Origin of the sequence: Pseudonocardia sp. EV170527-09 (genome assembly GCF_008369905.1) — a bacterium.
Taxonomy (GTDB): domain Bacteria; phylum Actinomycetota; class Actinomycetes; order Mycobacteriales; family Pseudonocardiaceae; genus Pseudonocardia.
This window is the reverse complement of sequence record NZ_VRMC01000002.1, coordinates 56233-112612: the sequence shown is the minus strand read 5'-3', so window position 1 is coordinate 112612 and position 56380 is coordinate 56233. Positions and strand designations below refer to the sequence as shown.

The 56380-nt window shown below is 75.5% G+C and carries 58 protein-coding genes, 1 pseudogene and 1 riboswitch (2 of these 60 running past the window's edge); of the genes and pseudogenes, 20 read left to right on the top strand and 39 right to left on the bottom strand.

The genetic code is table 11. The features are described 5' to 3' along the window. The 4 genes in view from FVA95_RS01250 to FVA95_RS01235 are tightly spaced (at most 43 nt apart) and all read right to left on the bottom strand, a layout consistent with a single transcriptional unit that may run on beyond the window. Positions 1–305 carry the 5' portion of an ArsA family ATPase gene (locus FVA95_RS01250; RefSeq protein ID WP_149662546.1) on the bottom strand. The gene continues 943 nt to the left of window position 1, outside the view, so only the first 305 of its 1248 coding nucleotides appear in the window; it begins with the start codon at positions 303–305; its stop codon lies off the left edge, out of view. Between the two features lie 43 nt (positions 306–348). After that, on the bottom strand, positions 349–786 hold the full coding sequence (locus FVA95_RS01245) for an SRPBCC family protein (RefSeq protein ID WP_149662545.1): 438 nt from the start codon (positions 784–786) through the stop codon (positions 349–351). 20 nt (positions 787–806) lie between these two features. Further along, complete coding sequence (locus FVA95_RS01240) at positions 807–1601, bottom strand: metallophosphoesterase (RefSeq protein ID WP_149662544.1); 795 nt, start codon at positions 1599–1601, stop codon at positions 807–809. A 2-nt stretch (positions 1602–1603) separates the two neighbouring features. Beyond that, positions 1604–2020 carry a polyketide cyclase / dehydrase and lipid transport gene (locus FVA95_RS01235; protein ID WP_149662543.1) on the bottom strand — a complete coding sequence of 139 codons (417 nt, stop codon included), beginning with the start codon at positions 2018–2020 and terminating at the stop codon, positions 1604–1606. Between the two features lie 207 nt (positions 2021–2227). Between FVA95_RS01235 and FVA95_RS01230 the strand changes: the two genes are divergently transcribed. Beyond that, entirely contained in the window at positions 2228–4072 is a 1845-nt protein-coding gene (locus FVA95_RS01230) for a long-chain fatty acid--CoA ligase (protein ID WP_149662542.1), read from the top strand. Between the two features lie 29 nt (positions 4073–4101). Here FVA95_RS01230 and FVA95_RS01225 read toward each other — a convergent pair whose 3' ends face one another. Then, a complete protein-coding gene (locus FVA95_RS01225) occupies positions 4102–5244 on the bottom strand; it encodes a glycosyltransferase family 4 protein (RefSeq protein WP_149662541.1) in 1143 nt (380 codons plus the stop codon). Positions 5245–5660: 416 nt separating this feature from the next. Between FVA95_RS01225 and FVA95_RS01220 the strand changes: the two genes are divergently transcribed. Beyond that, complete coding sequence (locus FVA95_RS01220) at positions 5661–5990, top strand: hypothetical protein (RefSeq protein WP_020621586.1); 330 nt, start codon at positions 5661–5663, stop codon at positions 5988–5990. Between the two features lie 4 nt (positions 5991–5994). Here FVA95_RS01220 and FVA95_RS01215 read toward each other — a convergent pair whose 3' ends face one another. Continuing rightward, on the bottom strand, positions 5995–7488 hold the full coding sequence (locus FVA95_RS01215) for an NYN domain-containing protein (RefSeq protein ID WP_149662540.1): 1494 nt from the start codon (positions 7486–7488) through the stop codon (positions 5995–5997). Positions 7489–7636: 148 nt separating this feature from the next. Here FVA95_RS01215 and FVA95_RS01210 point away from each other — a divergent pair, with 148 nt between their 5' ends. Then, positions 7637–9382: a DEDD exonuclease domain-containing protein gene (locus FVA95_RS01210; protein ID WP_149662539.1), complete on the top strand. Its 1746-nt coding sequence runs from the start codon at positions 7637–7639 to the stop codon at positions 9380–9382. A 122-nt stretch (positions 9383–9504) separates the two neighbouring features. Here the strand turns inward: FVA95_RS01210 and FVA95_RS01205 are convergent, their stop codons facing one another. The 4 genes from FVA95_RS01205 to FVA95_RS01190 all read right to left on the bottom strand — a co-directional run bounded on the left by FVA95_RS01205 (position 9505) and on the right by FVA95_RS01190 (position 13892). After that, positions 9505–11220, bottom strand: a complete 1716-nt coding sequence (locus FVA95_RS01205; protein ID WP_149662538.1) for a ubiquinol-cytochrome c reductase cytochrome b subunit — start codon at positions 11218–11220, stop codon at positions 9505–9507. Beyond that, the gene (locus FVA95_RS01200) at positions 11217–12353 is read right to left on the bottom strand and encodes a ubiquinol-cytochrome c reductase iron-sulfur subunit (protein WP_043279663.1); all 1137 of its coding nucleotides are present in this window, start codon (positions 12351–12353) and stop codon (positions 11217–11219) included. Before FVA95_RS01200 ends, FVA95_RS01205 begins: the two co-directional genes overlap by 4 nt. Beyond that, positions 12350–13216: a c-type cytochrome gene (locus FVA95_RS01195; protein WP_075307264.1), complete on the bottom strand. Its 867-nt coding sequence runs from the start codon at positions 13214–13216 to the stop codon at positions 12350–12352. The genes FVA95_RS01200 and FVA95_RS01195 overlap by 4 nt, the downstream gene beginning before the upstream one ends. Before the next feature lie 64 nt (positions 13217–13280). Continuing rightward, a complete protein-coding gene (locus tag FVA95_RS01190; protein ID WP_020625132.1) occupies positions 13281–13892 on the bottom strand; it encodes a heme-copper oxidase subunit III in 612 nt (203 codons plus the stop codon). Between the two features lie 248 nt (positions 13893–14140). Between FVA95_RS01190 and FVA95_RS01185 the strand changes: the two genes are divergently transcribed. Together FVA95_RS01185 and trpD are read left to right on the top strand one after the other, a co-directional pair. Continuing rightward, complete coding sequence (locus tag FVA95_RS01185; protein ID WP_020625131.1) at positions 14141–14536, top strand: response regulator; 396 nt, start codon at positions 14141–14143, stop codon at positions 14534–14536. A gap of 23 nt (positions 14537–14559) precedes the next feature. Then, positions 14560–15600, top strand: a complete 1041-nt coding sequence (trpD, locus tag FVA95_RS01180; protein ID WP_149662537.1) for an anthranilate phosphoribosyltransferase — start codon at positions 14560–14562, stop codon at positions 15598–15600. A 106-nt stretch (positions 15601–15706) separates the two neighbouring features. Here trpD and FVA95_RS01175 read toward each other — a convergent pair whose 3' ends face one another. Continuing rightward, positions 15707–15985, bottom strand: coding sequence for an Lrp/AsnC family transcriptional regulator (locus FVA95_RS01175; protein WP_060711495.1), 279 nt, complete (start codon positions 15983–15985; stop codon positions 15707–15709). Between the two features lie 309 nt (positions 15986–16294). Here FVA95_RS01175 and FVA95_RS01170 point away from each other — a divergent pair, with 309 nt between their 5' ends. Beyond that, positions 16295–16606 (top strand): hypothetical protein, encoded by a 312-nt coding sequence (locus FVA95_RS01170; RefSeq protein ID WP_149662536.1) that lies wholly within the window; start codon positions 16295–16297, stop codon positions 16604–16606. Between the two features lie 39 nt (positions 16607–16645). On the opposite strand, the gene FVA95_RS01165 is transcribed toward FVA95_RS01170, so the two are convergent. The 5 genes from FVA95_RS01165 to FVA95_RS01145 form a co-directional block, all read right to left on the bottom strand. After that, complete coding sequence (locus tag FVA95_RS01165; RefSeq protein ID WP_149662535.1) at positions 16646–18031, bottom strand: FAD-dependent oxidoreductase; 1386 nt, start codon at positions 18029–18031, stop codon at positions 16646–16648. A 59-nt stretch (positions 18032–18090) separates the two neighbouring features. Then, the gene (locus tag FVA95_RS01160) at positions 18091–18984 is read right to left on the bottom strand and encodes a PaaI family thioesterase (protein ID WP_149662534.1); all 894 of its coding nucleotides are present in this window, start codon (positions 18982–18984) and stop codon (positions 18091–18093) included. Between the two features lie 129 nt (positions 18985–19113). After that, entirely contained in the window at positions 19114–20250 is a 1137-nt protein-coding gene (locus FVA95_RS01155; RefSeq protein ID WP_240051187.1) for an LLM class flavin-dependent oxidoreductase, read from the bottom strand. 67 nt (positions 20251–20317) lie between these two features. Continuing rightward, the gene (locus tag FVA95_RS01150; RefSeq protein WP_149662533.1) at positions 20318–21103 is read right to left on the bottom strand and encodes an IclR family transcriptional regulator C-terminal domain-containing protein; all 786 of its coding nucleotides are present in this window, start codon (positions 21101–21103) and stop codon (positions 20318–20320) included. Then, positions 21100–22251, bottom strand: a complete 1152-nt coding sequence (locus FVA95_RS01145) for a lyase family protein (protein WP_149662532.1) — start codon at positions 22249–22251, stop codon at positions 21100–21102. The genes FVA95_RS01150 and FVA95_RS01145 overlap by 4 nt, the downstream gene beginning before the upstream one ends. Here FVA95_RS01145 and FVA95_RS01140 point away from each other — a divergent pair. From FVA95_RS01140 to FVA95_RS01125, 4 genes are all read left to right on the top strand, one after another. Beyond that, a complete protein-coding gene (locus FVA95_RS01140; RefSeq protein WP_240051186.1) occupies positions 22250–23038 on the top strand; it encodes an HAD hydrolase-like protein in 789 nt (262 codons plus the stop codon). The genes FVA95_RS01145 and FVA95_RS01140 overlap by 2 nt on opposite strands. Positions 23039–23106: 68 nt before the next feature. After that, positions 23107–24024: an MOSC domain-containing protein gene (locus FVA95_RS01135; protein ID WP_149662531.1), complete on the top strand. Its 918-nt coding sequence runs from the start codon at positions 23107–23109 to the stop codon at positions 24022–24024. 247 nt (positions 24025–24271) lie between these two features. After that, positions 24272–25015: a CoA transferase subunit A gene (locus FVA95_RS01130; RefSeq protein ID WP_149662530.1), complete on the top strand. Its 744-nt coding sequence runs from the start codon at positions 24272–24274 to the stop codon at positions 25013–25015. 2 nt (positions 25016–25017) lie between these two features. Continuing rightward, a complete protein-coding gene (locus FVA95_RS01125) occupies positions 25018–25644 on the top strand; it encodes a 3-oxoacid CoA-transferase subunit B (protein WP_149662529.1) in 627 nt (208 codons plus the stop codon). Between the two features lie 80 nt (positions 25645–25724). Here FVA95_RS01125 and FVA95_RS01120 read toward each other — a convergent pair whose 3' ends face one another. Beyond that, the gene (locus FVA95_RS01120; protein WP_149662528.1) at positions 25725–26933 is read right to left on the bottom strand and encodes a cytochrome P450; all 1209 of its coding nucleotides are present in this window, start codon (positions 26931–26933) and stop codon (positions 25725–25727) included. Positions 26934–26967: 34 nt separating this feature from the next. Next, positions 26968–28113 carry an FAD-binding oxidoreductase gene (locus FVA95_RS01115; RefSeq protein ID WP_149662527.1) on the bottom strand — a complete coding sequence of 382 codons (1146 nt, stop codon included), beginning with the start codon at positions 28111–28113 and terminating at the stop codon, positions 26968–26970. 258 nt (positions 28114–28371) lie between these two features. Here FVA95_RS01115 and FVA95_RS01110 point away from each other — a divergent pair, with 258 nt between their 5' ends. The 3 genes from FVA95_RS01110 to FVA95_RS01100 all read left to right on the top strand — a co-directional run bounded on the left by FVA95_RS01110 (position 28372) and on the right by FVA95_RS01100 (position 31054). After that, entirely contained in the window at positions 28372–28692 is a 321-nt protein-coding gene (locus FVA95_RS01110) for a hypothetical protein (protein ID WP_149662526.1), read from the top strand. Positions 28693–28812: 120 nt separating this feature from the next. Continuing rightward, the gene (locus tag FVA95_RS01105; protein ID WP_226352169.1) at positions 28813–29520 is read left to right on the top strand and encodes a 4'-phosphopantetheinyl transferase superfamily protein; all 708 of its coding nucleotides are present in this window, start codon (positions 28813–28815) and stop codon (positions 29518–29520) included. A gap of 7 nt (positions 29521–29527) precedes the next feature. Further along, a complete protein-coding gene (locus tag FVA95_RS01100; protein ID WP_149662525.1) occupies positions 29528–31054 on the top strand; it encodes a DNA polymerase IV in 1527 nt (508 codons plus the stop codon). A 22-nt stretch (positions 31055–31076) separates the two neighbouring features. On the opposite strand, the gene FVA95_RS01095 is transcribed toward FVA95_RS01100, so the two are convergent. From FVA95_RS01095 to FVA95_RS01055, 9 genes are all read right to left on the bottom strand, one after another. Beyond that, positions 31077–31454 carry a hypothetical protein gene (locus tag FVA95_RS01095; RefSeq protein ID WP_149662524.1) on the bottom strand — a complete coding sequence of 126 codons (378 nt, stop codon included), beginning with the start codon at positions 31452–31454 and terminating at the stop codon, positions 31077–31079. A 34-nt stretch (positions 31455–31488) separates the two neighbouring features. Next, a riboswitch (cobalamin riboswitch) is annotated at positions 31489–31678 on the bottom strand. Beyond that, positions 31675–33261 carry a chloride channel protein gene (locus FVA95_RS01090; RefSeq protein ID WP_149662523.1) on the bottom strand — a complete coding sequence of 529 codons (1587 nt, stop codon included), beginning with the start codon at positions 33259–33261 and terminating at the stop codon, positions 31675–31677. (Overlaps the previous riboswitch by 4 nt.) Then, entirely contained in the window at positions 33258–33800 is a 543-nt protein-coding gene (locus tag FVA95_RS01085) for a MarR family winged helix-turn-helix transcriptional regulator (RefSeq protein ID WP_240051185.1), read from the bottom strand. The genes FVA95_RS01090 and FVA95_RS01085 overlap by 4 nt, the downstream gene beginning before the upstream one ends. Before the next feature lie 53 nt (positions 33801–33853). Then, positions 33854–35074 carry a uroporphyrinogen-III C-methyltransferase gene (gene cobA / locus FVA95_RS01080; RefSeq protein ID WP_060711479.1) on the bottom strand — a complete coding sequence of 407 codons (1221 nt, stop codon included), beginning with the start codon at positions 35072–35074 and terminating at the stop codon, positions 33854–33856. Beyond that, complete coding sequence (locus FVA95_RS01075) at positions 35071–35571, bottom strand: cobalamin biosynthesis protein (RefSeq protein ID WP_205015727.1); 501 nt, start codon at positions 35569–35571, stop codon at positions 35071–35073. The genes cobA and FVA95_RS01075 overlap by 4 nt, the downstream gene beginning before the upstream one ends. A 53-nt stretch (positions 35572–35624) precedes the next feature. Next, positions 35625–37022 (bottom strand): cobyrinate a,c-diamide synthase, encoded by a 1398-nt coding sequence (locus FVA95_RS01070; RefSeq protein ID WP_370460812.1) that lies wholly within the window; start codon positions 37020–37022, stop codon positions 35625–35627. After that, on the bottom strand, positions 37016–37630 hold the full coding sequence (cobO, locus tag FVA95_RS01065) for a cob(I)yrinic acid a,c-diamide adenosyltransferase (RefSeq protein WP_149662520.1): 615 nt from the start codon (positions 37628–37630) through the stop codon (positions 37016–37018). Before cobO ends, FVA95_RS01070 begins: the two co-directional genes overlap by 7 nt. Before the next feature lie 29 nt (positions 37631–37659). Further along, positions 37660–39894, bottom strand: a complete 2235-nt coding sequence (locus tag FVA95_RS01060) for a putative cobaltochelatase (RefSeq protein ID WP_149662519.1) — start codon at positions 39892–39894, stop codon at positions 37660–37662. After that, positions 39891–41420, bottom strand: coding sequence for a cobyric acid synthase (locus tag FVA95_RS01055; RefSeq protein WP_205015731.1), 1530 nt, complete (start codon positions 41418–41420; stop codon positions 39891–39893). The genes FVA95_RS01060 and FVA95_RS01055 overlap by 4 nt, the downstream gene beginning before the upstream one ends. A gap of 58 nt (positions 41421–41478) precedes the next feature. On the opposite strand from FVA95_RS01055, the gene FVA95_RS01050 reads away from it, so the two are divergent. Next, entirely contained in the window at positions 41479–42366 is an 888-nt protein-coding gene (locus FVA95_RS01050) for an SURF1 family protein (protein ID WP_149662517.1), read from the top strand. 142 nt (positions 42367–42508) lie between these two features. On the opposite strand, the gene FVA95_RS01045 is transcribed toward FVA95_RS01050, so the two are convergent. The 3 genes from FVA95_RS01045 to FVA95_RS01040 are packed head-to-tail and all read right to left on the bottom strand — an operon-like array spanning position 42509 to position 44395. Further along, positions 42509–43516, bottom strand: coding sequence for a cobalamin biosynthesis protein (locus tag FVA95_RS01045; RefSeq protein WP_149662516.1), 1008 nt, complete (start codon positions 43514–43516; stop codon positions 42509–42511). A gap of 10 nt (positions 43517–43526) precedes the next feature. Then, a complete protein-coding gene (locus FVA95_RS34305) occupies positions 43527–43817 on the bottom strand; it encodes a hypothetical protein (RefSeq protein WP_370460811.1) in 291 nt (96 codons plus the stop codon). Next, on the bottom strand, positions 43790–44395 hold the full coding sequence (locus FVA95_RS01040; protein WP_370460810.1) for a helix-turn-helix domain-containing protein: 606 nt from the start codon (positions 44393–44395) through the stop codon (positions 43790–43792). The genes FVA95_RS34305 and FVA95_RS01040 overlap by 28 nt, the downstream gene beginning before the upstream one ends. A 102-nt stretch (positions 44396–44497) precedes the next feature. Here FVA95_RS01040 and FVA95_RS01035 point away from each other — a divergent pair, with 102 nt between their 5' ends. After that, on the top strand, positions 44498–45484 hold the full coding sequence (locus FVA95_RS01035) for an aldo/keto reductase (RefSeq protein WP_149662515.1): 987 nt from the start codon (positions 44498–44500) through the stop codon (positions 45482–45484). Positions 45485–45531: 47 nt separating this feature from the next. Beyond that, positions 45532–46164 (top strand): flavin reductase family protein, encoded by a 633-nt coding sequence (locus FVA95_RS01030; protein ID WP_149662514.1) that lies wholly within the window; start codon positions 45532–45534, stop codon positions 46162–46164. Positions 46165–46180: 16 nt separating this feature from the next. Here FVA95_RS01030 and FVA95_RS01025 read toward each other — a convergent pair whose 3' ends face one another. Next, positions 46181–47878: an AMP-binding protein gene (locus FVA95_RS01025; RefSeq protein WP_149662513.1), complete on the bottom strand. Its 1698-nt coding sequence runs from the start codon at positions 47876–47878 to the stop codon at positions 46181–46183. A 281-nt stretch (positions 47879–48159) separates the two neighbouring features. Here FVA95_RS01025 and FVA95_RS01020 point away from each other — a divergent pair, with 281 nt between their 5' ends. Together FVA95_RS01020 and FVA95_RS01015 are read left to right on the top strand one after the other, a co-directional pair. Then, on the top strand, positions 48160–48816 hold the full coding sequence (locus tag FVA95_RS01020; RefSeq protein ID WP_149662512.1) for a hypothetical protein: 657 nt from the start codon (positions 48160–48162) through the stop codon (positions 48814–48816). Between the two features lie 285 nt (positions 48817–49101). Further along, positions 49102–49527, top strand: a complete 426-nt coding sequence (locus tag FVA95_RS01015) for an SsgA family sporulation/cell division regulator (protein ID WP_020625337.1) — start codon at positions 49102–49104, stop codon at positions 49525–49527. 83 nt (positions 49528–49610) lie between these two features. On the opposite strand, the gene FVA95_RS01010 is transcribed toward FVA95_RS01015, so the two are convergent. Then, positions 49611–50150 (bottom strand): DUF5709 domain-containing protein, encoded by a 540-nt coding sequence (locus tag FVA95_RS01010; protein WP_193564266.1) that lies wholly within the window; start codon positions 50148–50150, stop codon positions 49611–49613. A gap of 190 nt (positions 50151–50340) precedes the next feature. Here FVA95_RS01010 and FVA95_RS01005 point away from each other — a divergent pair, with 190 nt between their 5' ends. Further along, positions 50341–50925 (top strand): TetR/AcrR family transcriptional regulator, encoded by a 585-nt coding sequence (locus FVA95_RS01005; protein WP_240051183.1) that lies wholly within the window; start codon positions 50341–50343, stop codon positions 50923–50925. Here the strand turns inward: FVA95_RS01005 and FVA95_RS01000 are convergent. The 6 genes and pseudogenes from FVA95_RS01000 to cobF form a co-directional block, all read right to left on the bottom strand. Beyond that, positions 50915–51910, bottom strand: a complete 996-nt coding sequence (locus FVA95_RS01000; protein WP_149662510.1) for an SDR family NAD(P)-dependent oxidoreductase — start codon at positions 51908–51910, stop codon at positions 50915–50917. The genes FVA95_RS01005 and FVA95_RS01000 overlap by 11 nt on opposite strands. A gap of 122 nt (positions 51911–52032) precedes the next feature. Then, a complete protein-coding gene (locus FVA95_RS00995) occupies positions 52033–52533 on the bottom strand; it encodes a DUF2029 domain-containing protein (RefSeq protein WP_149662509.1) in 501 nt (166 codons plus the stop codon). Positions 52534–52567: 34 nt separating this feature from the next. Next, on the bottom strand, positions 52568–52828 hold the full coding sequence (locus tag FVA95_RS00990; protein ID WP_149662508.1) for a helix-turn-helix transcriptional regulator: 261 nt from the start codon (positions 52826–52828) through the stop codon (positions 52568–52570). A gap of 79 nt (positions 52829–52907) precedes the next feature. Then, positions 52908–53129: a hypothetical protein gene (locus FVA95_RS32520; protein ID WP_240051189.1), complete on the bottom strand. Its 222-nt coding sequence runs from the start codon at positions 53127–53129 to the stop codon at positions 52908–52910. 64 nt (positions 53130–53193) lie between these two features. Next, positions 53194–53397, bottom strand: a pseudogene (locus FVA95_RS32515) (SRPBCC family protein); the annotation flags it as partial. Positions 53398–53427: 30 nt separating this feature from the next. Further along, entirely contained in the window at positions 53428–54234 is an 807-nt protein-coding gene (gene cobF / locus FVA95_RS00980; protein WP_149662507.1) for a precorrin-6A synthase (deacetylating), read from the bottom strand. 210 nt (positions 54235–54444) lie between these two features. On the opposite strand from cobF, the gene FVA95_RS00975 reads away from it, so the two are divergent. Continuing rightward, positions 54445–55632, top strand: coding sequence for a glycosyltransferase family 4 protein (locus FVA95_RS00975; RefSeq protein ID WP_240051182.1), 1188 nt, complete (start codon positions 54445–54447; stop codon positions 55630–55632). 110 nt (positions 55633–55742) lie between these two features. Here FVA95_RS00975 and FVA95_RS00970 read toward each other — a convergent pair whose 3' ends face one another. Next, a protein-coding gene (locus FVA95_RS00970) for a glycosyltransferase family 2 protein (RefSeq protein ID WP_161992154.1) crosses the window boundary here: on the bottom strand, positions 55743–56380 show its final stretch. Its footprint extends 739 nt past the window's final position; only the last 638 of its 1377 coding nucleotides appear in the window; its start codon lies off the right edge, out of view; the stop codon is at positions 55743–55745.

Here is a 56380-nt window from a genome sequence, read left to right as displayed (position 1 = left end):
GTCAGCTCGTCGGCGACGAGCTCGTCCACCCCGGCCCCGGCGAGCATCGTGCGCAGGTGCCCCTGCAGGTCTCCCCAGGCGCCCTCGAGCAGGTGGCGGGCCTCGATGTGGGCGCCCCACAGGTTGTCGGTGACCTCGGTGGGATCGGCGCCCAGCTCGGCGTCCAGCGCGTCGCCGAGGGAGTGCGCCGGGTCGGTGGACACGACCAGCGCCGACCGCCCGGTCCCGGCGACGTGCGCGGCCGTCGCGGCGGCCAGGGTCGTCTTGCCGACCCCGCCCTTGCCGGTGAAGAGCACCACGCGCACAGCGCGGAGCCTAACGATCGTGTCCGGGTCGCCGCCGACCGGCTCAGCCCTTCTCGACGCGGCGCTTGAGCCCCTTCAGGGCCGCGTCGATGATCACTTTCTCTGCCTTGCGACGGAGCATCCCGATCATCGGGAAGTTGACCTCGACGCTGAGCTCGTAGGTGACGGTGGTGCCGCCGGCGTCGCCGACCAGCCGGTACGCGCCGTCCTGGGCGCGCTGGATCCCGCCCTTGACCAGCGTCCAGGACACCGAGCGGTCGTCGGCGGCCCAGTCGTAGTCGAGGGTGTAGGTGTCCTTGATGGCCCCGGCGTCCATCGCGAAGCGGACCTGGTGGGCGCGGCCGTCGGCACCGGCGTCGAGGATCTCGACGCTGGTGATCTGGTCGGTCCACTCGGGGTAGGACGCGAAGTCCGCGATCACCGCCATGACCCGCTCCGGCGGGGCGTCGATGTGGATCGAGGACGAGGTCGCGTCGGCCATGGCGGGAGGCTATCCGGTGGTCAGAACCGGAGCACGTAGGGCGTGCCGTGGGCACGGAAGTGTCCGGCGTTGACGCACTCGGTGCGGCCGACCCGGGTGCGCCGGCGCAGCGGCTGGTGCACGTGGCCGAACAGCGCGTGCGAGGGCTGCTCGGCCCGGATCCGCGCGGCCAGCGGGGCACTGGCGATCTCGGCGCGGCGGGTGACGACGTCGTAGGTCAGGCCCGGGAGCGCCGGCGGGACGTGGGTGCACAGCACGTCGGCCTGGCCGAGCGCGTCCAGGCGGGCGGTCCACTCCTCGTGGGACACGAAGTGCGGCTGCCAGGGGCCGGTGCGGCGCGGGTCGACCCCGGGCGGCAGCGGCACCCCGCCGAGGAAGCCGAACCGGCGGCCACCGATCTCGACCACCCGTCCGTCGGCGCGGGTGACGCCCTCGGTGTCGGGCCAGGCGTCGGGGACGTCGACGTTGCCGGGGATCGCCCACACCGGCACCCCGAGCCCGCCCAGTACCCCGAAGACCTCGGCGTACTGGGCGGCGACGGCCTCGGCGACGGCGGCCGCCGGGTCGGTGAACCGGGCCCAGGAACGCTCCAGCAGGCCCAGCATCTGCGCGCGCGGCGCCCCGATCCGGCGCATCCGGCCGAACTCGGCGGCCACCTCCGACCCGAGCAGTCGGGAGATGATCCCGTTGGCCGGGTCGCGGTAGTCGATGAACTCCAGCAGGTCACCGAGCACGAGCACGCCGTCGGCACCCTCGGCGGCGCGGGCGAGCGGCGTGGTGGCGCCGTGGACGTCGGTGACGACGTGCAGCCGCACGCTCAGGCCGTCCGGTCCGGCCGGAACGCCGACGGCGCGACGCCCGCCGGGCGCCCGCCCTCCAGGCGCCGCTTGAGCGCGAAGGCGTGCGCCTTGAACGCGCGGTGCCGCCGGTCGGACTCCGCGCGCAGCCACCGGCGGCGCCGCAGCCGCCCGCGGGGCGGCGGGCCGTCCGGGTCCGCGCGCAGGAAGAAGTGCAGGACGGTGCCGTCGCCCTCCGGCTCGCACCAGACCTCCATGGTCCCCACCAGCGCGCCGGTCACGGTCCAGCGCAGCCCGGCCGGTCCGCGGTCGTGGGCGACCTCGGGGCGCAGGTCGGGCCAGTACGACGGCCACCGGGCCGGGTCGGCGAACTCCGCCGCGACCCGCTCGCGGGGCACGGCCAGGAAGGTCTCGTCGATCACGTCGATCGCGGGCACCGGGTCAGCGTGCCACCCCGTGCGACGGCCCCGGTCACGGGTACCGTCGCGGGCCGGGCCGGACCGGCGGATCAGCTCGTCGATCCGGTATGTCCGGTTCGATGTACGCGGACCCTACTCTCCGGTAGGTTCTGCCGGAAGGTGTCGCCGCAGCCGTCGCGGCGACCGTGTTCTCAGCCTGTCGAGGCCGCCAGGAGGTCGATCCCCGTGCGTGAGTACAGCGTTCCCGCCGCGGTGTCAGTGGGAGACGAGGAATCGCTCTCGGACGCCGTGTTCGACAATGCCGCGCAGCACCCGTCGGACGTGCTCTACCGCCGCAAGGCCACGGACGGGACCTGGTCGGAGGTGACCGCGGCCGAGTTCGCCGAGCAGGTGACCCGGATCGCGGCCGGGCTGATCGCCGCGGGTGTGCAGGCCGGGGACCGGGTCGCGCTGCTGTCGCGGACCCGGTACGAGTGGACCCTGTTCGACTACGCGATCCTCGCCGCGGGCGGGGTCACCGTCCCGATCTACGAGACCTCCTCGCCGGACCAGATCTCCTGGATCGTGTCGAACTCCGGCGCGGTCGGGATCGTCGTCGAGACCGCCGACCATGCCGCCGCGCTGGAGAAGGTCCGCGGGGACCTGCCGTCGCTGCGCACCGTGTGGCAGATCGAGCCCGCCGGGTCGGCCCCGGACGCCCCCTCTGCGGTGGAGCAGCTGCGTGGCCTGGGTTCGGACACCCCGGACGCCGTGGTGCACGAGCGCCGGGGCGCGGTGCGCGCCGACGACCTGTGCACCCTGATCTACACCTCGGGCACGACCGGCCGGCCCAAGGGCTGCGAGCTCACCCACCGCAACATGCTCTCCGAGATCCGCACGATCGCCGCGACGATCCCGCACCTGTTCGAGCCGGGCGACTCGGTGCTGCTGTTCCTGCCGCTCGCGCACGTGTTCGGCAAGGCCATCCAGTGCGGCTGCCTGGCCACCCGCACCGTCGTCGGGCACACGCCCGACGTCAAGAACCTGCTGCCCGACCTGGCGGAGTTCCGGCCGACCTTCCTGCTCGCCGTGCCGCGGGTGTTCGAGAAGGTCTACAACGGGGCCCGGCTCAAGGCGCACAACGACGGCAAGGGGAAGATCTTCGACGCCGCCGCCGACACCGCGATCGCCTACTCCGAGGCGCTCGACGCGGGCGGCCCGGGGCTGCTGCTCAAGGCCCGGCACGCGCTGTTCGACAAGCTCGTCTACGGCAAGCTGCGCGCCGCCGTCGGCGGGAACGTCAAGGCCGCGGTGTCGGGGTCGGCGCCGCTGGGTGCGCGGCTGGGCCACTTCTTCCGCGGCATCGGCCTGCCGGTCCTGGAGGGCTACGGCCTGACCGAGACCACCGCGGGCATCACCCTGAACACCCTCGACGCCCAGCGGGTCGGCTCGGTCGGACGCCCGGTGCCCGGCTGCGCGGTCCGGATCGCCTCCGACGGCGAGATCATGCTCCGCGGCGACATCGTCTTCCGCGGCTACTGGGACAACGAGCAGGCCTCGGCCGAGGCCCTGGAGTCCGACGGCTGGTTCCACTCCGGTGACATCGGCGAGCTCGACGACGGCGGCTTCCTCACGATCACCGGCCGCAAGAAGGAGATCATCGTCACCGCGGGCGGCAAGAACGTCGCCCCGGCCGTGCTCGAGGACCGCCTGCGGGCGCACCCGTTGGTCGGGCAGTGCATCGTGATCGGCGACCAGAAGCCGTTCATCTCCGCGCTGGTCACGATCGACCCGGACGCCCTGCCGGGCTGGCGCGAACGCAACGGCAAGCCCGCCGGTGACGGGAGCTCGGCCGCCGACCTCGTCGACGACCCGGAGCTGCGCGGTGAGATCGCGGCCGCGGTCGAGGACGCCAACCAGGCCGTCTCGCGGGCCGAGCAGATCCGCAAGTTCACGATCCTGCCGCACGACTTCAGCGAGGCGGGCGGCGAGCTGACGCCGACGATGAAGGTCAAGCGCAAGGTCGTCGTGGAGTCCTACTCCGACGAGATCGAGGCGCTCTACGCGGGGACCACCGCCGACAAGGGCTGACCCTCCACCGGCGGCGCCGGGTCGTGCGGTCAGCGCGGCCCGTCGTCGCCGGTCAGGAAGCCGTGCAGCCGCGCCGCCGACGACGGTCCGCCCCAGAGCCGACGGACGCGGGCCCGCCCGGCGCGGCCCATCGCCGTCGCGCGGGCGGGATCGGCGAGCAGGTCCGCGACCCGGTCGGCGACGGCGGCGACGTCCCGTCCCGCCACGACGTGGCCGGTCACGCCGTCCTCGACGGTCTCCGGTGCTCCGCCGGAGTCCCCCGCGACGACGGGCAGTCCCGACGCCGCGGCCTCCAGCAGCGCGATCCCCAGCCCCTCGACGTCGAGCCCGCCCAGGTGGGTGCGGCACGGCAGGGCGAACACGTCCCCGGCGGCGTGGTGCGCGGCGAGCTCGGCGGCCGGCACCCCACCGGTGGCCACCACGGCGTCGGCGACCCCGGCCCGGGCCGCCAGCGCGCGCAGCCGGTCCCGGTAGGGCCCGCCGCCGACGAGCAGCAGCCGGGCGCCCGGCACCCGCGCCCGGATCCTCGGCAGCGCCGCGACCAGCACGTCCTGGCCCTTGCGCGGCACCAGCCGGGAGACGCACGACACCACCGGTGCATCCCCGAGCCGGTAGCGGGCCCGGACCGCGGCGCGGGCGGCCGGGTCGGGCGCGAAGCGCACGGTGTCCACCGGCGGCGGCAGGACCTCGACGGCCGCGTCCGGCCCGAGCGCACCGGCGAGCCGGCCGCGGGTCCAGCGCGAGACCGTGGTGACGACGTCGGCGTCCCGGCCGATCCGGTGCAGCGCCCGCCGCGCGCCGGGCAGCATCGACCAGCCGACCTCGTGGCCGTGCGTGGTGGCGACGACCCGCTCCACCCCCGCGTGGCGGCGCAGGTACGGGCCGAGCAGCCCCAGCGGCGCGGCCGCGCCGAACCAGACGGTCCGGGCGTCGTGCTCGCGGGCCAGCTCCGCGGCGCGCCGGGCGATCTCGGGGACCGGCAGCATCAGCGACGACCGGTGCCGGTGCACGGGGAACGGCAGCGTGGCGTCGTGGGCGGCGGCGCCGCGCCAGGCGGGCGCGTGGACGGCGAGGGTCTCCGGCGGGAGCGCGCGGGCGAGGTCGGACAGGTAGGACTGGATGCCGCCGGGGCGGGGCGGGAAGTCGTTGGTCACCAGCAGCGTGCGCGCCACGGTCGGCGACGCTAGTCCCCGACGGGGTGGCGGCCCCCGGTGGACCCGGGCGGCGGGGTCGGAGCGGCGGGGTCGGAGCGGCGGGGTCGGAGCGGCGGGGTCGGGACGGCGGCTCCGCACGCGCGCGGCGCGTCGGGGATGCGGGCCGCCGTCCGACACTCCGGGGAGCGGACGAGTTCCGCGTCCTCACCGCTGCGTGACCGGAGCGGTCGCCCGCCGGCGAGGCACTGCTCCGCAGGAGTGGTGCTGGTCGCTCGACGGGACAGCTGGTGAGGATGTCGTGCTGTTCAGGTGAACGAGCGGGGCAGCCCGCGGTGACGGTCCGGCCCGGCATTTCTCCGGCGCGGCCATTCTGTCGGACCCCTCCCCTAGCGTCCGCGGTACTCGACCACCTCGGGTCCGACGAAGGAGGAGCCATGATCGTCGACTGCGATCGCTGCGAGGTCCGCGGTGCCGCGTGCGGTGACTGCGTCATCGGGGTGCTGCTGGAGGTCCCGGAGGACGACCGACCGATCCCCTATCTCCCCGTCGACCTGCCGGCCGGCTCGGTGGACACGAGCGTGGCCACGGCCGGGGCCCCGGTGGAGTTCGCCGAGCCGGAGCGCCGGGCGTTGCAGGTGCTGGCCGAGGGCGGCCTCATCCCGCACCTGCGTCTGGTCGAGCCGGGCGCACCGGCACGCACCACGCTGCCGATGCCGGTGGTCCCGCCGGCCGGGCGCCGGACCCGGCACCGTGACGTGGGGTGACCGGTCAGCCGCCGAGGCGGCGCAGCAGCACCGCGGACGCCACGGTGTGCGCGCCCCGGCGGCGCACCGAGCGCACGAGCTCCTGGTCCGACGTCGCCACCAGCAGCGGCCTGCCCGCCGGTTCGGCGGCGACGAGGTCGCGGACGACGTCGTCGGCGATCACCCCGGCGTCGCTGAACAGCACCCGCACCCCGCGGCTGCCGCGCACCGGCGCGGCGATCACCGCGGCGCCGTCGAACACCACGGTGATCTCGGCCCCGGTGCGGGCACCCAGGGCGCTGAGCTGGGCCACCAGCCGGGAGCGCTGGTCGGCCAGCGGCAGGTCCGGATAACCGGTCTTGCTGACGTTGTAGCCGTCGACGATGAGGTGCACCGACGGCACGCTCAGCAGCGCGTCCAGCGCGGCCAGCCCGTCGACGGGTGCCGCGACGCGTGCGCCCGCCGCGCGGTCGCCCGTGCCCGCGACCAGGTCCGCCGGCCGCGGTCCGCCCGCGCCGACGTCGAGCTCGCGGCGCAGACCGGAGATCGCGCCGCTCACGGTGTCGAGCAGCAGCTCCAGGCGCACCTCGTCGCCGCGACGGGCCTCGCGGGCGGCCTGGCGGGCGGCGGCGACCTGACCGGCCGCGGCCTCGGCCCTGCGGCGTTCCCGGTCGGCGCGCTCGCGCTCGGCGGCGGTCTCGGCGCGGGCCCGGGCGAGCTCCTCGTCGACGCCGCCGCGCAGCCGCGCGACCTCCTCCTCCAGCTGGCTGCGGGCGTCGAGCGCCGCACGCAGCCGGGCGCCCTGGTCGCTCACCCGGCGGCGCATCTGCTGGTACTCGATCTCCCGCTCGCCGACGAGCGCGCGGGCCCGCTCCCGTTCCTCGACCAGCTCTGCCCGGGCCCGCTCGAGCTCGGCGGTCAGCTTGTCGACCTTGGCCAGTGCCTCGTCGCGCTCGGCGCGCAGGTTCGCCAGGTCCGCGGTCTGTCCCACCTCGGCGACCCGCCGGTCCGCGAGCGGATCGGCGGTGAGCAGCGCGACCGCGGCCGCATCGAGCTTGTCGACGGGCGCGGGCAGCGGCCCGGGCCCCTCCGCGGCTCCGGCGTCCCCGGCGGGCGCGCCGGTCCCGTCCGGGGACGGGTCGTCGGTGGGCCGTGGCGCGGAGGTCTCGGGAAGCTCCAGCTCACCGGGCCGGTTCTCGGCCCACCAGGCCACCACCGCGGCCCGGAACGCCGCGTCCTGCTGGAGCCGGGCCACCAGCACCTGCCCGCCGAGGCGGGCCCGCTTGGCGGGGGTGAACCGGGCGAAGCGGCGCAGCGGGGTGGGGACCTCCCCGGGCGGCAGCCCGCCCAGCGCGGTGCCCGCGATCTCCGCGAGCCGGGCCCGCAGCGGGGCGGGCAGCTCCGGCCAGTCGCCTACGGCCGGTCCCGCGGTGCCCTCCCCGTCACGGGCACCGTCCTCGGCGCACGACGGCGGCCCGGAGCGCGTGGGCTCCGGTCGCTCCGTGTCGTCGTGCGCCATCTCTCCAGGTTATCCCCGCCCGCCCCGGACCGCCGTCGGCGCGGCCGTCCCCGTACGGGGCGTGCCCGATCGGTGGCGGCGCTGGGCTCGCCCGGGTCCCGGCCGGGCGTTCGAACATACTGTCGGACCCGGCGGCTACGGTGCGGGCGTGACCTCCTGCTCCCCGCAGCTCACCTTCGACGAGCTGGGCACGCCGCTGCGCGACGTCACCTTCTGCGTGGTGGACCTGGAGACGACCGGCGGCAGCCACCGGACCGACGCGATCACCGAGGTCGGCGCCGTCGCCGTCCGCGGCGGCAGCCGGATCTCCGAGCTCGGCACCCTGGTCGACCCGGGCGTGCCGATCCCGGCCGACATCACCCGCCTGACCGGCATCACCACGGCGATGCTGCACGGCGCACCGCCGCTGGGGGCGGTCCTGCCGTCGGTGCTGGACATGCTCCGCGGCTCGGTCCTGGTGGCGCACAACGCCCCGTTCGACGCCGGGTTCCTCAGGGCCGCCTGCGAGCGCCTCGACCGTCCCTGGCCCGGCCCCCCGGTCCTGTGCACCGCGCGGCTCGCCCGTGCCGTGCTGCCGCACGCCGAGTGCCCCAGCGTGAAGCTGGGCGTCCTGGCCCGGCACTTCGGGTGTGCCACCACCCCGGACCACCGGGCGCTGACCGACGCCAGGGCGACCGTCGAGGTGCTGCACCACCTGCTGGAGCGGATCGGGAACCTGGGTGTGCAGAGTCTGGAGGAGCTGCTGCAGCTCGTGCGGGACCGGGCCCCGCACCGGCCCACCACCACCCAGCGCCGCCGCAGGCACCTGGCGAACGACGTGCCCTCCGCACCCGGGGTGTACCTGTTCCGCGGCGGCGACGGCCAGGTGCTCTACGTCGGCACCAGCGGTGACCTGCACCGACGGGTGCGGTCGTACTTCACCGCCGGGGAGAAGCGCCGCCGGGTCCGGGACATGCTCGCCAGCGCCGAGAAGGTCGACACGGTGGTCTGCGCGCACGCCCTGGAGGCCTCGGTGCGCGAGCTGGCCCTCATCGCCGCGCACCGCCCGCCCTACAACCGGCGCTCGCGCAACCCCGGCCGGGCCTACTGGGTGGTGCCGACGGCGGAGGCGTTCCCGCGGCTGTCGGTCGTCGCCACCCCGCGGGCGGGCGCCCTGGGCCCGTTCGGGTCGCAGCGGGCCGCGACCGACGTGCTCGACGCGGCACTGGACGCGCTGCCGCTGCGCCGGTGCACGATCCGCATCCCGGCCCGGAACCCGTCGGCGACACCGTGCGCGCTGCACGAGCTGGGCCGCTGCGCCGCGCCGTGCGCCGGTCTGCAACCGGCCGAGGACTACGCGCCCGCCGTGCACGCCTGGGGTCACCTCGTCGCGGGCAGGGACGACGGCCCGCTGCGGGTGCTGGCCGCCGAGGTCGACGACCGGTCCGCGGGCGGGCGCTACGAGGCCGCTGCACGGGCCCGGGACCGGCTGGCCACGCTGGCCGCCGGGGTCGACCGGGGCACCACCCTGGCCGCGCTCGCGGGGATCGACGAGCTGGTCGGCGCCCGGCCCGACGGCCGGGGCGGCTGGGAGCTCGCCGTGCTGCGGCACGGACGGCTCGCCGCGGCGGGCACCGCGCCGCGCGGGGTTCGGCCGATGCCGGTCGTCGAGGCGCTGCGGGCCGGCGCGCAGACGGTCCTGCCGGGCGACGGACCGCTGCGCGGGGCCCCGTCGGAGGAGGTCCGGATCCTGCACCGCTGGCTCACCAGCGGCGGGACCCGGCTGGTGTACTGCGACCCGCCGTGGGCGGAGCCGGCGTGGGGCGGGGGCGCCTGGCGCACCTGGGCCGAGCGGGCCCGGGAGGCCTCGCACCGCACCGGTGACCGTTCCCCCGACGAACCGGCCGGGGTCTGAGGTCGCCCGGGAGACTGCACGGAGGCCGCACCGAGGCCGCACGGACGACGGCGGCCCCGCCGGAGACCGGGTCTCCGGCGGGGCCGCCGTGGAGTGCTTCCGGGCCGGGGCCCGGGCCGTGCTCAGTCGCGCGGCTGCTGCGGACGACCACCGTCGTCCGGGCGGCCCGCGAGCTCACCGTGACCGGACTCGATCTCCGCCCGCGCCTCGTGACGCCGGCGCGACTCCTCGAGCTCGCGCTCGTGGGCCTCGTGGCGGGCCGCGGCCAGCGCACGGGACTCCTCGACCGGGTCGGGCGTGAGCAGCGAACCGGAGACCGGCTCACCCGCCGAGCCCAGCTGGTTCATCCGCTTGGGCACCGAGGCGCCCTGGTACTCCAGCGGGATGGCGTGGCCGTGCGCGTCGACGCCGCCCAGCGGCTGGTGCACCTCGATGAACTCACCGTGCGGGAGCCGCTTGATGATGCCCGTCTCGATGCCGTGCTCCAGCACCGCGCGGTCCGACCGCTGCAGACCGATGCACCAGCGGTAGGCCACCCAGTACACGATCGGCGGCACGACGAGCAGACCGATGCGGCCGGCCCACGTCGTCGCGTTCAGCGAGATGTGGAAGAAGTACGAGATCCAGTCGTTGAACCCGCACATCACGAGCCACAGGTAGAACGAGATCGCCATGGCGCCGAGCGCGGTCCGGACCGGCACGTCGCGCGGCCGCTGCAGCAGGTTGTGGATCGCGTCGTCGCCGGTGAAGCGCCGCTCGATCGACGGGTAGGCACCGGCGAGCACGAACAGCACCGGCAGGAAGCCCGCGGTGGGGATGAACGCCGCCGGGATCGTGTACGTCCCGAACAGGTAGAACTCCCACGGCGGGAAGATCCGGCCCATGCCCTCGGACCACAGCATGTAGAAGTCCGGCTGCGACCCGGCGGAGATGTGCGAGGCGTCGTACGGGCCGAGGTGCCAGATGGGGTTCATCTGGAACAGCCCCGAGATCAGCGCCAGCACACCGGCGACGACGAAGAAGAACGCGCCGCCCTTCGCCGCGAACTGCGGCATGATCCGAACGCCGACGACGTTGTTCTCGGTCCGGCCGGGGCCGGGGAACTGGGTGTGCTTCTGGTACCACACCAGCCCGAGGTGCACGGCGATCAGCGCGAGGATGATCCCGGGCAGGATCAGCACGTGGATGATGTAGAGCCGCGGGATGATCTCGGTCCCGGGGAACTCGCCGCCGAACAGCGCCCAGTGCACCCAGGTGCCCATGATCGGCACGGTCAGCGTGATGCCCGAGGCGATGCGCAGACCAACACCGGAGAGCAGGTCGTCCGGCAGGGAGTAGCCGGTGAAGCCGGCGAAGGTGCCCAGCAGGATCAGCACGATCCCGATGGTCCAGTTGGCCTCGCGCGGCTTGCGGAACGCTCCGGTGAAGAACACCCGGAACATGTGGATGATCATCGCCGCGACGAACAGCAGCGCCGCCCAGTGGTGCAGCTGGCGCATGAACAGCCCGCCGCGGACCTCGAGCGAGATCTCCAGGGCGGACTCGTAGGCCCGCGACATGTGCACGCCGCGCAGCGGGTCGTACGGCCCGTTGTAGACGACCTCCTGCATGGAGGGGTCGAAGAACAGCGCCAGGTAGGTGCCCGACAGCAGCACGATGATGAAGCTGTACAGGGCGATCTCGCCCAGCATGAACGACCAGTGGGTCGGGAAGACCTTGTTGAACTGCTTCCGCAGACCCGCGGCCGCGTGGTAGCGCTGGTCCGCCTGGTCGAGTGCTTCGCCGCCCTTGGCCGCGAGGCCCCCTGAGGAGGTGGTGGGTGTCGTGATCGAGCTCATGTCGTCTTCGGCCTCTCCCAGAACGCGGGTCCGACGGGCTCCACGAAGTCGCTGCGGGCGACGAAGAAGCCCTCCTCGTTCACCGTGATCGGCAGCTGAGGCAACGGCCGGGCGGCCGGCCCGAAGACGGGCTCGGCATCCTGGGTGGCCAGGAACTGCGACTGGTGGCACGGGCAGAGAATGCGGTTGTCCTGCGCCTGGAACAGCGAGGTCGGGCATCCGAGGTGGGTGCAGACCTTCGACCAGGCGTAGAAGTCACCGTAGTTGAAGTTCTCCTGACCGGGGCGCTTCGTGACCTCGGTCCCGGGGCGGAGACGGATGAGCATGACCGGAGCGTCCGAGGCGCGCTGCGCGTGCAGCAGCTCCTCCTCGTTGCCCCGCTCGCTCTCGCGGTACGGGAAGACCGTCATCATCGCACCCGGCTCCATGTCCTCGGGTCGCACACGGGCGATCTCGGAGAGGATGCCGGTGTCGGTGCGCAGGTAGACCGTCTCGCCGTTCTCCGGACGCCAGCCGGTGTGCCACAGCGGGGCGTTCTCACCCTCGGCCCACGGGTTCCGGATGATGCCGCCGAGCGCGACGACACCGGTGCCGATACCGGCGACGGCCGCCGCCAGTCCGGCGCTGCGGATGATCAGCTTGCGACGGCCGATCGTGGTGCCCTTGCCCGCGTCGGCGACCTGGGCCAGGAACGTGGCGCGGTCGACGTCGGTGGACGGGCCGTCGTGACGCTGCTGGACCGAGGTCTCGTCCGGGAAGAGCTTCTTCACCATCTGGATGACCGCGATGCCGATGGAGAGCACCGCGAACCCGAAGGTGAAGCCGATGACCGGCGTGTAGAGGTTGTAGAGCGCGTGGCCGGGCTCGCCGACGTTGACGTACTCCCACGGCCACGCGATGAACGCGACCACGAAGGCGATCATGGAGATCGCCGAGATGATGAACCACAGCGCGACCGAACGCTCGGCGCGCTTCTCCGCGCGGGTCCCCGGGATCGGGAACGCCGGCGTGTTGTGCACGACCTCGACCTCGTCGAGCTCGCCGGCCAGACGGGCCAGCTGCTCGGGCGACATCTCGTCGAGCTCCTCCTTGGTCGGGCGACGGTCCGACCCGGTGCTGACTTCGCTGCTCAACTCTTCGCCCCCAACCAGATGGCGAACCCGACCAGACCGGACATCACGACGGCGAAGATGAAGACACCCTCGGCCGTCGGACCGAGACCCAGCAGCGAGTAGCCGCCCGGGTCGTTGGCGTGGTTCACCGACTTGATGTACGCGATGATGTCCTGCTTCTCCTGCGGCGTGAGCTGCTGGTCGGAGAAGCGCGGCATGTTCTGCGGGCCGGTCTGCATCGCGGTGTAGATCTGCTCCTCGCTGGCCGGCTCGAGCGCGGGAGCGTACTTGCCGGACGACAGCGCGCCGCCGACGCCGGTGAAGTTGTGGCACGAGGCGCAGTTCAGCCGGTACAGCACGCCACCACGGCCCGGGTCGTCGCCGCGCAGGGCCTCGCCGGTCGCGGCCGGGGTGACCGGCCCGCCGCCGTTGGCCTGCACGAACGCGCCCAGCGCCTCGAGGTTCGCCCGGCCCTCCTGGGTCTCCGGGTCGAAGATCGGCAGCGGGTGCTTGCGGGCGGCCTGGGCCTCCTGGCGCGCCATCGGCATACGCCCCGAGGACACCTGGAAGTAGACCGCGGCGTCGCCGACGCCGATCAGGCTCGGGCCGCGCTCCTGGACACCCTGCAGGTTCGCGCCGTGGCACGTGATGCAGGTGTTGTTGTAGAGCTGCTCGCCCTTGGCGATCAGCGCGGTGTCCTGCTGGGCCTGGGCGACCTGCGGCTGTGGCGCGAAGGCGGCGTAGAGGAAACCGACGGACAGCAGGCCCAGCCCGATGGCGAGGGCGCCGGCGATGCGGCGCTTCACTTTGCCGTGCGGACGGGTGCGGCCCCCGGCCTTCTCGTCCGGCCGTTCGACCGGTGGTGGGTTCTGGTTCTCGGTCATCGCTGGGGGTCTTCCAACCTCGACGTCGTGGCGGGTGCTGTCAGGGGACGGGCGGCGCGATCGGTCAGCGGATGAAGTAGATCGTGGCGAACAGCCCGATCCACACCACGTCGACGAAGTGCCAGTAGTAGGACACCACGATCGCCGCGGTGGCCTGGGCGGGCGTGAACTTGCTGAGCTTCGTGCGGATGATCAGGTACACGAACGCGACGAGGCCGCCGACCACGTGCAGCCCGTGGAAGCCGGTCGCCAGGTAGAAGACCGACCCGTAGGCGCTCGAGGAGATCGTCGTCTCGTGCGAGGTGACCAGGGTGTAGTACTCGAACGCCTGGCCGAGCACGAAGAACGTCCCCATCGCCAGCGTCAGGGCGTACCAGCGACGCAGCCCGAACACGTCGCCGCGCTCGGCGGCGAACACGCCGAACTGGCAGGTGAACGAGGACGCCACCAGGACGAGGGTGACCACCAGTGCGTAGGGGACGTCGAGCTCGGTGGGCGGCGGCGGCCAGGGGCCGTCGTTCTGCGCCCGCGCGGTGAAGTACATCGCGAACAGCCCGGCGAAGAACATCAGCTCGCTGGAGAGCCAGACGATGGTGCCGATGCTGACCAGGTTGGGGCGGTTCAGCGAATGGATCCGCGCGCTGATGTTGGGTGCCGCTGTCGTCACGTCGGGCATTATGACCCGAGCCGAACTTCTACGGCTTGTCGGGATACCCCTCACCGCATCACGATCGGCGAACGGACCCGATGCTCGGGAACTCATCGCCTGGTCGGGACGACGGAGCGGCCGCCACGCGGACCCGGTCCGGATCGTCGACACGACAACGTTCGGGGGTGTCGGGAGGTTCCCCTAGTATCGCCGGCGTGAGCGGACGAGCGGCAGAGATCGGCAGCGCGGCCGGGTCGGGGACGGGGACCAGCACGGTGCTGGTCTACAGCCACCGTCCCGAGGTCCGCGAGAGCATCATCGAGGCGGTCGGGCGGCGGCCCGCGCCGGACGTGGGCCGGGTGCGCTGGGTGGAGGCGGCCGGCATCGCCGAGGTCCTCGCGGCCTGCGACGCGGGTGAGGCCGACCTGCTGGTCCTCGACGGCGAGGCCCAGCCGACCGGTGGGATGGGCGTGGCCAAGCAGCTGCGTCACGAGATCGTCGACTGCCCGCCGATCGTGCTGACCGTCCGCCGCCGGGACGACCGCTGGCTCGCCACCTGGTCGGAGGCGGACGCCGTGCTGGTGCACCCGCTCGACCCGATCGAGGCGGCCGAGGTCGTCGCCCAGGTCCTGCGCGACCACCGACCCGGCACCCTGACCCAGCAGCAGTAGCGAGACAGAGGACACCTCACGTCGTGAGCGCACCCACCTGGCCCTCCGTGATCGGCCGCCTGATGCACGGCGAGGACGTCACCGCCGACGAGGCGACCTGGGCGATGGGTCAGGTGTTCGCCGGGGAGGCGACCCCGGCGCAGCTCGCCGGGTTCCTCGTCGCACTGCGCGCCAAGGGCGAGACGCCCGCGGAGATCTCGGGCATGGCCGACGCGATGCTCGCCCACGCGCTGCGGGTGCACGTGCCCGGTCGCTCGGTCGACGTCGTCGGCACCGGCGGGGACCAGGCGCACACGGTGAACATCTCCACGATGGCGGCGATCGTCGTCGCGGCGGCGGGTGCGCCGGTCGTCAAGCACGGCGGGCGCGCGGCGTCGTCGCAGTGCGGGACGGCCGACGTGCTGGAGGAGCTGGGGGTCGCGATCGAGCTGACCCCGGCCGCGGTCGAGCGGTGTGCCGCCGAGCTGGGGATCGCGTTCTGCTTCGCCCAGTCCTTCCACCCCGCCATGCGCTACGCGGGCAGCGTCCGTCGCGAGCTCGGGGTGCCGACCGCGATGAACCTGCTCGGGCCGCTGTCCAACCCGGCCCAGCCCGAGACCGGTCTGATCGGCTGCGCCGACCCGCGACACGCCGCGACGATGGCCGAGGTCTTCGCCCGGCGCGGCAAGTCGGTGCTGGTGGTGCGCGGCGACGACGGGCTCGACGAGCTGACCACCACCGGGCGCAGCACCGTCTGGATCAGCGACGGCGGCACCGTCCGCGAGGAGCGGCTCGACCCGGCCGACCTCGGGGTCGGCGTGGCCACCGCCGAAGACCTGCGCGGCGGCACCCGGCAGGTCAACGCCGCCGTGGTCCGCGACCTGGTGGCCGGCAAGAGCGGCCCGGTGCGCGACGCGGTGCTGCTCAACGCCGCGGGCGCGCTCGCCGCGCACCGCGGGATCGGCACCGACCTCACGGCCGCGATCGGGGACGCGCTCGACGCCGTCGCCGCGGCCGTGGACTCCGGCGCCGCGTCCGACCTGCTCACCCGCTGGGCGGCGCTGTCCACCGAGCTGGCCGCCTGAGGGAACCCGCACCACCGTCGACCGGCCGCCCGAGCGGTCCGGGCGGTTCGGGCAGCGCCGTCCGCCGGGCCGGCACGCGACGGTGCGCCGCGGGCCGGGACGGGGCTCAGTCGAGGCCGATGGCGAAGGCCGCGTCGGTGTCGGCCTTGGAGTAGGACCGGAACGCGATGTGCGTGTCGGTCCCGACGACGCCGTCGATGCGGCTGAGCCGGCTGGCGATCACGTCGGCGAGCTGCTCGTGCTCGCGCACCTTGACGATCGCGATCAGGTCCACGTCGCCGGCACAGGAGTAGACCTCCGACACGCCGTCGAGGTCCGCGATGGCCTGCGCGGTCTCGGGGATCCGGTCGGCGGCGGTGTGCACCAGGACGATCGCGGTGATCACGGTGGGGCTCCCCCTCGGGTCAGGGCGTGGCGGACACCGGTCAGGCTAGTGGGGGCATCCCCTGTGGCGCAGGCCGCATCCGGTTGCTACTGTCACCGCCATGCGCACCGTCGAGCACACCCTTGCTCCGGCCGCAGCGCTGCCCGCACTCATTCCCGCGGTAGTAGCACTGCGCGTCGGCTGATCCAGGCCGCCGACGCGCCCGCGCCGCAATCCCGGCGCTTCCCTCCCGCACACCGCGGTGAGGATCTTCGAGACCTGGCTCGCGTTCCCGCTTCTCTCTCGCGCAACGCACGGAGCCACACGATCATGAGCATCACCGCCGACCGCCCCACCACCACCTTCTCCTTCCCCACCGGTGCCGGTGGCGCCGCGGACATCGCGTCCCGGATGCCCCGCCGGCACACCGTCGTCACCGGCGACGGGATGGCCGGGGTCATGCAGATCGCCTCGGCGCTGCAGAGCTGTGGTCGCACGCTGCGCGAGTTCTGCGTCGACGTCCGTGAGGGCGTCGCCTACAGCTCGGTCACCTGCACCCTGTCGATGACGCCCGACGAGGCCGACGACTTCACCCGCGGCATGGGCGCCATGCCCTGCGTCCTGGCCGTCGACCCGTACTGAGGCGTGCTCACCTGCACCGAGCCGACGGGCCCGCGACCGCTACGGCCGTGAGCTGCGGCTGCGGGCCGCGTCGAGCATCTCGGCCCGGTCCGCGATCTTGACCCGCTCGGTGCCGCCGCGCCGCTCCCCCAGGGCGATCTCGGCGGCGTCGAGACGCAGCCAGTCCTCCCACAGCACGGGGTCGACGCCGTAGGAGCGCATCCGCTCGACGACGGCGTCGCCACCCGGCCGCGGCGGCGTCGCCAGGTCCGGCAGGTCGGCCAGCACCGACTCCGCGGTCTGTGCGCCGTCGCCCTTGTTGGTGCCGATCACCCCGGTCGGCCCCCGCTTGATCCACCCGGCCACGTAGCTGCCGCGCACGGGCTCCCCGCCGAGCAGCACCCGTCCGGCCTCGTTCGGGACGGTGCCGGTCGCCGGGTCGAACGGCAGCCCCTCGATGGGCTCGCCCGCATAGCCGATGGCCCGCACGACCAGGCCCGCCTCCAGGGTCTCGACCTCACCCGTGCCGTGCACCCGGCCGTCGGCGTCGACGGCGTTGCGTTCGACCACGACGGCGCCGACCCGGCCGGTGCCGTCGTCGACAAGCCGGACCGGCGACCGCAGGAACCGCAGGTGGATGCGCCGACGCGCACCGGTCGCGGACCGGGCGGCCCATTCGGTCAGCATCTCGATGTTCTGACGCATCCGCCGTTCCTCCGGCTCGGCGACGCCCGCGGCGAGCAGGCCGTCGTCGTGCACCACGACGTCGACGTCGTCGAGACCCCCGAGACCGCGCAGCTCGGCGGGGGTGAACTTCACGTGCAGCGGGTCGCGCCGGACCAGCACGTGCACGTCGGTGACCGCGCTCGCCCGCAGCGCGTCGAGCACCGCGTCGTGCGCGTCGGTGGCGGCGAGGTCGTCGGCGGGGCGGGCCAGGACCCGCGCGACGTCGACGGCGACGTTCCCGGCGCCGACCACGACCGCGCCGGGGCGGTCGAGCAGCGGGCCGGGGCCCACCGCGTCCGGGTGCCCGCAGTACCAGGACACGAACGCCCCCGACCCGACCGAGCCCGCGAGGTCCTCCCCCGGGACGCCGAGGTCGCGGTCGACCGCGCTGCCGGTGGCGTGCACGACGGCGTGGTAGTGCTCCCGCAGCGCCTCCCCCGGGATGCCGCCGGGGCCGACGTGCACGTTTCCGAGGAACCGGACGCGGTCGCTGTCGTCGAAGGTCCGCACCAGCGCCCGGATGACCGACTTCATCTTCACGTGGTCGGGGGCGACGCCGTAGCGGACCAGGCCGTAGGGCGCGGGCAGCCGGTCGATCACGTCGACGTGCACCGCCGGGTCCCCCGCCAGCAGCGCCTCGGCGGTGTACAGGCCGGACGGCCCGGACCCGATGACGGCGACCCGGTGGGGTCGGGGGCTGAGGACCTGCGGGGTCGACACGTGCGCACCTCCGAGCCGGGGACGGTGACGACGCTAACAGCGATGACCCGTCCGGGCGATCACCGACGCAGCGCGGTGCCGACGGCGCGCACCGCGGTCCGCCCGTCGGGCAGCAGCAGCTCCGTGCTCAGGGTGCGGAAGCGCCGGCCGTCGCGGATCGCGACGGTGCGGGCCCGCAGCCGGTCGGTGACCTGCACCGGCCGGAGGAACTCCACCGTCGTCGACAGCGGCCGGGCGTCGCCGGCGCCGGGGTGCGCGGACTGGGCCGCGGCGGCGAGCCCGGACAGGACCGCGCCGTGGGCGGTGCCGTTGAGGTTGGTCGTCGACGGGCCGGGGGTGAACACGACGTCGCCGTCGGCGTCGCGCTCGAGGTTCTCCGGCCGCAGCCGGATGGCCTCGAACGGCGGCAGCGCGGCCCGTACGTCGGCGCCGGGAGCGGTGGCGCCGGGATCAGTGGGGTGGGGATCGGTGGGGCCCGGGGCGCGAGCGGTCGCGAGCCCGCCGGGGCCCGCGGGGACACCGGTCAGCGCGAAGGTCGCGACGACGTGCGCCACGGCGACCCCGGTGTCGTCGTGCATCTCGGCCCGTCCGACGCCGACGGCGTCGTCGAGGTGCAGCAGGGTCAGCTCGGCGCGCAGCCACCGCGCGTCCGCCGCGGGGATCCCGGCCAGGTCCAGGCGCAGGTCGACGGTGGGGGCGCCGGCGACGAGACGCGCCGTGGAGAACACCAGGTAGCCCAGGCCCGCGTCCGCGAGGAGCGCCGGGACCACCGGGAGGACCCGGCCGTCGGCGGTGCGGACGCCGTCGTGCAGCGGGGCGCGCACCACCACGCGCTCCCGCGTCGACGACGGGTCGGGGACCATCCCGAGGCCGGACTCGACCGGCGCGCGCCGCAGCCGCTCCCGGGTGCCCGGTCCGGGCCTGGTCTGCTGCGGTTGCGTCGTGCCGGTCATGATCCCATCGTGCGTCACCCCGGGGGTACTCCCGGCTCCGGGTCCCGGTACCCGGCGGTGAGCAGTGCCGCCTCGTCGTCGACGGCGCGCCGGTCGGCGGTGAGGACGCGCACCCGGCGAGTGTGCCGGTCAGCCCGCCGTACGGGAGTACCGGCTCACCGGGCGGGCGAGCCCGAACCGGTCCCGCAACGTCCCGTCGTAGGGGGCGGGCGCCCAGGCGTCACCGAGCGCGGGGAGCAGGCCGTCGACGATCTCGTCCACCCCGGACGGCAGCGCGAGCGGGACCAGGACGAACCCGTCCGCGGCGCGCTCCTCGGCGGCGTCGCGGAGGAGGGCGGCGAGCTCGGCCGGGTCGCCGACGTGGCGCAGCGTGGCCGGGCCGGTGTCGGCGCCGGCCGGGGCGAGGGCGTCGAGCTCGCGCAGCCGGGCGGGGGCGTCGTCGCCCAGCAGGGTCTCGACGTCGAGCAGCACGGTGACCTGCTCGGGGTCCCGCCCGGCGCCGGCGACGGCGGCCCGGACCTGGTCGCGGGCCTCGGCAGCACCGGCGACCGTGTCGGCCGCGACCCGGACGACGTCGGCGTGGCGGCCGACGGTCGCCAGCGCGGCGGTCTCGTCGCCGCGCAGCACGGTCAGCGGCTGCCCCTGCGGCGGCCGCGGTGTGATCGACGGTCCGGTCACCGAGAAGAACTCGCCGGTGAAGTCGATGTGGTGGAGCCGGTCGCGGTCGACGAAGCGCCCGGTGGCGGCGTCGCGGATCTCGGCGTCGTCCTCCCAGGAGTCCCACAGCCGCGCGGCGACCTCGATCACCTCGCCGGCCTCCCGCCAGAGCGAAGCCGCGTCGCGGTCGGCGCGCGCACGGCCGAACAGGTCGGCCTCGGCCTGGGTGCGCGACACCTCGGGCTGCCACCCGGCCCGGCCGGTGGACACGAAGTCGAGGGTGGCCACGGCCTTGGACAGGTGGAACGGCTCGGTGTGGGTGACGGTCACCGTCGGCACCACCCCGATGCCGGGGACGGCGGGCGCGACCCGCGCGGCGACGGCGACGGCGTCGAGGGTGCCGGGCAGCGCGGCCGGGTCGGCGCCGGGCGACTGCAGCGAGTCGGGCAGCGCGACGAGGTCGAGGCCGCCGCGCGCCGCGGTGCGCACCAGGTCCAGGTGGTACGGGGCGGTGAACAGCCGGGCCGGGTCGGCGCCGCCGAGCCGCCACGCGCCGGGGTGACGCCCCGCCGCTCCGAGTTCGACCGCCAGGTGCAGACGTCCGCTCACCGTGCCTCCGTCGCTCGTGTTCAGCTCCTGACCGAGCCAACCCGTCGCGGACGCGGTCTGTTCCCGGCTACCCCGCAGCGCGCAGGTCCGCCTCGATCGCGGCGGCGCAGGCACGCAGCTCGGGGAGGATGTCCGCGCGCAGGCCGTCGGCGTCGTTGCGGGAGGCGTGGGTGGAGACGTTCGCGGCCGCGACGACCCGCCCCGCGCGGTCGTGGACCGGCACCGCGAGCGAGCGCAGCCCGGCCTCCAGCTCCTGGTCGACGACGCAGTACCCGTCCGCGCGGACCCGGTCCAGCTCGGTGCGCAGCTGCTCCGGGGTCGAGACGGTGTGCGCGGTCAGCGCCGCGGGCTCCAGCGCGGCGAGGTGGGTGTCGAGGTCGGCGGGCGGGAGGGCGGCGAGCAGGACCCGGCCCATCGACGTCGCCCAGGCGGGGAAGCGGGTCCCGATCGTGATGGTGACGGTCATGATCCGCGAGGTGGGGACGCGGGCGACGTAGACGACGTCGTAACCGGTGTGCGGGTCGCCGTCGAGCACCGACACCGACGCGGACTCGCGCACCGTGGCGACCAGCCGTTCCAGGTGCGGGGCGGCGATCTCGGGCAGCCCCATCGCGGACAGGTAGGACCAGCCGAGCTCCAGCACCCGCGGGGTCAGCGCGAACAGCCTGCCGTCGGTGCAGACGTAGCCCTCCTCGGCGAGGGTGAGTAGGAACCGGCGCGCCGCGGCGCGGGTGAGCCCGGTGGCACGGGCGACGTCGGCGAGGGTCTGCTGCGGGCGGTGCGCGTCGAAGGACCGGATGACGGCCAGACCGCGGGCCAGCGAGCGGACCTGCTCGGTGCGCGGGGCGCTCACCCGGGCCGCCCGGCGAGGACGGTGTCGACCAGGTCGGCGGCGTGCCCGGTGCCCGAGCCCTGCGCGCCCGCGGCGAGGGCGAGGTTGCGGGCCATCGCCCCGGGGTGCACCTGCAGCCCCTCCAGGCTCACCCGCAGCCGGGCCGCGGCACCCGCGGTGACGCGCAGCAGCGCGACGAGCGTCTCCCACTCCGCGTGCCAGGCCCCGGCGGCGCGCTGGAACTCCTGCTCGGCGCCCGCGAGCAGCGTCGCGACCAGGCCGGGGGCGCGCTTCGCGGCGCCACGGGCGGTGACGGCGGCGGCCGGGTTGCGCTTGTGCGGCATCGACGACGAGTCCCCCGGCGCGGACTCCGACACCTCGCCGAGCTCGGTGGCGGACAGCAGCACCACGTCGCCCGCGGGCTTCGCACAGGCCCCGGCGGCGACGCCGAGTGCCCCGGCGAGCTCGCCGATGCGGCTGCGTTCGGTGTGCCACGGCACGCCCTGCGGGGCGAGCCCGAGCCGCGCGGCCAGCGCGTCGGCGAAGGCCGGGCCGTGCGGGTGGACGGCTGCGAGGGTGCCCGCGGCGCCGCCGTAGGAGACCGGCAGGGCGTCGAGCACCCGGTCGAGACCGGTGTGCGCCCGGTCCAGCCCGGTGCACCAGGTCGCGGCGACCAGGCCGAAGGTGGTGGGCAACGCCTGCTGGCCGAGGGTGCGGGCCGCGCACGGGGTGTCGCGGTGGGCGGCGGCGAGCGCGGCCGCGGCGTCGGCGCAGACCGTGAGGTCGGTGACGATGCGGTGCCCGGCCCAGCGGGTGAGCAGCATCAGCGCGGTGTCCATGACGTCCTGGCTGGTCGCGCCCGGGTGCACCGCCCGCTCGGCGCCGGGCTGGATCCGCGCCGCGGCCGCCTTGAGCCGTTTGACCAGCGGGATGACCGGGTTGCCGCCCTCGACCGACTCGGCGGCCAGCGTGTGCGGGTCGAGGCCCGCGACGGCGGCGACGGCGCGTTCCACCGCGTCGGCGTCGTGCTCGGCGACCGCGCCCTGCTCGGCGGCGACGGCCGACAGCGCCAGCTCGACCTCCAGCAGGGCGGCGATCCACGCGCCGTCGTCGAGCAGGCCGTCGACCCGGTCGGTACCGGACAGCGGCCCGAGCAACGTGTTCGCCATGCGTACGAGCGTACGGCCTGCGACCGCCGGGGAGGAGGACGCCCGCGCCGCCCGGCAGGCAGAATGGCCCGACGTGTTGACCCACATCCTGCTCGACCTCGACGGCACCCTCGTCGACTCCGCCCCCGGCATCCTCGGCTCGATGCGCCGCGCCATCGACGAAGTGGGCCTGGACGTCCCCGAGTCCGCGCTCGGCACCCACCTGCTCGGCCCGCCGCTGTACCGCAGCCTGCCCCCGATCCTCGGCGAGGAGGGCGCCGCCGCGGTGCTGCCGGTGTACCGGCGGATCTACGGCGACGAGGACGGCTGCCTGGACTGCACTCCGTACCCCGGCGTCGAGGAGCTGCTGCGTGCGCTGTCCGCGGCCGGCGTGACGATGGCCCTGGCCACCAGCAAGGCCGAGCCGCCGGCCCGGCGGATCATCGCCCACCACGGCTGGACCGACCTGTTCACCGAGATCGTCGGCGACACCCGCACCGCGGACCGGCCGACCAAGGGCGCCGTGGTCGCCGAGGCGCTGCGCAGGCTCGGGCACCCGTCCGGTGCCGACGAGCCGTTGATGGTCGGCGACCGGCTGCACGACGTCGAGGGCGCCGCCGAGCACGGCCTGCGCTGCGTCGGCGCGGGCTGGGGCTACGCCGAGCCCGGTGAGCTGGTCGCGGCCGGCGCGGACACCGTCTACGACTCCGCGGACGAGCTCCGGGTCGCCCTGCTGGGCCGAACGGGTGGTCCGACGGGGCAGGACGGCGCATCCGCGGCGGCCCTACCCCGGCAGTCCCTCAGCTGAGACCCGGTCGGGCGGCCCCCTCCGTCCGGCCCGTGCCGGGGACGCGGACGGGCCGATATACACCGGACATGACGGTCGTCGCGCTGTACCGGTACCCGGTCAAGTCCATGCTCGGCGAGTCCCTGACCCGGGCCACCATCACCGGGCGGGGGCTGCTGGGCGACCGCGCCTACGCGGTGCTCGACACCGAGACCGGGAGCATCGCCAGCGCCAAGGTGCCCAGACGCTGGCTCGGGCTGCTCGGCTTCGCGGCCCGGTTCGTCGCCGAGCCGGCGCCCGGGGAGCCGCTGCCGCCGGTCGAGATCACCTTCCCGGACGGCTCGGTCCTGCGCAGCGACGACGAGGGCCTGGACACCGCGCTGTCGGCCGCGCTCGGGCGGGACGTGTCGCTGGTCTCGGTCCCGCCGGAGGGCGGCCACTTCGAGGAGCTGTGGCCCGACATCGAGGGCCTCACCCCGCAGCAGCTCGCGCCGCGGGCGCTCATCGAGGCCACGACGACCCGGCACGAGGACTCCGGCGAGGCCATCAGCCGGTTCGACATCTCCGCGTTCGGGGCGCCGGGCACGTTCTTCGACCTGTCGTCGCTGCACGTGCTCACCGAGTCCACCCTCGACCGGCTCCGCGAGCTCGCGCCGGAGGCGACCTTCGACCCGCTGCGCTACCGGCCGAACATCGTGCTCCGCGCCGACTCCTCCCCCGACGGCGGCCACGGCTTCGTCGAGAACGACTGGCCGGGCAGCACCTCGACGATCGGCGAGGAGGTCCGGGTCTCCTTCTCCTTCGCGACCATGCGGTGCGTCATGACGACGCTCCCCCAGGGCGACCTGCCCGACGACCCGGACACCCTGCGCACGATCGCGAAGCACAACCGCATCGAGATCCCGCAGATCGGCGGGGTCTGGGCGTGCGCTGGCGTGTACGCCGAGGTCGCCGCCGGCGGGGAGATCGCCGTCGGCGACCCGCACACCGCCCCCGCCCCGGCCTGACCGCCGGCCGGCCGAACCCCGACCCTCCCCACGGACGCGGTGCCCTGCCCGGCCCGGCCCGCGTCGACGTGGGCCGAGCAGGGCCGGGCAGCGGCGTCGTCGAGATGCAGCTCAGCGGGATGTGGAGCGCACCGGGGCCCACTGAGCTGCATCTCGACGCGTGGACGCCACTCCAGCGGTGTTCGCAGAGCGAACGCTTGTGCGTCTATCGTACGCCGCGTACCGTCGTCGGCGACGGAGGTGCGTGATGGACAAGGTGGTGGCATCCGCCGCGGAGGCGGTCGCCGACATCGGCGACGGGGCGTCGCTCGCAGTCGGCGGGTTCGGCATGTCCGGGGTTCCGACGGTGCTGATCGCGGCGCTGCTCGAACAGGGCGCGACGGACCTGGAAACGATCTCGAACAACCTGGGCGTCGACGGCTTCGGCCTGGGCACCCTGCTCGCCGCCGGGCGCATCCGGCGCACGATCGGCTCCTACGTCGGCAACAACAAGGAGTTCGCCCGCCAGTACCTCGCCGGCGAGCTGGAGCTGGAGCTGACCCCGCAGGGCACCCTCGCCGAGCGGCTGCGGGCCGGCGGCGCGGGCATCCCGGCGTTCTACACCCCGGCCGGGGTCGGCACGCTGGTCGCCGAGGGCGGGCTGCCCTGGCGCTACGCGGCCGACGGCTCGGTCGCCGTCGAGTCCCCGGCGAAGGAGACCCGCGAGTTCGACGGCGTGACCTACGTCCTCGAGCGTGCCCTCACCCCGGACTTCGCGCTGGTCCACGCCTGGAAGGGCGACCGGCACGGCAACCTGGTGTTCCGGCGCGCGGCGCGCAACTTCAACCCGGACTGCGCCGCGGCCGGGCGGACCACGATCGCCCAGGTCGAGCACCTGGTCGAACCCGGGGAGATCGACCCCAACGAGGTCCACACCCCCGGCATCCACGTGCACCGCGTGCTGCACGTCCCCGACGTCGAGAAGCCGGTCGAGTTCAGGACGGTGCGTTGACCATGGCCCTCAACCGTGACGAGATGGCCGCCCGGGTCGCGGCGGAGCTGCCCGACGGCGCGTACGTCAACCTCGGCATCGGCATGCCGACCCTGGTCCCCGGGCACATCCCCGAGGGCCGGACGGTCGTGCTGCACTCGGAGAACGGGATCCTCGGCGTCGGCCCCTACCCCACCGACGACGAGGTCGACCCCGACCTCATCAACGCCGGCAAGGAGACCGTCACCGTCACCGCCGGTGCCGCCTTCTTCGGCTCCGCCGAGAGCTTCGGCCAGATCCGGGCCGGGAAGCTCGACGTGGCCGTCCTGGGCGGGATGGAGGTCGCCGCGAACGGTGACCTCGCGAACTGGGCGATCCCCGGCAAGATGATCAAGGGGATGGGCGGCGCGATGGACCTCGTGCACGGCGCGCGCTCGGTGATCGTGATGATGGACCACGTCTCCAAGGACGGGTCCCCCAAGATCGTGGAGCGGTGCTCGCTGCCGATCACCGGCCTCGGCTGCGTCACGAAGATCGTCACCGACCTGGCCGTGATCGACGTGACGCCGGACGGGCTCGCACTGGTCGAGACCGCGCCCGGCGTCACCGCCGACGAGGTCCGGGAGAAGACCGGCGCCCCGCTGCGCTGACCGCGACCCGCTGCACCGACGGCTGCCCCGCCGGTCCCGCCGGGCGCGCCCCTCGGTCGCGTCCGGCGGCGGCGCGTCCCTCAGGCGGGCGCGCCCGGCGTGACCGGCAGCCGGGACAGGCCCCGGACCAGCGTCGACTCGCGGTAGACGAGCTCCGAGAGATCGACGGCCAGCGCCAGGTCCGGCCGCTGCGCGATGAGCTTGCCGATCGCCACCCGCCCCTCGGTGCGGGCCAGCTGCGCGCCCAGGCAGAAGTGGATGCCGTGCCCGAAGAACACCCCGGACGAGGAGTCCCGGGTGATGTCGAGGCGATCCGGGTCCGCCAGCCACTCCGGGTCCCGGTTGGCCGCGGCGAGCCCCAGCATCACGGTCGACCCGGCGGGGATGGTCACCCCGGAGTACTCGACGTCCTCGCCGGCGAAGCGCATCGGAGCGTTGGAGACCGGGGACTCGAAGCGCAGGAACTCCTCCACCGCCGAGTTGATCAGAGACGGGTCGGCCTTCAGTCGGGCGTGCTGCTCGGGGTGGGTCAGCAGGGCGAGCACGCCGTTGCCGATCAGGTTGACCGTGGTCTCGTGCCCGGCGATGAGCAGCAGGGTCGCCATCGCGACGAGCTCCTCGGACGACAGCCGGTCGCCGTCGGCGTCGCTGACGGCGAGCAGGCCGGACAGCAGGGCGTCGTCGGGCTCGGTGCGCTTGCGCTCGATCAGCTCGGCGAGGTAGCCGTTCAGGCTGCCCATCGCGGCGAACTTCTCCTCCTGCGGGGAGTCGTCGACCAGCACCGACGACCACGCGGAGAACATGTCGCGGTCCTCGGCGGGCACACCCAGCAGCTCGCAGATGACCAGCACCGGGACGAGGAACGCGTACTGGCGCATGAGGTCGACGGGGCCCTCGGCGGGCAGCGCGTCGAGCAGCTCCTGGGTGATCTCCTCGACCCTGGGCTGCAGGTCGTTCATCCGCCGCACGGTGAACGAGCGGCCGACGAGCTTGCGCAGCCGGGTGTGGTCCGGCGGGTCCATCAGGATCATCATCGGGATCGGCGCGGCCGGCTGGCCCTCGCGCTGGTCGGCGGGCAGCGTGTACCGCCAGTCCTTGCTCAGCCGCGGGTCGACGAATGCCGCGCGGACGTCGGCGTACCGGCTGATCAGCCACACCTTCCCGTCCGGCAGTGCGAGCTCTCGCACCGGCTCCTCGGTGCGCAGGGCCGCGTAGGCGGGGTGCGGGTCGGTCCAGAAGTCGCCCGAGAACAGGTCGTGCGTCTCGGTGCCGGTGGTGGTCAGCGCCATGGGTCCATCGTGCCAGCCACTGGTAAGCGAGCGCTTACGTCAATCGTGTGACGGAGCACGCAGCCGGGTCGAGATCGATGTCGGCCGGCGACGGCCGGCCGAGGACGACCGACGCGGCCAGCGCGGCCAACGCCGGGGCGGACTCGATGCCCGACCCGCCCTGCCCGGCGACGAAGAAGAAGCCGGGGTGCTCCGGGCGCGCACCCAGCACGGGGGCACGGTCGGGGGCAAAGGTCCGCAGCCCCGCCCACGCGGTCCGGACCGACCGCAGCCCCAGCGTGGTCGCCGCGCCCACCCGGTCCAGGGCCAGGGCGACGTCGAGGTCGTCGGGACGGGCGTCGCCCGGCTCGGCCGGGGTCTCGTCGGCCGGGGAGACGAGCACCGTGTCCGCCTCGGCCTTGAGGTACCAGCGCTCGGCGGCGTCGACGACCATCGGCAGGACGGCGCCGTCGACGGTGAGCACCGACGGGTCGGCGACCGGGCAGGCCGCGATCGTGCGCCGGTACGGGGTCAGTCCGGCACCGGGCACGCCGGCGAGTGCCGCCACCGCGTCGGCCCAGGCGCCGGCCGCGTCGACGACCGTCTCCGCCCGCACCCGGTGCCCGGCGGCCGTCGTGGCGGTCCAGCCGGAGCCGTCCCGCTCCAGCGCGGCCACCCGGGCCCCGCGCAGCACCGTGCCGCCGCGGGCGCGCAGCCCGCGCCGGTAGCCGTCGTGCAGGGCGGCGGTGTCGACGTCGCAGGCACCGGCGGTCCACGCGGCCGCACGCGGGGCACGGCGCAGCACCGGCACGCGTCGCCAGGCCTGCTCGGGGTCCAGGGCGACCGGGGCGCCGGGCTCGCCGTGCTGCTCGCGCACCGTCGTGGCGAGGTGGTCGGCGGCCAGGTCGTCGGCGGCGACGTGCAGGACCGGGCGCGGGGTCAGCAGCGGTGGTGTGCCGAGCAGCGCGGGCAGTGCGGCGAACCGCGGGCCCGAGGCGTCGATCAGCGCGCGGAACGGACCGGAGCCGTGCCCGGGGATGTAGGTCGCCGCCGAGCGGGCGGTGGAGTGGACCGGCAGGTCGTCCTCCGCCTCGGTCAGCACGACCCGGGCGTGCGCAGCCAGCTCCCACGCGACCGACACCCCCGCGATGCCGCCGCCGATCACCAGCACGTCCGTCGTCTCCGTGCCCGCCGTACCCATGCCCGCGACGATAGGGCGGCGGCGCCGGGGAAAACCGGTGGCACCGGTCGGGGTCGTCGTCGTAGCGTCGCCGCCATGCTGATCCGGTTCCTCTGAGCGACCCGCGCGGTCGATCTCCGCGCCCTCCGTCGCCGGCCCGTGACGTCCTCACCGGGCCCCGGAACCGTCGCCGCCCTCGCGCGGCCCCTCCGGCGTCCCCGCGCGTCACCGGCCCCTCTCACCCGGTCCGAGTCCGACCCGATGTTCCGAGGAGGTCGTATGCCCACGACCCGCCACACCACCGCCCACAGCACCGCCCACAGCACCGCCCGCAGCGCAGCCCACAGCGCAGCCCGACCGACCGACGGGTCCGCGGTTCCCGGTCCCCTGACCGGCGAGACCGGGCCCGACACGGCCAGCGGGGCGACACCCGGCGGAGCCACTGCCGCCGGACCCGCCAACCGCGCCGAGCGCCGTGCGGCCAAGCGCGGCCGGTCCGGCGCGCCGGGCGGCCCGGCGGCACCGCGCACGGCGGGGCCAGCCCCGCAGGCCCGCCCGGCCCACGTCCGCACGGACTTCGCCGCCCGCCGCAGCGGCTGACCGTACGGGGAACGCGGACCGGGCACCGGAGACGTCGACGGGCGACACTCCGTGTGCCCGGTCCGTGATCCCTCCCGGCGGCGCGCCCCGACCGGGGTGCGACGTGGGAGGCTGGACGCCGTGACCGTCACCGTCTGGTGGGCCGCCCCGGCCGATCCCGGCGCCCGCGCCGACCTCGTCGCGCTGCTGGACGCCCACGAACGCGAACGGCTCGTCGCGCTGCGACGGCCCGAGGACCGCGCCCGCTACCTCGCCGCGCACGCGCTGGCCCGGCTCGTGCTCGCCGAGCGGCTCGACGCCGACCCCGCCGAACTCGTCCTCGACCGGACCTGCCGCTGCGGGGAGCCGCACGGCAAGCCCCGCCTGGCCGGGCGCGGCGACGACCCCGGCTTCTCCCTCACCCACTCCGGCGCGCTGGTCGGTGTCGCGGTCGGGACCGGGCCGGTCGGCGTCGACGTCGAGGCGCACCGCCCCCTGTCCGGCCTCGACGGCCTGGTCCGGCACGCCCTGTCCCCCGCCGAGCTCGCCGCGGGGACGCCCGACGGGACCGGCTTCCTGGTCACCTGGACCCGGAAGGAGGCGCTGCTCAAGGCCACCGGCGAGGGCCTGTCGAGCCCGATGGACGCGATCACGCTGTCCCCGCCGCACAGCCCGGCCCGGGTGCTGGACTGGACCGGCACCGCCGGGAGCTGGTGGGTCACCGACGTCCCCACCGGCCTCGACGACCACCCGGGCGCCGTCGCCGGGGCGGGACCTGTGGCCCCGGCCGTCACCGTCGCCGACGGCGACGCGATCCTGTCGGTGCGCCGGGGCACGATGCACGGGTGATGATGGAGTGACCGCGGCGGCCGACCGCTGGGTGCTGCACCTCGACATGGACGCGTTCTTCGCCTCCGTCGAGCAGCTCACCCGGCCCACCCTGGCCGACCGTCCGGTCCTCGTCGGCGGCGCGGGACCGCGCGGCGTCGTCGCGGGGGCGAGCTACCAGGCCCGGGTGTTCGGGGCCCGCTCGGCGATGCCGATGGGCCAGGCGAGGCGGCGCTGCCCGCACGCGACGGTCCTGCCGCCCCGGTTCTCCCTGTACAAGGCGCTGTCCGAGGAGGTCATGGCCGTCCTCGGCGAGTTCTCCCCCGTGCTGGAGCCGGTGTCGGTGGACGAGGCGTTCGTGGAGCCGCCCGACCTCGTGGGCGCCTCCCCGGACCAGGTGCGGGAGTGGGGCACCCGGCTGCGTGGCGCGGTGCGCGACCGCACCGGGCTGCCCGCCTCGGTGGGCGCCGGGTCGGGCAAGCAGATCGCGAAGATCGCCTCCGAGCTGGCCAAGCCGGACGGGCTGCGGGTGATCGCCCACGCCGAGCAGGCGGCCGTGCTCGACCCGCTGCCGGTGCGGTCGCTGTGGGGCATCGGGCCGGTCTCCGGCGAGGCGCTGCGGAAGATCGGGATCGAGACGATCGGGCAGCTCGCCGCGATGGACGCCCGCGAGGTCGCCGGGGTGCTGGGCAGCGCGATCGGGTCCGAGCTGCACCGTCTCGCCCGCGGCATCGACGACCGTCCGGTGGCCCCGCGCGGTGCGGCCAAGCAGATCAGCGCGGAGACGACCTTCGACGCCGACCTGACCGCGATGAGCGCGGTGCACACCGCGGTGGAGTCGATCTGCGTCGCCGTGCACCGACGGCTGGTCGCCGACGGCCGGACCGCCCGCACCGTCACCGTGAAGGCACGGACCGGGGACTTCACCACCCACACCCGGTCGGAGACGACCCCGTTCGGCACCCGGGACCTGGCGACCCTGGTCGCGGTGGCGCGACGGCTGGCCGAGGGCGCGGTCGGCGAGGGCGGGGTGCGGCTGCTGGGCGTGTCGGTGTCCGGCTTCGGCGACGAGCCGCCGCTGGCCCTGTTCGACGCGGTGCCCTCGGAGAACGGGTGGACGACGGCCTCGGCCCTCGACTCCCCGCCCGCGGCCGACGCCCCGGCCGGCGCGGCGGGGGTGGCCGTGCTCGACGCACCACCGGACACCGAGGCGACGACGGGGACGGGCGCGGGGGCCGACAGCACTGCGGGGGCCGACAGTACTGCCGGGGCCGGCGGTACCGCGGGGGCCGACGCGACCACGGGGGCCGACGACGTGCCCGGGCCCGTCCGCCCGGGCCGCCCCGACCGCGAACCCGACCCGGACCGGCCCTGGCGCGCCGGCGACGACGTCGCCCACCCCGAGCACGGCCACGGCTGGGTCCAGGGCGCCGGGCACGGGCGGGTCACCGTGCGCTTCGAGACCGCCTACACCGGGCCCGGCCGCACCCGCACGCTCGACGCCGCCGACCCCGACCTCACCCGGGCCGACCCGCTGGGCAGCTGGCGGGCCTGAGCGCGCCGCCCCGCCGTCGGACTCAGCCGATCAGCGGGCTGCGGTGCGGCGGCGCGACGCGGCTGCCCTCGGCGACCCGGGCCCGCAGCGCCGGGACGGTGCGCGCCAGCCCGTCGAGGACGGCACCGAGCGCGGCGTCGGCCGCGGGGTCGCCCCCGACCAGCAGCACCGCGGCGCCGGCGGGTCCGGCGGCGGCCCAGGCCCCGATCCGGGCGACGGCGTCGCGCGGGGTGACCGGCTCGACCCGCCACGCCTCGGCGTAGAACAGGGCGGTCGACTCGGCCTGGGGGAAGGCGAAGACGGTCTCGGCGTCGGCCAGCAGGTCCGCGACGTGGGCATCCGGGCGGGGTGCGCCGTCGCCGGACGGGTCGGTACCGAGCACCACCAGGTCGTGGCTCATCGCATGTCCTCCTCGAGGGTCCGCGCCCTCACCAGTGGGAATCCGCGACGACGGGCAGTGTCCTGGCTCCCGGATCGCCACGCCCTCCCCGGCCTTCCCACCCTCGTGGGCGGTGGCGCCGGTGTGGGGAGGGCACTCCCCGGTGACAGTGGCGGGACCGCGCCGGATTCGCACCGGCTTCCTGTTCCGTCGTCGTCGGGGAGCCCATCACGCGACCGGGTCAGTGGTCAACCGTCCCCCGCCCCGACACCCCCCGCAGATGGTCGAGCAGGTCGTGTTCGGCGAGCGTCCCGAGCAGCTGCCCGTCCGGCTCCCGCACGGGCAGCGCGGCTCCCCGGTGCGCGGCGAGCACCCCGAGGACGTCGTGCACCGGGGCGGCCGGGTCCAGCGCGGGCAGCTCCGGGCCGGGCGGGGTGCCGTCGGCGGGACGCATCACCTGGGCGACGACGACCCGGCGCAGCGCCTCGTCGGTCGGGGTGTCGGCGGCGAGGTCGATCCCGCGTCGCAGCAGCTTGAGCGTGTAGATGTTGTCCCGCGACACCAGGTTCGACAGGCCGGTGGCCAGGACGACGGCGGCCATCAGCGGCAGGATGAGGGCGTAGTCGCCGGTCAGCTCGAACACGATGAGCACCGCGGTGATCGGGGCGTGCGCTGCCCCCGCGAACACCGCCGCCATGCCGACCAGACCGAACGCGCCGGGGTGCAGGTCCAGCGCCGGGAACAGGGTCGCGGCGGCGTAGCCGAAGGCGGTACCGGCGGTGCCACCGACGAACAGCGACGGCGCGAACACACCGCCGGACCCGCCGATGCCGATGGTGAGGCTGGACGCGAGGATCTTCCCGACGACGAGCAGGAGCAGGAACCCGACGACGTACCGGCCACCGATCGCGGCCTCCAGTACGGGGTAGCCGACGCCGTACATCTGGGGCAGTGCCAGCAGCAGCGCGCCGAGCAGCAGCCCGCCGACGGCCGGGCGCAGCCACTCCGGGCCGCGCCAGACGGCGTCACAGGCGTCCTCGACGACGTAGAGGATCCGGGCGAAGGCCCAGCCCAGCAGCCCGGCGAGCAGCCCGAGCAGCGCATACAGCGGCAGCTGGGCGGGGCTGCCCAGGTCGAAGTGCGGCAGGGTCAGGATCGCGCGGTCGCCGGCGATCACCTCGGCGACGACGTTCGCGACCACCGAGCTGATCACCAGCACGCCGAACGCCTCGGCGCTGAACGACCGCAGGATCAGCTCCAGGCCGAACACCACCCCGGAGATCGGGGCGTCGAACGTCGCGGAGATCCCGCCCGCGGCACCGCAGGCGACCATGAGCACCAGCCGGGTGGCGGGCACCCGCAGCCACTGGCCGATCGCCGAGGCGAGCGCGGAGCCGATCTGCACGATCGGGCCCTCCCGGCCGACGGAACCGCCGGTCCCGATGCAGATCCCCGACGCGAGCGCCTTCACCGCGGCGACGGTGGCCGGGATCCGCCCGCCCCGACGCGCGACGGCGAACATCACCTCGGGCACCCCGTGCCCGCGCGCCTCCGGGGCGAACCGCTGGACCAGCGGGCCGTACACCAGGCCGCCGAGCACCGGGGCGATCAGCAGGAACCACACGCCCAGCCCGGGCAGGTGCGGCGAGGCGACCCGGCCGGCGTCGGAGAAGTCCTCCCGCCCGGTGACCAGCCAGGTCACGCCGAGGATCAGCTCGTGGAACAGCACCGACCCGATGCCGGCACCGATCCCGATGACCGTCGCCAGACCGACGAGCCCCGGCCGGGTGCCGACGAGCGCGCGGTGCAGCGCGCGGACCGCGGTCACCGCGCACCGCCCTCGGCGGGCACCGGCGCGACGGCCCAGTCGGTCTCGCCGACCTCGCCCGCGGCGTCGGCGAAGCGGCGCAGTGCGTCGCGGACCGCGGTGCGCTCGGTGGCCGGCAGCATCACCAGCAGCCGGTGCATCTCGGCGCGGCGCAGCCGGGTCACCTCGTCGACGAGCGTCCGCCCGGCGGGGCTGAGCGCGAGGGCGACCTCGCGGCGGTCGTCACCGGTGCGGGTGCGCACGACGAGGCCGCGGCTCACCAGCCGGTCGCACATCCGGGTCGCCGTCGACGCCGACACGGTCAGTGCCGTGGCCAGGTCGGCCGGGCGCCGGGTGCCGTGCTGGGCCAGCACGACCAGCGCGCGGTACTGCGGCAGGGTCACCTCGCCCGCCGTCGAGCCGGACTGCTCCCCCGCGGCGGCCAGGGACCCGGCCACCACGGAGAGCATCGCCCGGCTCGCGGTCATCACCGCGTCGACGACATCGTCGATCTCGTCGGCAGCACCGTTCTCGTCGGTCACGCCGTTCTCGTCGGTCACGCCGTCGATGATTGCACACTGCAAGATTGCAGTGTGCAATCAGGTCGGCGCGGTCAGCGGGCGACGGGCGCCTGCAGACCGGCGACCGGCCCGATCACGACGATCGCCGGCGGGCTGATCTCCTGCTCGGCGGCGACGCGCTCGGCGGTCTCCAGCGTCGCGCGGACCGACCGCTCGATGCGCGTGGTGCCGTCCTGCACGATCAGCACCGGGGTGTCGGCCGGGCGGCCGTTCGTGATGAGCGCCTCGGCGAACTTCCCGAGCCGCTCCACGGCCATCATCAGCACGATCGTGCCGGTCATCCGGCCCAGCGCGGTCCAGTCGGTCAGGCTGCGCGGGTCACCCGGTGCGACGTGCCCGGACACGACGACGATCTCGTGCGCCACCCCGCGGTGGCTCACCGGCGTCCCGGCGACGGCCGGTGCGGCGAACGCGCTCGTGATGCCCGGGACGACGGTCACCGGGACCCCCGCCGCGGCGCAAGCCTGGACCTCCTCGAACCCGCGGCCGTAGACGAACGGGTCGCCGCCCTTGAGGCGCACCACAAACTTCCCGGCGCGGGCGTGCGAGACGAGCAGCTCGTTGATCCGCTCCTGGGCCATGGCGCGGCCGTAGGGGATCTTCGAGGCGTCGATGACCTCGACCTCGGGGGACAGCTCGTCGAGGATGTCGCGCGGGCCGAGCCGGTCGGCGACGACGACCTCGGCACGCGACAGCAGCCGCCGTCCGCGCACGGTGATCAGCTCCGGGTCGCCGGGGCCGCCACCGACCAGCGCGACACCGGCCTGCGGGGGCTCGGCCGACTCGTCGACGACGCCGGCGGCCAGAGCCTCGACCAGCGCGGTGCGCACGGCCGCGGACCGCCGGTGCGCGCCCCGGGCCAGCACGCCGACGGTGAGCCCGTCGTAGCCGCCGGTGGCGGGGGTGACCGCGGTGCCCCGGTCGCCGTCGTCGGCGCGGACGCAGAACACCCGGTCCCGCTCGGCCTCGGCGACGACGGCGGCGTTGGTCTCCGGCTCGTCGGTGGCGGCGATCGCGTACCAGGCCCCGGCGAGGTCGCCGTCGGTCCAGCGGCGGGCCGTCCAGGTGATCTCCCCGGCCGAGGCCATGCCCTCGACCGCCGGGGTGACCTCGGGCGAGACGACCTCGACGACGGCTCCCGCCGCGATCAGGCGGGCGACACGTCGCTGGGCGACCTGTCCCCCGCCGACGACGACGGCCCGGCGGCCGGCCAGGTCGAGCCCGACCAGGTACTGCTCGTGGTGCGCGTTCAACGACGTTCCTCTCCCGGACTCCGTCGCCCGGTGGTGGCAGCGGGTCCCTGCGCCGGGCCCCCGCTCGACGGCGACGTCGGACGATAGCCGGGCCCGCATGTGTCACAGGAGCCCCCGGAGGGCAATCCCACATCCGCCGCTCGGGCGGCCACCGCGACCGTGACGCCCTGACCAGCGGTCTTGCCCGCGATCAGGTGGGCGCCGTCGCCCGCGGCGAGGAGCGCGGCGGCCTCTGCGACCGACGAGGTCCCGACGGCCGCGGCGACCCGGGCATCCGGCCTCGCCACCCCGACCACGGCCAGCGCGGCCGCGGCGAAACCGTGCGGTTCCCGCGGTGCGACGGCCGCCAGCAGACCCGGTTCGGCGACCCGCCGGTCCAGCGTCGCGACGACGGCGTCACCCAGCTCCAGCCCGTGCTCGGCGGCGACCCGGTCCAGCAGCGCGCGCACCGCGGCCGCGGAGGTTCCGGGGCGCAGCCCCACCCCGACCGTGATCACCGGTCGTGGAGCGGAGCGCTCGGCACGCGGACGGTCGGCTCCACGACCGGTGATCATGCGAACGCGGCCGGGGCGGCCCCGGCCCGGGCATCGCGTGCCGCCGCGACGAACCGGGCGACGGCGCCGGGCACGCCGGCCGGGTGGGTGTGCAGGAACGAGGCGTGCACCCGGTCCTCGACGTAGCCCTCCGGCTCGCCGCCCCGCCACGCCCAGGCCGGGGCCGCACCGGCCCGCGGGGTGACCGCGCACCGGTGGAACTCGTGCGCCCCGGCCCGCTCGCCCGCCACGAACAGGGGCGACGCCGACACCGCGACCGCGTCGCGGTAGCCGAGGGTGAGCCGCGGGGTCATCCCCGCCGACGCGTCGAGGACCCCGCACATCGGCGTCCCGTCGAGGTCGCGGCACAGGTAGAGCAGCCCGCCGCACTCGGCGTGCACCGGCGCCCCGGACGCGGCCAGCGCCGCGACCTGCGCCCGCAGCGGTGCGTTGTCGCCGAGCGCGCCGACGTGCTCCTCGGGGAAGCCGCCGGGCAGCACGAGCGCGGCGGTGCCCGCCGGGAGCGCGGGGTCGCGCAGCGGGTCGAAGGTCGCCACGTCGGCGCCGGCCGCGGTGAGGAGCTCGGCGTGCTCGGCGTAGCCGAACCCGAACGCAGGCCCCCCGGCGAGCGCGACGAGCGGCCGCTGCTCCGCCGTGCCGCCCGTGCCGACCTCCGCGGCCGGGTCCCAGACCGGGCCGGGGGGCAGCGGGCGGGCGAGTGCGAGGACGGCGTCGAGGTCCACGTGTGTGGCGACGAGCTCGGCCATCGCGTCCACCGCGGCGGTCGCGGCGGTGCCGTGCTCGGCGGCGGTGACCAGGCCCAGGTGCCGCGAGGGCACCGCCAGCTCGGCCCGTCGCGGGACGGCGCCGAGCACCGGCAGCCCGACCTCCTCGGCCGCGGCCCGGCAGACGTCGGCGTGGCGCTGCGACCCGACCCGGTTGAGGATCACCCCCGCCACCTGCACGGACTCGTCGAAGCTGCGGAACCCGTGCAGCAACGCGGCCAGCGACCGGGACTGTCCCCGGACGTCGACGACCAGCACCACCGGTGCCCCCAGCGCGGCGGCGACCTGCGCGGTGGACCCGGCGCCGTCGGCGATGCGGCCGTCGAACAGCCCCATCACCCCCTCGACGACGGCGACGTCGGCGTCCCGGCTCCCGTGCCGGGCCAGCGGGGCGAGCCTGTCGGCGCCCTGCAGGACGACGTCGAGGTTGCGCCCCGGACGGCCCGCGGCGAGCGTGTGGTACCCGGGGTCGATGTAATCCGGCCCGATCTTGAACGGCGCGACCCGGGTGCCGCGCCGCGACAGCGCGGCCATCAGCCCGGTCGCCACCGTCGTCTTCCCGCTGCCCGACGACGGCGCCGCGACGACCAGCGCGCGGGCGGTGGTCACGGCGGTCACGGTGGTCACCACTCGATCCCCCGCTGGCCCTTCTGCCCGGCGTCCATCGGGTGCTTGATCTTCGTGGTCTCCATGACCAGGTCGGCGGCCTCGATCAGGGCGGGCGGGGCGTCCCTTCCGGTGATGATCACGTGCTGCCGGCCGGTCCGGGCGGTCAGCACCCCGACGACCTCGTCGACGTCGATCCAGCCCCACTTCAGCGGGTAGGTGAACTCGTCGAGGACGTAGACCTGGTGCTCCTCGCGCTCGATGCGGCGACGGATCTCGGCCCAGCCCTCGACGGCGTCGGCGGCGTGGTCGGTCTCGGTACCCGCCTTGCGCGACCAGGACCAGCCCGACCCCATCTTGTGCCACTCGACGGGCCCGCCCTGCCCGGTCTGCTCGTGGACGGTGCCCAGCGCGCGGAACGCCTCCTCCTCACCGACCTTCCACTTCGCGGACTTGACGAACTGGAACACCCCGATCGACCAGCCCTGGTTCCAGCCGCGCAGCGCCATCCCGAACGCGGCGGTCGACTTCCCCTTCATCACCCCGGTGTGCACCACCAGCAGCGGCCGGTTGCGGCGCTGGCGGGTGGTGAGCCCGTCGGCGGGCGTGACGGACACCTGTCCCTGCGGCACGGTGGTCCCTCCTTCTCGGGCGTGGTGTGTCAGGCGGCGCGCGCGGACCGGGTCGCCCGGACCAGGTCGCCCACGCTGTCGGCGGTCAGCTCGTCGAGGGTCACCAGCTCGCCGCCCGCGGCGGCGGCGAGCGGCGCGGCGAGCCCCAGGCGCACGTGCCCGGCCTCGCAGTCGACGACGACGGTGTGCACCCCGTCCGCGGCCAGCAGCCCGGCAGCGCGGCGGGAGTCGACGACGGGGTCCCCGCCGTCGCGGGCGGGGACGGTGGCCCGCCCGTCGGTGAGCAGCACGACCAGCGGGCGCCGGCGCGGGTCGCGGCGCCGCTCGGCGTCGAGCACGGCACGGGCCTTGAGCAGCCCGCCGGCCAGCGGGGTCCGCCCGCCGGTGCGCAGCCGGGACAGGCGCTGCTGGGCGGTCGGCACCGACGACGTCGGGGGCAGCGCCAGCTCCGCCTCCCGGGCCCGGAAGGTGACCAGCCCGACCTTGTCCCGGCGCTGGTAGGCGTCGCGGAGCAGGCCCAGCACGGCACCGGACACCGCGGTCATCCGCCTGCGCGCGGCCATCGAGCCGGACGCGTCGACCACGAACAGCACCAGGTTGCCCTCGCGGCCCTCCCGCTCGGCGCGGCGCAGGTCGTCGCGGCGGACCAGCAGGCCGGGCCCGCGGCGCCCGCGACCGGCCTGGTGCGGGGCCGCGGCGAGCACGGTCGCGGGCAGGTGCAGGTCCGCGGCGCGGGTGGTCCCCGCCCCGGACGGGCGGACAACGCGCCCGGTGTCGGTGCGGGCCCGGGAGCGACGCCCCGGGGCGCCCGCGCCCAGCCCGGGCACGGTGAACTTCCGGACCGTGGCCCGGTGCAGCCGGGCGGCCTCCCCGACGACGACGGCGCGGCCCTCCCCGCCGTCGCCCCCGGCCGGTGCCTGCGCGGCCCCGGGTTCCCGGTCCCCCGGATCCGTCGCCTCGGCCGCCTCGGCCGGGTCGGTCGTGCCGTCAGCGCCGTCAGCGCTGTCCGTGCCGGGGGCCTCGGCGCGCCCGCCGGACCCGGTCGCGGGGCCACGCGGGTCGTCCGCCTCGGGGGTCGTTCCCCCGGTCCCGTCGGGCTCCTCGCCCGTCCCGGAGCCGTCCGGGCCGTCCTGCGGCTCGGCCGGGTCGCCGGGGCCCGGGCCGGGATCCGGGTCGGGGTCCGGATCGTCGTCGGGGTCCGGGCCGTCCTCGGGACCCAGGTGGTCCTCGGCGTCGGCGAGGGCGCGGTCCAGCTCGGCCGGGTCCAGGCCGGGCTCGTCGAACGGGTCGCGGCGACGGCGGTGCGGCAGCGCGAGCCGGGCGGCGACGCGCACGTCGTCGGCGGTCACCGCGTCGCGGCCGTCCCAGGCGGCGTGCGCGGCCGCGGCGCGGGTGATGACCAGGTCGGCGCGCATGCCGTCGACGTCGAACCGGGCGCACACGAACGCGATCCGCCGCAGCTCCCGGTCGCTCACCGCGACGGCGGAGACCCGGGCCTGCGCGGCGCGGAGCCGGGCCGCGGTCGCGGTCTCGTCCGGGGCGAAGCGGGCGACGAACCCGACCGGGTCGTCCTCGAACGCCATCCGCCGCCGGGTCACCTCGACGCGGGTGTCGACGTCGCGGCTGGCCCGGACCTCCACGGTCAGCCCGAACCGGTCGAGCAGCTGCGGGCGCAGCTCGCCCTCCTCCGGGTTCATCGTCCCGACCAGCAGGAACCGGGCCGCGTGGGAGACGGAGACGCCGTCGCGCTCGACGTGCGCGCGGCCCATCGCGGCCGCGTCGAGCAGCAGGTCGACGAGGTGGTCGTGCAGCAGGTTGACCTCGTCGACGTAGAGCACCCCGCGGTGGGCGTCGGCGAGCAGGCCGGGCTGGTAGGCGCGGCGCCCCTCGGACAGCGCCTTCTCCAGGTCGAGCGAGCCGACCAGGCGGTCCTCGGTCGCACCGACGGGCAGCTCGACCAGCCGGGCCGGGCGGCGGCCGCCCGGTGCGCCCGCCGGGTGCGGACCGTCCGGGCAGGACGGGTCCGGCGCGGCGGGGTCGCAGCCGAACCGGCAGGCCTCGACGACCTCGTGCGAGGGCAGCAGCGCCGCCAGCGCGCGCACCGCCGTCGACTTCGCGGTGCCCTTCTCCCCGCGCACCAGGACACCGCCGACGCCCGGGTGCACGGCGTTGAGCAGCAGCGCCAGCCGCAGGTCGTCGTGGCCGACGACGGCGGAGAACGGGAAGCGGGGAGGTCCGGCGGTGGGGGCGGTGCTCGTGCTCACGCCGGTGAGGCTGCCAGACCGGAGGTCAGCACAGGGAGGTCCGACGGCGCACCGTGTCCGATCACATGTTCAAGTGACGACGTGTCCAGGTGGTGTTCGACCAGGTCGGCCAGCAGATCCACCTGCCGGGTCCGCTCGGCCGCGAACGACGTGTCCTGTGCCACCCGGAACCCGGTCCGCCCTGCCTCGTCGGCGAGGCGGGCGAGCAGCAGCCGTCGGAAGCCGTCGTTCTCGGCGAGGCCGTGCCAGTGCGTGCCCAGGACGTTGCCGCGGTCGCTGCCCTCCTCCCCGATCAGGCCGGGGTCGCCGGAGCGCACGACGCGGCCGTGGTGGATCTCGTAGCCGGTGACGGTCTCGCCCCACGCCGTCGCGGTGGGGGTGCCGAGGTGCTTGACCGGGTCGAAGGCGATCTCCAGGTCCAGCAACCCCAGCCCGGCGACGGAGGTGCCGGGGGCCGCCTCGGCCCCGTCCGGGTCGGCGACGGTGTGCCCGAGCATCTGGTAGCCCCCGCAGATCCCCAGCACCGGACGCCCGGACGCGGCGTGCGCGCGCACCGCGTCGGCCATCCCGGAGGACCGCAGCCAGGCCAGGTCCGAGACGGTCGCCTTCGTCCCGGGCAGGACGACGACGTCGCTGTCGGCGAGCCGCGACGGCTCGGTCACGTACCGCACGGCGACGCCCGGTTCGCAGGCCAGCGCCTCGGCGTCGGTGGCGTTGGAGATCCGCGGGAACCGGACGACCGCGACCCGCAGCCACTGGGTGCCGAGTGGCGGGGCCGGGCGCCCCAGCACCCCGTCGGCGACGGCGGAGAGCGAGTCCTCGGCGTCGAGCCAGAGCCCCTCGGCGAAGGGCAGCACGCCCAGCGTCGGCCGACCGGTGAGCTCGCGCAGGCGGTCGAGGCCGGGTTCGAGCAGGCGGGGGTCCCCGCGGAACTTGTTGATCACGAAGCCGGCGATCAGCGCCTGGTCGGCCGGGTCGAGCACCGCGAGGGTGCCGAACAGGTGCGCGAGCACCCCGCCGCGGTCGATGTCGCCGACGACGAGCACCGGCAGGTCGTTGCGCCGGGCGAAGCCCATGTTGGCGAGGTCGGTGGCCCGCAGGTTGATCTCCGCGGGTGAGCCCGCGCCCTCGCAGACCACGACGTCGTGGCGGGCGCGCAGCCGGGCCAGGGAGTCGGCGACGACGTCGGACAGCGCCGCGGTGCGGTGCCGGTAGGACAGTGCCGACACCTGGCCGTCGGCGCGGCCGCGCACCACGACCTGCGAGGTCCGGTCCCCGCCGGGCTTGAGCAGCACCGGGTTCAGGTCGACCGAGGGGGCGATGCCGCAGGCGAAGGCCTGCATCGCCTGCGCGCGGCCGATCTCCCCGCCGTCCGGGGTGACGACCGAGTTGTTGCTCATGTTCTGTGCCTTGAACGGCGCCACCGAGACCCCGCGCCGGTGCAGCCACCGGCAGATGCCGGCGACGACGGCGCTCTTGCCCGCGTCCGACGTCGTCCCCGCGACGAGGACCGCTCCCTGAACCACCACGGCGCGAAGTATCGCCCCGACGGGACCGTGGCCGGGCGCGGCTACCCTGGGCGGCGTGCGTTTCCTGCTGCGTCCCGGGTGGATCGCGTTCGTCGTGGCGGTGCTGGCCTTCGCCGTCGCCTGCTACACGCTGCTCGCGCCGTGGCAGTTCGACCGGGAGTCCGAGCGTTCCGCGCAGAGCCGGGCCATCGCGACCGCCGACGCGACCCCCGCCGTCGGGTTCGACACGCTCGTGCCGCCGGGCACCGGGATCGGCGCCGAGGACCAGTGGCGCCGGGTCACCCTGACCGGCTCCTTCGACCGCGCCGCGGAGACCCTGGTCCGCCTGCGGGTCGTCGACGGCGCGCCCGCGTTCGAGGTGCTGACGCCGCTGCGGCTCACCGACGGTCGGACCGTCGTGGTGAACCGGGGGTCGGTCCCGGCCGCGGACCGGGGCGCCGTGCCCGAGTACGCCGCGGCGCCCGCCGGGCCGGTGACCGTCGAGGGCAGGCTGCGCCTGGACGAGACCGACCCGCAGGGCCGCCCCCCGCTGGTCGAGAACGGCACCCGCCAGGTCTACGTGTCCGACTCCCGGTCGGTCGCCGCCGCCACCGGCCTGACGCCGGTCGAGGGCGTCGTCGTGCTGGAGGCCGGTCAGCCGGGCGTGCTGGACCCGATCCCGATCGCGCCGGTCGGGGGCGGAGCGCCGTTCAGCAACTTCTCCTACGCCCTGCAGTGGCTGACCTTCGGCGCCGTCGCCCTGATCGCGCTGGGCCTGTTCATCCGACTGGAGCTGTTGCAGCGCAACGGGAAGCGCGAGACAGCGGGCAGCCTGCGGGACCAGCTCTCCGGCCGCGACGGCTTCGGCGACGAGCCCGCCCCCGACCGTGCCGACGACGATGCCGACGACGGCCCCCGTGACACCGCCCGCGACGCCGCCGGCTCCGGTCCGGGCGCCGGCTGACTCCGCCCCGGCCAGGTGCGCCGGGCGGGCAGGTCCGCGCCCGCGGGTCCCGTGCACTCACCCGGTCGGTGAGTCCGCCCGACCGCCTCGTCGCCCCCGCACCGGACCAGCGCCATCCCGCGGACCCCTCCTCCGGACCCGCTCACCCGCTCGGCGACCGCCCCCGATACACCCTCGCCGACCGGGTGGGCACGTCCCGCCGTGCGAGGACCGCCGCCGTCGCGACGGCGAGCAGCCCGGCCGTCCCGGCCACCAGCCGGGACAGCCGCGCGACGCGGTGCAGGTCGGCGACCCGGGGTGGGTGCCCGTCGCCGAGCGACGGCCGGTCCTCGGTGCCGTGGGCGTAGACCGTCGGCCCGCCCAGACGCAGCCCGAGCGCACCGGCGGCGCTCGCCTCGACCGGACCGGCGTTCGGGCTGGGGTGCCCGGCGGCATCGCGGCGCCAGGTCCGCAGCGCGGTCGCCGGCGAGCCCCCCACCAGCGGCGCGACGGCCACCGTGACCACCGCGGTGACCCGGGCCGGCGCCAGGTTGACCAGGTCGTCGAGGCGGGCCGAGGCCCATCCGAAGCGGGCGTGCCGGGCGGAGCGGTAGCCGACCATCGCGTCGAGGGTGTTCACCGCGCGGTAGCCGAGCAGCCCCGGGATCCCGGCGACCGCGCCCCACACCAGCGGCCCGACGACGGCGTCGGAGGTGTTCTCGGCCAGCGACTCGGCTCCGGCACGGGCCATGCCGTCGGCGTCGAGCAGGTCCGGGTCGCGTGCGCACAGGTGCGGGATCCGGGCGCGTGCGGCGTCCAGGTCGCCGGCGTCGAGCGACGCGGCCAGCGTGGCGCCCTCCCCCACCAGCGAGGTCCCGCCGAGCACCGCCCAGGTGGCGACGGCGGTCAGCCCGGCCCGCAGGACCGTCTCCCGCCGCCCCCCGGTGCGACGGGCGACCGCCTCGGCCAGCGCCCCGGCCGCGACCGTGCCACCGACCAGCAGCGCGGTGTAGGCGGCTCCGGGCCCGACGGCGTCGCGGTACAGCCGGCGCTCCAGCCGGGCGGCGACGGCACCGAACCCGGCGACCGGGTGCCCCCGCCGCGGGTCGCCGAGCAGAGCGTCGGCGACGATCCCGGCGGCGAGCCCCGTCGCGCGGCCCCGTGTTCCCATGCCGGGGAACCTAGGCCACCGGGCGTCCGTCCGGCGCAGGCCCGGTCGGGAACTCCTGGACGCCGAGCACGCGCAGCAGCTCGAGCCGCTCGCGGGTCTCGTCGTCGGCCGGGGTGAGCACGACCAGCTGCTGGCCGAGGTCGGGCGTCACGAGGGTCTCGCAGTCCATCACCAGCGCGCCGACCCGCGGGTGCCGCAGCGTCTTGCGGTCGGCCCGGCGGACGGCGACCTCGTGCTCGGCCCACAGCTCGCGGAACTCGGCGCTGGCCGCTCTCAGCCGTGCGACGAGTCGGTCGACCACCGGGTCCCCCCCGCACGCCGCCCGGCCACCGCCCGCAGCTCCGCGACCAGCTGGCGGGAGTGGCGCACCTGCTCCTGCGGCGGGTGACCGTCGCGCTGGTCGGACCGGGTGAACCAGCGGTGGGCGAGGTAGCGGTCGTCGCCGGTGAACCCGGTCTGCTCCCCGGCGAGCACCCGTGACATCGCGTTCTGGGCCAGGACCTCCCCCAGGTCGGAGATCACCATCGCCGGGGTGGCCGGCAGCAGGTCGAGCAGGCGCAGCAGCCCGGCGCGGGCGAGCCGGGCCACCCCCTCCCCGGGGGCGGGCCGGTGCCCGGCCAGGCGGAAGAGGTGGTCGCGCTCGTCGTCGGTCAGGCACAGGGCCCGGGCCAGCGCGGCGAGCAGCTGCGTCGACGGCCGGCTGCTCCGCCCCTGCTCGAGGCGCACGACGTAGTCGACCGACATCCCCGCCAGCATCGCCACCTCCTCCCGGCGCAGGCCGGTGGCCCGTCGGCGCGGCCCCGCCGCGATGCCGACCTCGGCCGGGCGGACCGACTCCCGCCGGCGACGCAGGAAGTCCGCGAGCTGTTCACGTTGCACCCTGCGATGGTCCCCGTGGGCAGGCCCTCCGGCCAGGGAGCGCCGCTCCCACGATCGACGCTCCGCTCCCGCTGCGGGCCGACGCGGCGCACGCTGGCTCCCATGCAGACACGCACCCTCAGCACCACCGGCCCCACCGTCTCCGCTCTCGGCCTGGGCGCCATGAGCATGTCCGGTTCCTACGGACACGCCGACCGCGCGGAAGCCGTCGCGACCGTGCACGCCGCGCTCGACGCCGGCGTCACGCTGATCGACACCGGCGACTTCTACGGCATGGGGCACAACGAGCTGCTGCTCGCCGAGGCGCTGCGCGGGCGCGACCGCGACGGCTACGTCCTCTCGGTGAAGTTCGGCGGGCTCGGTGGCCCGGGCCTGCCACCGCTGACCCAGGACTGCCGCCCGGTCGCGGTGAAGAACTTCCTCGCGTACTCCCTGACCCGCCTCGGCGTCGACCACGTCGACGTCTACCGCCCGGCCCGGCTCGACCCGCAGGTCCCGATCGAGGACACCGTCGGCGCGATCAGCGAGATGATCGACGCCGGGTACGTCCGCCACCTCGGGCTGTCCGAGGTCGACGCCGCCACCGTCCGCCGGGCGCACGCCGTGCACCCGGTCGCCGACCTGCAGATCGAGTACTCGCTGATCTCCCGCGCCGTCGAGGCCGAGGTCCTGCCGACGCTGCGCGAGCTGGGCATCGGCCTCACCGCCTACGGCGTGCTGGCCCGCGGGCTCCTGTCCGGCCACTACGAGCCCGGCAGGCCCGGGGACGCCCGTACCCGCAGCCCGCGCTTCAGCGGGGAGAACCTGACGCACAACCTGGGCCTGGTCGAGACGCTGCGCGCGCTGGCGGCCGAGCGCGGGGTCACCGTGGCCCAGCTCGTGATCGCCTGGGTCGCCGCGCAGGGCGAGGACGTGGTCCCGCTCGTCGGCGCCCGCACCCGGGAGCGGCTCGCCGAGGCGTTGCCCGCCGCCGACCTCACCCTGGGCCCGGCGGACCTCGCCGCGATCACCGACGCACTGCCCGCGGGCTCCGCGCGCGGGGACCGCTACCCGTCGGCGTTCATGGGGGCCCTCGGCGTGGGGAACTGACCCCTCGCGGCGGGCGGTCCGGCGCCGGGCCGGGGAGGATCAGGGGCATGCGCACGGACATCGTCCCCGAGGAGCTGGGCAGCGGCCCGTTCTACAAGCTCCTGACCAGCGTCGTCGTCCCCCGGCCGATCGCCTGGGTCTCCACCCGCTCGGCCGACGGCGTCGACAACCTCGCCCCGCACTCGTTCTTCACGGTGTCCTGCGTGGACCCGCCCATGATCCAGTTCACGTCGGTCGGGAAGAAGGACTCGCTGCGCAACGTCTCGGAGACCCGCGAGTTCGTCGTCTGCCTGGCGAACGAGCCGATGTTGGAGAAGATCAACGCGACCGGCACCGACTTCCCCGCCGAGATCAGCGAGTTCTCCTCGGTCGGGCTGACCGCCGAGGCGTCGTCGGTCGTGGCGCCGCCGCGGGTCGCCGAGTCACCGGTCGCGCTGGAGTGCGTGCTGCACGCGAACATCGAGCTGGGCAACTCGACCGTCGTGATCGGCCGGGTCGTGCACGCCGCGATCGAGGAGAGCGTGTTCGTCACCGACGAACGCGGCAACTCCCTGCCCGACATCCACCGGCTGGCCCCGCTGGCCCGCCTGGGCCGCAACGAGTGGTCGCGCCTCGGCGAGGTCCTGGAGATCACCCGCATCCCCTACCAGCAGTGGCCGGGTCACTTCGGCGACGCGTGACCCGGCCCCGCCCGGGCTACAGGGTGTACTCGGTGGGCGGCGTCGCGGCCGGGTCGGCGTGGATCTCGCCCTCCCGGCCGCGCAGCTCGACCCGGCGGATCTTGCCGGAGATCGTCTTCGGCAGCTCGAAGAACTCCAGGCGCCGGATCCGCTTGTAGGGCGCGAGGTTGTCGTAGGCGAACCGCAGGATCGCCTTCGCCGTCTCCTCGGTCGGCTCGTGCCCGTTCGCGAGCACCACATAGGCCTTCGGCACGGCGAGGCGGACCGGGTCCGGGGACGGCACGACCGCCGCCTCGGCGACGGCCGGGTGCTCGATCAGCACGCTCTCCAGCTCGAACGGGCTGATCCGGTAGTCGGAGGCCTTGAACACGTCGTCGGCGCGGCCGACGTAGGTGATGTAACCCGACTCGTCACGGGAGCCGACGTCGCCGGTGTGGTAGTACCCGCCGGCCATGGCCTCGGCGTTGCGCTCCGGGTCGTCGGCGTAGCCGACCATCAGCCCGGTCGGACGGTGGGCGAGGTCCAGGCAGATCTCGCCCTCGTCGGCCACCTCCCCGGTGGCCGGGTCGACCAGCGCGACGACGAACCCGGGGATGGGCCTGCCCATCGAGCCCGGCTTGACCGGCTGCCCGGGCGGGTTGCCGATCTGGACCGAGGACTCGGTCTGGCCGAACCCGTCGCGGATGCGCAGGCCCCACGCCTTCTCGACCTGCTCGATGACCTCGGGGTTGAGCGGCTCCCCCGCCCCGACGACCTTGGACGGCGGCGTCGTCAGCCCGGACAGGTCGGCCTGGATCAGCATCCGCCACACCGTCGGCGGCGCGCAGAAGCTCGTCACACCGCAGGAGTCCAGGACCGACAGGACGGACTCGGCGTCGAACCAGGCGTAGTTCATGACCAGCACGGTCGCCTCGGCGATCCACGGCGCGAACACGTTGGACCAGGCGTGCTTGGCCCAGCCGGGCGAGGAGATGTTCAGGTGCACGTCGCCGGGCTCGAGCCCGATCCAGTACATCGTCGACAGGTGCCCCACCGGGTAGGACGTGTGGGTGTGCTCCACCAGCTTCGGCTTGGCCGTGGTGCCCGAGGTGAAGTACAGCAGCAGTGTGTCGGAGGCCTTCGTGACGCCGTCCGGGGTGAACTCGGCCGCGGCCGAGTAGGCCTCACCGGTGTAGTCGCGCCAGCCCGCGACGGCACCGTGCACGGCGATGCGGGTGTAGTCGCCGTCGACGCCGTCGAACTTCGCGGTGTCGCCCGCACCGACGACGACGTGCCGCGCCCGGCCCCGGTCGATCCGGTCCTGCAGGTCGGCCGGGGTGAGCAGGGTGGTCGCGGGGATGACGACGGCGCCCAGCTTCATCGCCGCCAGCAGGGTCTCCCACAGCTCCAGCTGGTTGCCGAGCATCAGGACGACCCGGTCCCCGCGGGCGACGCCCTGCTCGCGCAGCCAGTTCGCGACCCGGTTGGACCGCTCGGACAGCTCGGCCCAGGTCCAGTGCGCCTGGGAGCCGTCCTGTTCCAGGATCCACAGGGCCTTCCGGGTGCCCCGCTCGGGGTCCGCGGCGACGACGTCGAAGTGGTCGAGCGCGAAGTTGAACTCGTCGAGCTCCGGCCAGCGGAAGTCGCGGTAGGCCGTGTCGTAGTCCTCGCGGTGGGTCAGCAGGAAGTCGCGGGCGGCGAGGAACGTCTCCGTCGCCGGGCTGCCGGTCGCCATGGGGTGCACCTCGGTGGGCTCGTGCGGGGGGCCCGTGCCCCGGGCCCGTCGTGCGGGGCCGCCCGTGCGGCCGTACCGCGACCCTAGTCACTCCGCAGCAGGCTCGGCAGGTCGCGACGGCCCCGCCACATGGGGCCGCCGCACGGGGCCGCCGCACGGGGCCGCCGCACGGGGCCGCCGCACGGGGCCGCCGCAGGAACTCGGGCCGTAGGACCTCGATCACGCGATGGTGGCGGCGAGGTCGGCCCGCCCGGGCGGGCCGGTGATCGTAAGGTGCCCGCGTGACCGTGCCGAACCTGCCGAAGGTGACGCCCCCCGACGTATCGGTGTCCCGCCTGCGGGTGGGCCGGTACGGACCGCGGACGCTGCTCCGCGTCGTACTCGTGGGGCTCGCGCTGGTGCTCCTCGTGCTGCTGCTGGCCGGCTGCGGCAACGGCGAGCTGCCCGCGGCGTGGCGCACCCCGTCGCCGGCCCCGACGACGTCGCCGACCGCCACGCCGACCCCGTCCCCGACGCCCACCACGACCCCCACGCCGAGCCGCACCGCCGAGCCGTCGCGCACGACGGCCGCCCCCGCCCCGGCCCCCGCGCCCGGGCGCGGGGGTGCCGACGGCGGCGGGTCGGGCCGGGCCGGGGCCCCGGAGGCGGCCGCGGCGCCGTCACCGATGTGGCCCGCGGGCGACGCGGCGACCGCGCGGCGGATGCAGCAGCAGTCCGACGCCGGCGGCGACCCGTGGCTGCTCGACCCGGAGGAGGTGACGCTCTCCTTCGTCGGCAGCGAGCTCGGCTACCGGAACCCGACCGTCACCCGCCTCGGCAACGGTGTCTACGCCGCCACCGACGGTCGCACGCCGCAGCGCGCGACGATCCGGCTCACCCAGCCGGTCCGCTCCGGTACCGGCGGGATCTGGGTGGTCGACCACGTCGACCGCGGCTGACCGGACCCGACGGGGGCCGACCGGGCCAACCGCCGCGGGCGGTCACGGGCCGGCCCTCGCCGGCACCCGACGTCACCGGAGCCTCGTGCCGGACGGTGTGCGTCGCCGGAAGCCGACCTCGTGTTACGCCCTGTGCGCGCCGTGGGTACCGTGAGGTGAATGACAGTTGGCACGAACGGGTGAAACCCGGCGTCGAGTGCAGCGCCAGGGCCCGGTTCGACGATGTTCCGTGTGAGGCCGCCGCGAGACCGCGACGGTCGGGGGGTCCAGGAGAGGCGGAGCACGATGGCCAGCGAGTCGGTCCAGCAGGACGTCTTCACCGTGTTGCACGGGCAGGCGTCGCCGATCGTGAGCCGCTGGGCGTACCGCGCCGCGGACCCGTTCGCGATCTCCTTCTCGGTGCGCCGGTCCTCCGACCGCTGGATCGAGTGGCTCGTCGCACGTGATCTCGTGATCGAGGGCCTGACCACCCCCACCGGCATCGGTGACATCCGGATGGCGCCGCGCCGCATCGACGGCTACGACGTCGTCGAGCTGGAGATCCGCTCCGACGGCGGCTCCGCTGTGCTGGAGGTCGACCGCGACCTGCTGGCCCAGTTCGTCGACTCGACGCTGGAGATCGTCGACCTCGGCGAGGAGCACGACCACCTCGACATCGACGGCGCCATCGCCCGGCTGACCGGCAGCGCGGCGGGCCCCACCACCCCCTGAGCCCACGCTCCCACCGACGACGAGGGCCCCGGACCGCGCGACGCGGTACCGGGGCCCTCTTGTCGACCGGGTGTCCCGGACACTCAGCGGTTCTGCCCGGCCCACTCGGGGTCGGTCGAGGCGTCCCACTCGGCGTCGGCCGCGGCCTCGTCGGCGTGGTCGGCGTCGCGGGCGAGCTGGTCGCTGACCTCCGGGTCCCCCACCGGGGACTCGTCGACGACCGGCACGACGCCCTCGTCGACGTCGTGCACGGCGGCCTCCTCGGCACTGGCCGCGCCCCCGTCGATGCCGACGTCGGTCCCGGCGCCGTCGACGGCCGGGTCACCCGCGACGGAGTCGGTGGCCGCGGTCAGCCTGCCGGAGCGGCCCGGGTCGCCCTCCGGAAGGTCGTCGGGCAGCTCCCGGGCCAGGCGCGCCTCGTGCGACTCGCCCTCCTCCTGTCCCGCCGCGGTCACCGCGTTGTCCTCGACGCCGTAGGGGCGGTCCGGCGGGACGTAGCCGGAGTCCAGCGGGTCGGTGTCCGACGGCCCGGTCAGCGCCTCGTCGGTGTCCAGCTGCATCGCCGACGCCATGTCCGGCGCCTCCGGCTGGAACTCGTTCTCGTCACCTGAAGCGGATGCCATCGCCTGCGGGTCTCCTCGGTGTGGCCGTGTGTCGGGTGGTGTTCGGTCTCGGGTGTTCGGTATCGACCGTGCGTACCCGGCGTCGCCTCCCGCCATGCGCCGACGCCCGGACGCTACGGTCGCCGACACCGGACCCGCCGTCGCCGGTCCCCGCGCCGCACCTCCAGTACGTACGAAGGAGCACTCCCCCGTGACCGCCGCCCCGTCCGCCCGTTCCGGTGACAGCACCCGCAGGGCCCTGCTCGCCGCGGCCGCGGACCTGTTCACCGAGCACGGCTACGACCGCACCTCGGTCCGTGCGATCGCCGACCGGGCCGGGGTGAACCAGGCGCTGCTCTTCCGCTACTTCGGCAGCAAGGACGCCCTGTTCGCCCGGGTCGCCGCCGAGCGCGCCCTCGCCGTGCTGCACGACGGCCCGCCCGAGGACCTCCTGGCCCGGCTGCTCCGGTCCGTCCTCGACAGCAGCCAGGGCCCCGAGCGCGACCTGTTCGGGCCCGTCGTGCGCTCGGCCGGGACGTCGGAGGCGGCCACGGCCGTGCGGAGGGAGCTGGCCGGGGCGTTCACCGAGGCGTTCGCCGCGCAGGCCACCGGCGCCGCCGACCGGGCCGAGGCCGAGCTGCGCGCGGAGCTGGTCCTGACCTGGCTGCTCGGGCTGAGCCTGGTCCAGCCGCTGCTGCCCGAGGGCGCGGTCGGGCGGGCCGACCCGGACACGGTGCTGGCCCACGTCACGCGTGCCGCCCGCACCCTGCTGGAGGCACCCGGGGTCAGCCGGTGAGCCGGTCCGCCTCGGCGCGGAACCGCTCGCGCTGGGCCGCGGTCTCCCGGGTCCGCGACAGGTAGTGCTCGGGCCGCGGGGCGCGGTCGTGCCAGAACCGGCCGGTCCCGACCGCCGACGACGGCGCGGCCGCGAGCCACACCGCGGTGTCCGCGCCCTGGGCCGGGGTGCGCAGCACGGGGCCGACGACCCGGTCGAACAGCGGCAGCGACCCGGTGACGCCCGGGGTGCGGGCCCAGCCGGGGTGCAGTGCGTGCACGGTGACCTGCCGGGGGGCCAGCTCGTCGGCGAGCAGCCCGGTCAGGACGACCTGCATCCGCTTGGTGCGGGCGTAGGCCGCGGTGCCGCCGTAGTCGCCGGTGCGGAACTGCAGGTCGTCGTCGCGCAGGGGCTGGGCGTACATGCCGCCCGAGGACATGATGATCACCCGGGAGTCGCTGCCGGACCGCTCGGCGCCGGCCGCGAGGGTGTCGGTGAGCAGCCGGGTCAGCAGCAGCGGCCCGAGGACGTGCACGGCCAGGGTCAGCTCGTTGCCCTCGGAGGTCTCGCTGCGGCCGGGCGGGAGCAGCCCGGCGTTGTGCACCAGCACGTCCAGGGCATCGACCTCGGTGGCGAACCGGGTCGCGAACGCGCGCACGTCGGCGAGCTCGCCGAGGTCGCAGACCTGCACCGGCAGCCGGTCGGCCGACAGCCCCGGCACGGCGGCCAGGATCCGGTCCCGTGCCGCGACGCCCTTGTCCCGGGAACGGACGAGCAGGTGCACCGTCGCGCCGAGCCGGACCAGCCCGGTCGCTATCGCCTCGCCCAGCCCGCCGCCCGCGCCGGTGACGAGCGCGGTGCGCCCGGCCAGGGCGCCGCGGGGCGGGTCGGCGCGGTCGCCGGTCCACCCCGGGCGCCGCAGGAGGTAGCCGATCCGCGAGTAGCCGGGGACCAGGGTGCGGTCGAGGAGGGTGTCGAGGACGGAGGGGACGACGCTGCCGGGCACGGACCGATCCGACCACAGCGCCGCGCCGCCCGCGCGTCGATCAGCCCTGCGGCCCCGGACCGTCGTGTCGGTCGTGCCCGCTCCGGCGCCGGCCGACGACCGAGGGGCCCGATCGGGACCCGTCAGGCCGCGGTGTCATCGACGGCGGAGTCGCGACGGCGCGCCCGGACCTCCGTCCAGCCCGCCAGTCCGAGGACGAGCACGGCGCCCGCCACGGCACCCCAGAGCGTCGAAGCGCTGACCCCGTCGTCGCTCCCGCGCACCAGCAGCCCGGCAGCCAGGACGACGACCAGGACCAGGACCGGGACCATGCGCGACCGGGCCATCCGCATGCCCTCCGTACCGCGGACCCCGAGCCTCTCGGCGTAGACGATGCAGACCAGCGACGGCACGCCGACGATGCCGATCACGACCACGACGTAGGGCAGCGCCGGCGGTCCAGCGATCCAGATCATCGCCGCCGCGGCCGCCAGCCCGAGCCACAGCATCAGCTGGAACCCCACGGCCGACGCCTCGTTCCAGACGTCCCGGCGGCGCTCCTCCCGGTAGAACGGATTGCCCAGGTCGCCGACCGCGGCGGCCGCCCGGACGAACCAGCCGTCGCGCTCCGTCTCGTCACCCATCACACGTCCTCCCCCGCCGCGCCTCGGCGCGGCCTCACTCCGATGTCCCGGTCGCGTTCCCCGCGGCCCGGCCGGCCTCTGCCTCGGACCCGAACAGCCCCTCGACGGTGCCTCCGAGCGACCGGGCGATGGCCAGGGCCAGGTAGACCGACGGTGCGTAGTCGCCGGCCTCGACGGCCACGACCGTCTGCCGGGTCACGCCGACCTGTTCGGCCAGCTCGGCCTGCGTCATGCCGGCCGCCGTCCGGGCCGCGCGGACGGCGTTGCGCCGTCCCCTCGCCGATGTCCGTCCCACACCGACGAGTGTCAAGGCTACTCGACTTCGTGTCAAGTAAGCCGGACATCGATCCGCCCCGCTCCGGAGCGACCTCGATCTAGCCGAGGCGCTCGCGGACGGCGTCGAGGTTGCGCTGCATCCCGGCCCGCCACTCCCGCAGCCGGCCCTCGACGATCCGCTCCTCCTTGTCCGGCCACCGCTCGATCGCGACGGTGAGCCCGGACGGCCCGGGGCCCATCCGGGCCCACTGACGCAGCACGGTGCCGTCGCCGTCGCGGGTGAGCTCGAAGCGCCAGGGCGGTCCCGCCGCACTCGGCACCGTCCTCGACGGTCCACTCGAACACCCGCCCGGGTTCCCAGGCGGTCACCGTGGACACGGTGCTCCACCTGCCGATGGCCTCGTGGTGGTGCTCGCCGCGCAGCCGGGCACCGAGCCCGGGGCGGTCGCCGTCGGCCCACTCGGCGCGCTGCATCTCGGTGGACACCTCCGCCAGGAACTGCGGGTCGGTCACCAGCGCCCACACCGCGTGCGGCGGTGCGGCGACCCGGGCGGTGGCCTCGGTGGTGGGTCCGTCGGCGTAGCGCATGCGACCTCCTCGTCGTCGGCCCGCGGCGGGTCAGCGCTCGTCGGCACCCCGGCGCAGCAGGTAGGTGTCCATGATCCACCCCTTGCGCTCCCGGGCGTCGGCGCGGACCTTCAGGATCTCGTCGGCGACCTCGTCGAGCGGCCCGGCGACGAGCAGCTCGTGCGGCGTCCCCAGGTAGGCACCCCAGTAGATGTGGAGCTCACGACGCTGCTCGACCGGCAGCGTGGCGAAGGCGGTACGGCCGTCGAGCATCACGACGACGTCGTCGACGTCGTCGGGCATCCCCTCGGCGATCCGGCGCCCGGTGGTGATCAGGACGGGGCGGCCGACCCGGTTGAGGATCAGCCGGTGGGCGGCGGCGAGCGCGGCGACGCTGGAGATCCCGGCGACCGACTCGACCGCCCACTGCTCCCCCGTGCCGTCCAGCACCCGGTCGAGCAGGCGCAGCGTCCCGTCGTAGAGGGAGGGGTCGCCCCACACCAGGAACGCGCCGGTGTCGCCGTCGGCCAGCTCGGCGTCGAGCATCTCGCGGTAGAGCCGAGCCCGCCGGTCCTGCCAGTCGACGACGACGTCGCGGTAGCGCTCGTCGTCACGCTCGACCTCGGTGCCGCGGTCCCGGCCCACCTCGGGCGCGGTGACCAGCCGGTAGCCGCCGTCCGGGCGGTGTCGGCGCAGGATCTCGGTGCGCAGCGCCAGCAGGTCGTCCTGCGACCCCCCGCCGTCGAGCCCCTTGTCGATGACGAAGACGACGTCGGCCCGTTGCAGGGCGCGGACCGCCTGAAGGGTGAGGTGGTCGGGGTCACCGGCCCCGATCCCGATCACGAGAACCGTGCGCACCGGAATGACCGTAATGGACCCCGGACACGCCCGGGCACTCCCCCGATCGGCAGGTACCCCCGCTCCGGTGTCGCCCGATGCGCGCAGCGTGCGACCCCGTATCGCCACGTCGTCACTCGGTAGTGTCGTGGTGACCGGCGAGCCGGGCCACGTCACCGGCCGACCGCCGACGACCGACCCCCACGCGCCACCCCGGGAGGCCACGTCACCGTGCCCACCAGCGAGAGCACCAGCAGGATCCTGACGATCGGGCACCTCGTCGAGTCGCTCGACGACAGCGGCGTCGCCGCCGCGCTCGGCGACCTCGCCGTCGCCGCCCCGGACGCGGGGTTCCGGGTGGTGGTCGTCGCGCTGGCCCCGTCCGGGCACTCCGAGGTCGCCGAACTCCTGTCCCGTGCCGGGGCGCCGCCGGTCGAGCTGAACGTCGCACCGTGGGACCCGCGCGCCGTGCTGAAGGTGCTCGCCGCGTTCCGGGAGCACGGCGTCGACCTGGTGCACTCCCACGGAGCCCGGCCCGACGTCGTCGGCTCGGCCGCCGCGGCCCGCCTGCGGGTGCCGGCGGTGTCCACGCTGCACCACATCCACGAGCACCCCGCCGACCGCGGCGACCAGCTCCGGCGGACCGCGAAGACGTTGGCGCGCAAGCGGTTCATGACCCGCACGATCGCCACGTCGGCCCTGCAGCGCGACTGGTACCGCCGCGCCGCCGGGTCCACCGAGGGCCTGTCGGTGATCCCGGACGGCGCTGCCGACCCGGGCGAGGGCACGGCCGAGGAGCGGGAGCGCCTGCGGCGCGGGCTCGGCGTGGACGACCACGAGGTCGTCGCCGTCTCGGTCGCGCCGATGCGCCGGGGCCAGGGGCAGGACATGCTGCTCGACGCCGTCGCCGGGATCGCGCCGGACGAGCCGCTCACCGTGGTGCTCGGCGGCGACGGACCGCTGCGGCCGTGGCTGGAGTCCCGGGTCGCCGCCGACGAGGCCCTGTCCGGCCGGGTGGCGTTCCGCCACAGCACCGACCCGGTGGCGCTGCTCCGGGCGGCCGACGTGCAGCTGCACACCACCCGGCACGACACGATGCCCCGGATGCTGCTGCTCGGTCACGGCACCGGCACCCCGGCCGTCGCGACCCGGGTCGGCGGGATCCCGGAGATCGTGACCCGCGAGACCGGCCTGCTGGCCCCGGTCGACGCCACCCGGATCGCCGACGAGCTGGTGCGCCTCACCCGCGACGCCGACCTGCGTGCCCGGCTCGGGGCCGGGGCCCGGCGGCGGTTCCTCGACCGGTTCGCGGCCGCGCCGTGGGCGGCCCGGCTCGGCGACGTCTACCGCAGTGCGGCCGGGGTCGCCGGCGCGCCGGCCGCCGCCGAGCTGGACACGCCCGAGCCGGTGGGGGGCTGAGCCGGTCCCGGGCTCCGACTGCCCGGACCGGGCTCCCGGTGCGCCGCCGGGTGCCTCGTTCGTGGAGGCCCCGGTCGGCCGGCTCGGAGCGGGGACGGACCGGACCGCGGTCAGCGCCGTCGCAGCGGCCGGGCCGGGCCGGTCAGCGGCGGAGTGCTCCCGCCCTCGGCCTGCACCTGCCGGCGGGCCTGCAGGTAGAGCGCCGGACCGGAGACCAGTCCGCGCAGCTTGCGAGCGCCCGCCCCCCTCGGCAGCGCGACGACGTCCTGCGGCGCCGGGCGGTCCTCGTCCGCGAGCGGGGCACCGAACGGCTCCGGCGACGACCCGCGCCCACCGACGGCGGCGGGGGCGTGCTGCTCGTGGCGGGCCCGCGCGACGGGCTTCGGCTCCGAGGACTCGCGGCGCACGATGTCACGCAGCCGCCCCAGTGCCGCTGGGAACCGGCGCACCGCCAGCCGGCGGGCCCGCGGGTCCAGCGCCACCTTGCCCAGGAACGCGCCCAGCCCGAGCGCGTAACCGGCCATCTGGTCGCGCAGCTCCCCCGACGACGGCCGGTGGTGGTGCCACACCCACGCCGACGGCAGGTAGGCGAGGGTGCCGCCGTCGAGCACGATCCGGACCAGCAGCTCGATGTCCTCGCCGCCCCGGGTGGGCCTGCCCGGGCCGAGCGCCTCGTCGAACCCGCCGAGCGCGCGGACCGGCTCGGCACGCACCGCCAGGTTGGCGCCGATCCCGAACAGGCCCGGGG

Excerpts from the sequence above, each read along its gene's own strand:
- FVA95_RS01115 (WP_149662527.1), bottom strand. The coding sequence starts at position 28,113 with ATGGGTACGGCGGGCACGGAGACGACGGACGTGCTGGTGATCGGCGGC.
- FVA95_RS01130 (WP_149662530.1), top strand. The coding sequence starts at position 24,272 with ATGGACAAGGTGGTGGCATCCGCCGCGGAGGCGGTCGCCGACATCGGC.
- FVA95_RS01010 (WP_193564266.1), bottom strand. The coding sequence starts at position 50,150 with ATGGCATCCGCTTCAGGTGACGAGAACGAGTTCCAGCCGGAGGCGCCG.
- FVA95_RS01145 (WP_149662532.1), bottom strand. The coding sequence starts at position 22,251 with ATGGCGAACACGTTGCTCGGGCCGCTGTCCGGTACCGACCGGGTCGAC.
- FVA95_RS01025 (WP_149662513.1), bottom strand. The coding sequence starts at position 47,878 with ATGGCGACCGGCAGCCCGGCGACGGAGACGTTCCTCGCCGCCCGCGAC.
- FVA95_RS00995 (WP_149662509.1), bottom strand. The coding sequence starts at position 52,533 with ATGGGTGACGAGACGGAGCGCGACGGCTGGTTCGTCCGGGCGGCCGCC.
- FVA95_RS01195 (WP_075307264.1), bottom strand. The coding sequence starts at position 13,216 with ATGACCGAGAACCAGAACCCACCACCGGTCGAACGGCCGGACGAGAAG.
- FVA95_RS01220 (WP_020621586.1), top strand. The coding sequence starts at position 5,661 with ATGATCGTCGACTGCGATCGCTGCGAGGTCCGCGGTGCCGCGTGCGGT.
- FVA95_RS01205 (WP_149662538.1), bottom strand. The coding sequence starts at position 11,220 with ATGAGCTCGATCACGACACCCACCACCTCCTCAGGGGGCCTCGCGGCC.
- FVA95_RS01140 (WP_240051186.1), top strand. The coding sequence starts at position 22,250 with ATGCGTACGAGCGTACGGCCTGCGACCGCCGGGGAGGAGGACGCCCGC.
- FVA95_RS01015 (WP_020625337.1), top strand. The coding sequence starts at position 49,102 with ATGGCCAGCGAGTCGGTCCAGCAGGACGTCTTCACCGTGTTGCACGGG.
- FVA95_RS01135 (WP_149662531.1), top strand. The coding sequence starts at position 23,107 with ATGACGGTCGTCGCGCTGTACCGGTACCCGGTCAAGTCCATGCTCGGC.
- FVA95_RS01045 (WP_149662516.1), bottom strand. The coding sequence starts at position 43,516 with ATGGGAACACGGGGCCGCGCGACGGGGCTCGCCGCCGGGATCGTCGCC.
- FVA95_RS01215 (WP_149662540.1), bottom strand. The coding sequence starts at position 7,488 with ATGGCGCACGACGACACGGAGCGACCGGAGCCCACGCGCTCCGGGCCG.
- FVA95_RS01035 (WP_149662515.1), top strand. The coding sequence starts at position 44,498 with ATGCAGACACGCACCCTCAGCACCACCGGCCCCACCGTCTCCGCTCTC.
- FVA95_RS01095 (WP_149662524.1), bottom strand. The coding sequence starts at position 31,454 with ATGAGCCACGACCTGGTGGTGCTCGGTACCGACCCGTCCGGCGACGGC.
- FVA95_RS01110 (WP_149662526.1), top strand. The coding sequence starts at position 28,372 with ATGCCCACGACCCGCCACACCACCGCCCACAGCACCGCCCACAGCACC.
- FVA95_RS01190 (WP_020625132.1), bottom strand. The coding sequence starts at position 13,892 with ATGCCCGACGTGACGACAGCGGCACCCAACATCAGCGCGCGGATCCAT.
- FVA95_RS01030 (WP_149662514.1), top strand. The coding sequence starts at position 45,532 with ATGCGCACGGACATCGTCCCCGAGGAGCTGGGCAGCGGCCCGTTCTAC.
- FVA95_RS01170 (WP_149662536.1), top strand. The coding sequence starts at position 16,295 with ATGAGCATCACCGCCGACCGCCCCACCACCACCTTCTCCTTCCCCACC.
- FVA95_RS01245 (WP_149662545.1), bottom strand. The coding sequence starts at position 786 with ATGGCCGACGCGACCTCGTCCTCGATCCACATCGACGCCCCGCCGGAG.
- FVA95_RS01120 (WP_149662528.1), bottom strand. The coding sequence starts at position 26,933 with ATGGCGCTGACCACCACCGGCACCGAGACGCACGACCTGTTCTCGGGC.
- FVA95_RS01160 (WP_149662534.1), bottom strand. The coding sequence starts at position 18,984 with ATGACCGGCACGACGCAACCGCAGCAGACCAGGCCCGGACCGGGCACC.
- FVA95_RS01125 (WP_149662529.1), top strand. The coding sequence starts at position 25,018 with ATGGCCCTCAACCGTGACGAGATGGCCGCCCGGGTCGCGGCGGAGCTG.